The sequence below is a fragment of the Marinomonas flavescens genome (assembly GCF_004352835.1).
GTDB lineage: Bacteria > Pseudomonadota > Gammaproteobacteria > Pseudomonadales > Marinomonadaceae > Marinomonas > Marinomonas flavescens.
The window spans coordinates 1-57,671 of record NZ_SJSB01000002.1 but is presented as its reverse complement, the minus strand read 5'-3'; the positions used below and the strand labels follow the sequence as shown (position 1 = coordinate 57,671).

The window sequence follows — 57,671 nt, the reverse complement described above, 5'->3', positions numbered from 1 at the left end:
ACCTGAGTTGAATTACAGCCATATGGCAGAAGCAATGGACGAACTGAGCCGATTCTACAAATAACCCCGACGCAGCCGAAATAAAGTAATACGCCGCGTCTTAGTTAATAAGGCGCGGCGTTTAACTCTTGAAAGGCTTGTGTAAGAAGGTTAAGAAACAGTTCTTGTGGTTTATTAGGTTGAGATGACTTTTTGCAGATGACCGCTACGCCTAACGTATAAGAACGATGTTGTGGCGCTACTTTTACTATCTTGCCTTGTTCAACATAAGGCTGGGCGTACAAGTCAGGTAAAAAACCAATGTATTTACCAGACAAAATCAGCGCAAGACGACTGTCGTAGAAGTAAGACACGGCGGTCATATTCATCCTCGCAATCTGATTACTGATCGCTTCATGGGGTTTCAATCCTGCGTGAGTCGCCGGATAGAGATCCGCTGTGCTGTCTTGCTCTGCCTCTGACATGCTCGCTAATAGGTGATCACTGCCACAATACAAATAACAAACATCACGATAAAGATGGATATAATCCAAGCCTTCTAGCTTACGATGGTAGGGAATAAAGCCTATATCAGCCTCATCATTGAGTATCATACGTTCGATATTCGACATAGACGCCACATTGGTCGTGATAGAGACTTCTGGGGCTTCATTAGAAAAACGTTCAATCAGTTCTGGAAAATGGCTACGAGGGTCCAAACTAACCTTATCAGATAAAGCGATTCTTAATTTCCCAGTCAGACTGGCATTAAGATTGTTCACCGTGGTTCGAAAAGCATCCAAAGAATCTAATAAATTCTCTGTCATTTGATAAATCACAACGCCTTCTTCAGTCAAAGAAAAGCCGCCACGTCCACGCTTACAAAGCACCAAGTTTAGACGCGATTCTAGGTTGGATATATGCAAACTGATGGTTGAGCGACCGATGTTCAACGCTGTTTCTGCCGCCGAAAAACCACCGCAATCCACCACAGTTTTAAACACCTTTAATTGCTTTATCTCATAATCGCCGACTTGACCCAATGAGTAATTTTTTGCGCTCATGGCAACTCATTCCTCTGCTTTATATTCATCTGTGCCAAGTATTCTCTTATACCGCTTAAAAGAAGGCGAGCGTTATCCGCCTTTACTTTTCTACTCTGATGTATGAACACAAAAAAGGCGACTCAATGAGTCGCCTTTGATCAATTAATATATACAATAAGTGAGTACACACTTACTTTATAATTTATGCTTTATAGCGTTTCAGAATCAATGCTGCGTTGACACCACCAAATCCAAAGCCGTTTGAAAGTACATATTCCACGTCTTTTTTACGCGCCACTAGTGGCACTAGGTCTAAGTCTTCCATACCTTCGTCTGGCTCGTGCAAGTTCAAGGTGGGCGGAAGAGTAGAGGTCAAGATAGCTTGCGCACTGAAGATACTTTCAATCCCGCCAGCAGCACCTAATAAGTGACCTGTTGCCGATTTAGTCGATGAGATTGCGACGTCTTTAATGCCTTCACCAAAAATACTGCGTAGGGCGTTAATTTCACCACGGTCGCCCACAGGCGTCGAGGTAGCGTGGGCGTTCACGTAGCCTATTTTACTTGGCTCCAGATTCGCCATTTTCAGCGCTTGCTTCACTGCACGCGCGGCGCCTTCGCCACTTTCAGGGCCAGACGTTAAATGGTAAGCATCGCCACTGGTGCCGTAACCGACAATTTCGACAAGTGGTATGGCACCACGCTCTAACGCGTGCTCCAAGGTTTCAATCACCAATAGACCAGAACCTTCACCCATAACAAAGCCATCACGGTCCTTACTGAACGGTCGCGATGCGTGCTCTGGCGCTTCATTCAGTGTAGACAAAGCTTTCAACGCACCAAAGCCAGCCAATGACAATGGATCGATGCAGGCTTCTGTACCACCTGCTAACGCCACTTTTGCTTCACCGGTCAACAACATACGAACGGCATCGCCAATCGCCTGAACACCCGCAGCACAGGCTGTCACTGGCGTGCCTAAAGGGCCTTTGAAACCGTATTTGATTGAGACATTCCCGGCCGCTAAATTGGCTAAAAAAGAGGGCACCGTAAATGGCGACAAGCGCCTTGGACCTTGCGCGTCCAATATTTTTTGAGCATTTGTTAGTGCTGGCAAACCACCGATGCCAGTGCCAATAATGGTCGCGGTCGCTTCTTTGTCTTCCTCCGACGTTGGGAACCAATTTGCTTGCGTCAGCGCTTCGTCGGCGGCGGCCAACGCAAACAAGGTAAATAAATCGATGCGTTTACGCTCTTTTGGCGTCATATAGTCTGCTTCATTCAGACCATTTTCTTGCTCGGTATGGCTCGGTACTTGTCCTGCTATTTGAGTTGCTAATGGCTCAGAACCATCTAGAGCCAAGCGGCGAATACCAGATTCGCCTTTGGTAATGCGATCCCAGACAGCATTCACTCCCAAGCCTAAAGGAGATACCAAGCCCATGCCTGTGATAACAATTCTTTGCTTGATTGACATAAGAAAACCTCTTTTACTTTCGACTCAAGGAAACATGACATGATAAAGTAGCGCTATATATGATCAAGATAATATTTAGGAGACTAAATATGCCTTACACGCTAAAACACAAAGAACAAACCCGTCAGCGAATTTTGCAAACGGCCGCTAAGTTATTTTGTACCTATGGATTTGACCGCGTTACGCTAGATCAAATCATGAAAAAGGCCAACATGACCCATGGGGCTTTTTATGCTCATTTCTCGGGTAAAAGCAGTCTATATGAAGCCGCATTGCAACTTGCTGCCTCCCATTCATTTTGGGCACGCAGAGAGAAGCAATCGGAGAATAAAGAGACTCATATTAAAGCACTCCTCACTCGCTATCTTAGCTGGACAAGAAATAGCGGTGACTCTCCATCCCCATTAGAGTTTTTGGTCACTGATGCAGCACACAAAGAAGAAAAGGTTCGCAAGGCCTACCAAGCATGCTTTGATAGTCTGGTAGATAGGCTAACGATCATTCTTAAAAAACAAGGCAGTACAGGTGATGTAAAAGACCTTGCGGAAGAAACCGTTGTCTCGTTAGTAGGAACAGTCGCCATTGCTCGTTCCATCACTCAGCCATTACAAAGAGATTTTTTAAAACGCGCCCAATCACGCATTTTTAATAGAATCAATTTGGCAATTCAAGACACTAAAATTGTCTCAGATAAATGTTAAAAACTAAATCTGATTAACGCCAACTAGAAGAGTAATCGAGTGATTACTCTTCTTCATCAGAATTTCTTTTCTGATACCAAGCCAACACATTAGGTGCAATTTCTGGCCCTGATACGAAGAAATGGCCATTAAGCAGTGACTCTCTTTGGTTATATTTAAATGGTTTGCCTTTTGACGATACCAACATACCTCCGGCGGCTTCGACTATCGCTTGTTGTGCTGCGGTATCCCATTCACTCGTTGGCCCACGGCGTAGATGTAAATCTGCAACACCCTCGGCAATACGACATGCCTTGATAGAGCTCCCTTTGGGAATTTCACGTACCGATTCATAGATGTTTTTCAAATCTTGTTTTAATGCAACAGGAAGAGAGGGACCATGGCTACGACTCGTCATTGCTATTAATGGCGTATTAGGTTTACGGACACTAATAGGCTCAATATCCTTGCCATGCCATTTAACCGCCCCAAGAGGCAACCCTCGCCAACTTTTAGTAACGCCAAAGTAACCTTCAGATGTCGTTGGTAAATAGACCATGCCAATGATTGGCACGCCATTTTCAACCAACGCAATATTAATACTGAATTCACCATTGCGTTTAATAAATTCTTTAGTGCCATCTAAAGGATCAACTATCCATAATAGTGGCCATTGAGAGCGCTCTTCAAAAGGGACCACGCCTTCTTCTGATAAAACGGGCACCTCTGGCGCCATGGCATATAAACCCGCTAAGATGGTTTGATGTGCTGCAATATCAGCCGCCGTTACCGGACTATGGTCTGATTTCTGCTCAATGCCTAAATCAGCACGCTGATAAATTTCCATGATCACATCAGCAGCATCGTGTATTATTTTTTGTAACGCTTGGAAAATAGGGTGATGATTTACATCCCGCATAACAGCCTCGAACATGACAATAATCAAAATTGGGTTAATACGTAACTTATGAGTAAAGCAGAAAAACAACCAGCATCACAAGCAGTACGTCTAGATAAATGGCTTTGGGCCGCACGATTTTTTAAAACTCGCTCTCTTTGCAAAGATGCGATAGACGGCGGCAAGGTTTCTTACAACGGTAGTAAGGGCAAAGCCAGTCGTAACGTAGAAGTGGGAGCGCTTATTGGCTTACGTCTTGGTTGGGATGAAAAAACCATCGAGATCAAAACAATCAGCGGACAACGCCGCGGAGCACCAGAAGCACAACTCTTGTACGAAGAAACATCAGAGTCTATTGAGAAACGCGAAAAGAAAGCTCTCGAACACAAATCCTTTGGTGGTCGTATTATGTCCGACCATAAGCCGAACAAGAAAGAACGCCGAGACATTAAACAACTCAAAAAAGACATGTTTAGTGGTACAGAGTAGCCCATTCAATAGACATCATATATTACAGGCTTTTCAGCACCGCATGTAAGCACCGTTTTTATTTTCGATGCATTGACTTAGTTCCAGCTCCATAAGCGCTTGCATCATTGAAGCGGCGTTTATCTGAGTGTGTCGTATAAGTGAATCGAAATCCATAGCCTGCGCTTCAACCTCTAGCACCTTCACTATGGCACGAGCACTTGCGGATAAATGCAAAGGAAGGGGGTTCATTTTAGGCTCTTCGATCAAAGACTCCACGACCTCTTTATTAGAACTTGGTTGTTTTATAGATGTTTCCCGTGAAACATTTGCCTTCTTTTTAACCATTAAAGCCTTCTTGTTATTGCCAGTTTCCTCGTTAGAGTAGGGTAGGATTTCCTCCAAAATATCTTCCACGTGACGAACTAGTATCGCTCCTTGGCGTATCAACTGATGGCAACCTTCGGCCTGAATATCTTTAACTCGACCAGGTAAAGCAAAAACATCACGGTTCTGTTGCACCGCATAATTTGCACTGATCAAAGATCCACTTTTTGGTGATGCTTCAGTAACAAGAATACCTAAACTCAGACCACTAATAATTCTATTTCTAGGTGGAAAAAGATGAGGACGAACATCTGTCATCAAAGGGTATTCACTAACCAAGCATCCGCCATGCGATAAAATATCTTGAAATAATGCCTTATTTTGTTTTGGGTAGTGGTTTAGTAAACCCGTTCCCATTACGGCAATAGTGGGTGTTGATTGTGCCTCTAAAGCACCTTGGTGAGCGGCAGTATCAATACCTCTTGCACCACCACTGACAATAGCAATGCCCCGGTGCGATAACTGGCTCGCTAATTGTCGAGTCGCTTCACGTCCATACCCAGTACAATGCCGCGCGCCGACAATGCCTAATTTGGGATAGGAAAAACTGGTTAAGTCACCATCGACATAAAGGAATGCGGGCGCTACAGCTATCTCTTTTAAATCGCTAGGATAAGCAGGGTTACTTTGCAGTAAGAGGTGATGAGCATCGGCTTCAAGCCATTCTAAACTGACTTGTTTTTTTTGAGTTTGTTCTTCAGATAAAGTGCCATGATCTAGATACGCCATCGCTTCACGAGCTGTCACCTCAGGCCATTTCAATTGCCTTAGCAGCTCATAGACAATGGTATCGGGTAAATCATCAACGGTCTGTTCATCAGAAAATAAATCCCACTCGTGGGACTGATCTAACTGATCAAAATAAGTAAACAGACGAGAAAGTCGGGAAGGACCTATACCCGTCAAAAAACTCAAACACAGCCAATTCTCTTGACTGAGCCCACCGATCAAACGCGAAGAAGTTGTCATATTGTGTGCATCCTTGCCATTCAATAAAATAGATATAACAATAATTTGGAAACAGACCATTCCTTGGTCTCATTTAAAAATCCCACTTTCACCATGAAAAGTCTAGGATAGGTTAATACTATTAAGCCGATTTATTAGAATTGCTTAAAAAACCGGCATCTCAGCAATGCCCATCTTGATGACTTGCGTTACAATATAGCTAAGACAAAGAGTCGAGACCAAAAGCGTCTCGGCCGACGAATAAAAGACATATTGGAAAAGATCATGGCCGTTTTAACTATACTAGAATACCCAGACCCGCGCCTACGTAAAGTCGCAAAACCTATTACCGAATTTACCGATGCACTACAAATCCAAATCGATGACATGATAGAAACCATGTACGAAGATAAAGGTTTAGGTCTAGCTGCAACGCAAGTTGATTACCATCATCGCCTTGTTGTGATGGACTTCTCAGAAGATCATAGTGAGCCTATTGTGTTCATTAACCCCGAATTTGAAGTAATCAACGATGAGCCTAATGAGTACCAAGAAGGCTGTTTATCCGTGCCTGGTTTTTATGAACATATTTACCGTGCAGCGGAAGTTGTCGTCAAAGCGTTGGATCGACACGGAAAACCGTTTGAAATGAAAGTAGATGAGCTAATGGCCGTTTGCGTACAACACGAAGTAGATCATTTAGACGGCAAACTAATGGTAGATTACCTATCACCATTAAAACGAAATCGTATTAAAACGAAATTAGTCAAAGCGCAGAAAAACGCCGCGAAACCTTAAAGCTGATTGTTTTCGCTTCAATGCCAAGCTTTTCTTAAGTGCGAGAGTACTGAAAGAAAGGTTACCGTTGAACAAATGAATACCCGTTTAGTAAATCAGGCTTCGGCCTGATTTTTTCGTTAAGGAAACAAAATGACCACCTCTCCACTTCGTATTGTATTTGCAGGCACACCCGAATTTGCCGCCATCAGTCTTCAAGCTTTATTAGATAGCCAAGAACAAAACCACTATCAGTTGGTTGGCGTTTACACGCAGCCAGATCGTCCCGCTGGCCGTGGTCATAAGTTAGTAGCGAGCCCAGTTAAACAATTGGCGCTTGAGCATGATATTCCAGTATTCCAACCAGTTAACTTTAAATCGGAAGAAGACAAGGCCGCTCTTGAAGCACTCAACGCCGACATTATGATAGTCGCGGCTTATGGGATTATTTTACCGAAAGCCGTACTCGACACGCCAAAGTTAGGTTGCCTTAACGTCCATGGCTCCATCTTGCCTCGCTGGCGTGGGGCTGCACCTATACATCGTGCGCTCATCGCTGGGGATGAAACGACTGGCATCACTATTATGCAAATGGATGTTGGTCTAGACACAGGTGATATGCTGCTGAAAGCTTATTGCGATATCAAGCCAACAGATACTTCGTCAAGCTTGCACGATCATCTAGCTAAACTCGGTGGCGTAGCATTGGTTGAAGCATTGGAGAAACTCAAAAAAGGCGAGCTTGTTGCAGAGAAACAGGATGACAGTTTAAGTAACTATGCAGCTAAACTCACCAAGCAAGAAGGAGAGCTTCAGTGGTCACAATCAGCAGAGCTCATCGAACGTCAGGTGCGTGGTTTGTCTCCTTGGCCGTCTGCTTTCACTCAAAGCAGCGAAGGCGTAATGAAAATTCATGCAGCAGAATTAACCAGCGTCGAATCCGATAGTGCAACACCGGGTGAGATTCTAGTCGTCAGTAAAGAGGGTGTTATTGTTGCAACAGGGCAAGGCTGCATTCGAATCACGGACGTACAGTTTGCCGGCGGCAAGCGCATAAAAGTACAAGATGCCTTAAACGGTAAACACAAAGCGGCCTTACAAATTGGCCAACGCTTCGGCTTAGTAGAGTAATTATAATGAAACCAACAGATGTCCCTTCAATCCAACACAGCGCTCGCCAAGTCGCGATTCAAGTTGTTACTAATGTCTTGTTACAACAAGGTTCCCTTAGCACTCAGCTAGCACGTCACCAACACGATGTTGCCAGCGAGCACATTCCGCTTCTAAAGGAATTGTGCTTTGGTGTCTGCCGTCAGTACCCATTATTAAACAGTATTGCTTTGCACCTGTTGAACCATCCGTTCGAAGAGAAGGACATGGATCTTTATGCCGCTCTGTTGATTGGTTTATACCAGCTTGGCTACATGAATACACCAGATCATGCTGCGGTAAATGAAACCGTTGAAGCCTGCCGTTTACTAAAGAAAGACTGGGCGACCAAGTTGATCAATGCCGTACTGCGCCGCTACCAACGCGAAGCAGACGACATTATTGAGACACTTGAAGCCATGCCATCTGTGGAATACAACCAGCCAAAATGGTTAGTGAAACGCTTTAAGAAACATTGGCCAGAACAGTTCGAACAAATAATCGAAGCCAGTAATGCGCATCCTCCAATGTGCATTCGCGTAAACGAAAGCCAAGTTTCACGTGAAACATACAAGACTCAAATGGCTGAGAAGGGTATAGATTCAGAAGAAGGGTTACTTTCACCTTCTGCTTTGTACCTAAGATCTGCCGTTAGAGTAAATGAGTTACCTGAATTCGATGAAGGCTTTTCCAGCGTTCAAGACGAATCAGCTCAGCTGGCTACACATATTTTGGCTCCAAGCCTTGGCGAACACGTCTTAGACGCGTGTGCCGCGCCGGGTGGCAAAACAGGCCATCTTCTTGAGTTTGCTGCTGCGGCACAAGACGTAGAAGAAACTCTCGACTTAACCGCCGTTGAGTTAGAACCGTGGCGTTTAGAAAAAATCGAAGCCAATCTAGAACGTATTGGATTAATGGCAAACTTACAATGCGCCGATGCAGGGGACCTGGATGCTTGGTGGGATGGTACGCCATTCGACAAAATCCTTCTTGATGTGCCTTGTTCTGCAACCGGTGTTATTCGTCGGAACCCAGACATTAAGATCAATCGAAAACCTGTCGACATTGAAGAGCTCATTGCCATTCAAAAAGTTATTTTGGATAAGGTCTGGAGCACACTGAAAACAGGCGGCCATCTTTTGTATGCGACTTGCTCTTTAATGCCTGAAGAAAACGAACTGCAAATTGCTGATTTCTTAGCGTCTCATGCTGATGCTAAAGAGGTGGTTATGAACGCTTTAAATCCATCCATAAATACAGAGTGGGGCATTGCTGTTTCTCATGGGCGTCAATTATTCCCAACACTTAAGGGACACGACGGCTTCTATTATTGCCTGATCCAAAAAAACAGCTAAGTAACACAGAACACTAAATCGAAGAAAAGAATCGTTTAGATTCGACAACTTAAAAAATGCTCGGGCAATTGTTTCACATGAAACATACAAACTGTCTGAGCATTTTTTAAGGCTCATGCTTACTTTCCCTCTGTATGACTATTTAAAGCTTAATTTTTTAAATATTTCACAAATGTCATTAAAGTATTAGTTTGAAGTCTTTAAAATACAGCCTACCATGTAGGGTAAATCAAGATCATTATTAGCGCTCATGAGAGCCAACAAGAACAACTAAAAAAGAGCAATGATTTAAGATCGCGCTCTAAGGCAAAATATGAAAATCATCATTATCGGGGCTGGCCAAGTTGGCGCAACGCTCGCTGAAAACCTTGCTAACGAAGACAATGACATTACCGTTATTGATCCTGATCTAACGCGCCTAAGAGAGCTTCAGGATCGTTTGGATATTCAGACTGTCGAAGGCAGTGGCTCGCATCCTGCCGTATTGGAGCAAGCAGGTTGTAATGATGCTGATATGTTAATCGCGGTAAGTAACCATGATGAAACCAACATGGTGGCTTGCCAAGTTGCGCATACCTTATTTAAAACGCCAACAAAAATTGGCCGTGTTCGCTCAAGCGCCTACGCTAATTACCCACAACTGTTTAACGACCAAGCATTACCAATCGATGTTCGTATCAGTCCAGAAAAAGAAGTAACGAAACATTTAAGCAGATTGATTCGTTATCCTGGTGCACTTCAAGTGATGGAATTTGCAGAAGGTAAAGTCCAGCTTGTTGTTGTAAAAGCAGAAAAGGGAGGTCCTCTTATTGATCAACCTATCAGCTATTTACGCGAACATATGCCGTCAATTCAGACTCGAATTGCGGCCATTTATCGCGATGGTAAATCTATAAAACCAGACGGTAATACCTGTATTCGTGCCAATGACGAGGTTTTCTTTCTAACGCCACAACGTGATGTGTTAGATGTAATGAGTGAACTGCGCCCGTTAGATACGCCTTATCGACGAATTATTATTGCCGGTGGCGGTAACATCGGTGAGCGTTTAGCTCATAGCCTTGAAAAAGAATACCGTGTAAAAATCATAGAACGAGATTTAGAACGCTGCCGTTATCTTTCTGAAAACCTAGATAACACCATTGTGCTTAACGGTGATGCTTCGAAAAAAGAATTATTATTAGAAGAAAATATCGAATCAACCGATGTATTTTGTGCGCTGACCAACAACGATGAAGCCAATATCATGTCTTCAATGCTGGCCAAAGTTTTGGGAGTACGTACGGTAATGACCATTATCAACAACCCTGCGTACGTTGATATCGTTCAGGAAGGTATGATCGACATTGCAATTTCCCCTCAGCAAACAACCATCAGTTCGTTACTCAGTTATATTCGTCGTGGCGACGTAGTAAACGTACACTCAATGCGCAAAGGCGCTGCTGAAGCATTAGAAGCTGTTGCTCATGGTGATTTCCGATCCTCTAAAGTAGTCGGTCGTAGTATTGCGAAAATCAATTTACCAGAAGGTGCAACCATAGGCGCGGTTGTTCGAGGTGATGAAATTATTCTCGCAACTGGGGATGTTGTCATTCAAGCTGAAGATCATGTCATCATCTTTGTATCGAATAAGAAACAGATTCCAGCCGTTGAGCAATTGTTCCAAGTAGGATTAACTTTCTTTTAGCCAAAAGACCGAATAACGTTAAGCGTCATTAACTATCTTTTCTATCACGAGGAAATCCGCCCGAGACATGGGAGGGCGCTGAAAATAAAAAGACCTTCAGCTAGGTGATTTAATCAAACCAGATTCAAGAGAATCTGGTGCTAGGAAGCAGCTATGCATATTAAAGTAATTTTACGCGTTATTGGTTTATTGGTTATGGTGTTTAGCCTCTCCTTAATTCCGCCTATGATTGTCTCTTTAATTTATTCTGATGGCGTTTTAGATTCCTTTGTTTATGCCATGGGCATTAACTTAATCGGTGGCTTTCTACTTTGGTTTCCTGTGCGCAATCACCGCGGGGAGCTAAAAATACGCGATGGTTTTTTGATTACTGTTCTGTTTTGGACAGTCCTAGGATTTTTTGGATCAGTACCATTCTTTTTAGCTGACACACCAGACCTTTCCTTTACTGATGCTTTGTTTGAATCCATCTCCGGGTTGACGACAACAGGGGCAACCATTTTAACGGGCATTGATGGCTTACCCGAATCCATTCTCTTTTATCGTCAATTGTTAACTTGGTTAGGCGGTATGGGGATTATCGTTTTGGCCGTGGCAATCATGCCTATGCTAGGCATTGGTGGTATGCAGCTTTATCGGGCAGAAACACCTGGCCCAGTAAAAGATACCAAGCTTACTCCTCGTATTGCCGAAACAGCCAAAGCGCTGTGGTACATCTACGCAACGTTAACCTGCCTTTGTGCATTAGGTTATTGGGCTGCTGGTATGAGTTTATTCGATGCGATTTGTCACAGTTTCTCAACAGTCGCCATCGGTGGTTTTTCTACACATGATGCCAGTATTGGTTACTTTAATAGTGTTCCAATTGAAATGATCGCGACTTTCTTTATGGTCGTTTCTGCATTTAACTTTGCTCTTCATTTTCATGCGTGGCGACATAAAAGCGTATTGCATTATTTGCTCGACCCAGAAGCCCGTTTCTTTCTGTTTATTTTGGCTTGTACTATCACGCTATCGACCTTCGTATTAGCAATGACATCCACCTATGATTGGGGAACGTCAATACGCTATGCCGTCTTTGAAAGTGTTTCAATTGCAACGACGTCTGGTTTTAGTACCTCCAATTTCTCGACGTGGCCACATTTTTTACCCTTCTTATTAATTGTTACTTCCTTTGCCGGTGGTTGTGCCAGCTCGACAGGGGGCGGTATGAAGGTGATTCGTATCTTATTAATCCTCAAGCAAGGGGTTCGAGAAATACAGCGTCTGGTGCATCCTAATGCGGTCATCCCTGTCAAAGTGGGTGGCAAGGCCATTCCTGAGCGTGTGGTCTCCGCCGTCTGGGGGTTCTTTTCCGCTTACCTTTTAGTGTATGTCATCTTAATGATTGGCTTAATGGCAACAGGTATGGATCAAGTAACAGCATGGTCTGCTGTTGCTGCCACGCTAAACAACTTAGGTCCAGGGCTCGGCGCCGTTTCGAACACGTTCGCAGATGTAAATGACCCAGCGAAATGGATGTTATGTTTTTCTATGCTATTAGGGCGTTTAGAGGTGTTTACCTTGTTGGTATTATTTACGCCTATGTTCTGGCAGAAATAACCAAGAGAGAAGTATATGACTCCGGCTATCGATTTATTAAAGAAACTCAATATTGCCGTGACTATTCACGAATATGCGCATGAGGCTGATTGTCATAATTTTGGCGAAGAGGCCGCAGAAAAACTCAACTTAAACTCTGCGACTGTTTTCAAAACATTATTAGTCAGCGATGAGAAAAGCTTCTTTGTTGCCATCGTCCCAGTAACAGGGACGCTTAACTTAAAACGCGCGGCAGCGGCTTTTCGTGTTAAAAAGTTACGCATGGCAGAGCCGAAAGAAGCAGAAAGATTAACAGGGTATTTAGTCGGCGGTATCAGTCCTATAGGTCAAAAAAAACGCCTGATAACTTGCATAGACAGCAGTGCGCTGGCATTTGAAAAAATTTATGTGAGCGGCGGAAAGCGAGGATTAGACATCGGACTTGCACCACAAGATTTAAGCAAAGCGTGTCATGAGGCAAACTTTGCTGACATTCGTGACGAAAAATAATCCACTAGATACGTTTGTATCCGTCTTAATATTTAAGGCTAGGTACATTTAAAGAAAGGTAATCAACACAATGCTGCAAACAAAACCCATTATTCTATTAGACCGAGACGGTGTGATTAACCAAGATTCTGATGCTTATGTAAAGTCTGTCGATGAATGGATTCCGTTACCAGGTAGTATTAAATCCATTGCGGCATTATCAAAAGCAGGTTTTCAGGTATTTGTCGTAACAAACCAATCTGGCATTGCTCGAGGCTATTACGACGAAGCAACACTCAACGCGATGCACGATAAGATGAAAGCACTCGTCGCGAAAGAAGGCGGTTCGATTGCTGGTATTGAATATTGCCCACATGGGCCAGATGACAATTGCTCATGCCGAAAGCCAAAAAGCGGCATGATTGAAGCCATCGAAACACAGCTTGGTTTGTCTTTCGAAACGATGCCAGCCATCATGGTAGGAGACTCATTAAGAGATTTACAAGCCGGCAAAGCAAGAGGCTGCTCGCCCGTACTTGTACTAACAGGCAATGGCCGAGAGACTCAATATAAAGCCATCGACTTTCATTTCGAAATATATACCGATCTAGCGGCTTTCACCATATCAACATTACACAAGTATCTCTAATAGAAGACTAAAGAGTTAGTAATCACTTACTAACTCTTTATCTTGAAATACTATTATTCTTTATGAGCGTGATAAAAGCTCGATGCTTTTGCGCGGTTCCCACAGATATCCATACTACACCATCGCCGTTTTTTCGAGCGAGATGTATCCACAAACATCAATATGCATTTTTCATTCGAACAATGTTTAACATGAAGACTAAGAGGCGAAGTCAGTAAATTGGCCGCTTCGTAAGCTACTTTTCCAAGCAATTTATCTACCGACAGTTTTTTATCAAAAGGCTGCAATGAAATATCTTGGTTAACCACTAACAATTGCTGCTGAAGCGGTGCATTGCGCAAATGCTTATTAAGCACACTGAGCGCATCTTCAGGCAATACCTGCTTGTCTGTGTTTGCAGTAACCAATGTTTTTATACTACTCCTAAGCTGCCATACATCTTCTATATTTGCATTGGTATCAATACTTTCTAAAGGCACCTCCATTTCTGCCGCCCACTGAAACAAGTCCTGCAGGCACTCAAGTTGATTCACCACTTTTTCATGGGTAGAGAATTGCGTATTGATAAAATCCACAGCGAGATTATTTCCCACTCGGATAAAGGTTTTTTTATCTTCTCTCATACTAACCATTATAATTTATCTTTACAGGTTAGAAAAGGGAATATAACATAACCGTTAAACCTTAATTTTAAAGGTTATAATTTTTAACTAATTAGAAGGCAAAAAAACATGGCACATACTCAAGGAATCCATCATCTTGGTCTTACTGTTCCTGACGTTAAAGAGGCAAGTGCCTTTTTTGTAGAAGCATTAGGTTTCACACAAGTACAAGAAGTACCATCGTATCCAGCGGTTTTTGTTACTGATGGTGTCGTCATGCTGACACTTTGGCAGGCAGAAAATCCCGAAAAAGCAACGCCTTTTAATCGTCGAGAAAATATTGGGCTACACCATTTTGCGTTGCGCCTTGCCGACACGACGACGTTGGCATTACTACATGAACAACTAAGTTCACGCGATGACGTGACCATCGAATTTGCGCCAGAAGATTTAGGTGAAAGTGGATTGCAACACATGATGTGCCGAATCCCTGGTAACATTCGTCTTGAATTGATTGCAATTTAATCACCTCGTCATGATTTATTAATACAATATCAGAGGTATATATGGCCTTTAATACTTCCCCTAATGCACCTTTTCATATCGGTGAACAGCAAGCGCAAGAACGTGTTGACGCACGTGAAACACTTGCCCATTGGGGAGGGAGGGCCATTCGACCTTTCTTTCCAGAACAACACCGTGATTTCTTTCGCCAACTTCCTTTCATTATCGCTTCTGCTAGAGATAAGAACGGCTTACCTTGGGTAACCATGTTGGCGGGGGACATTGGCTTTATTTCTTCACCAGACAAGGCACATTTACATTTTTCAGCCTTACCAAACAAAGGCGATGCACTTGAACATGCTTTTACAGATGGCGCTGAAATCGGCCTTATTGGTATTGAATTAGAAAGTCGTCGTCGTAACAGGGCGAGTGGCTCAGTAACAAAGGCAGATAAAAGCGGCATCACTTTCGCCGTTTCTCAATCTTATGGAAATTGCCCCCAGTACATTTCAGAAAGAGAATGGCAACATACCAATGTTGATGATAATAAAATATCTGTTACACAGCATCGCCACTTAACACCCTCTATGAAGAAATGGATCGCATCTGCAGACACTCTGTTTATTGCCAGCGGCTATTCAGAAGACAGTCACGATGAAAACAAACCATCAGCTTATGGAATGGACGCTTCACACCGTGGTGGCGCCGCGGGATTTGTAACCATTTCTAATGATAATAAATTGGTTATACCTGATTATTCTGGTAATAATTTCTTTAACACCATCGGGAATTTACTGTTAGACCCTTTAATAGGATTACTATTTATTGACTTCGATACAGGCAGTTTATTGCAACTGAGTGGTCGAGCGAAAATAGATTGGGATTCAGAAAAAGTACGAGCGTACCAAGGCGCACATCGATTATTGAACATAGATATAGATAAAATAGTACAGTTAGACGGTGTTTTACCATTGCGCTGGCGCTTACCAGAAGGTATTAAAGGTGGACTAATGGTCACCAAAAAGGTCGTAGAAAGCGACGATGTCACCTCGTTCGAACTTGTTTCACACAATCAAACCGCGCTGCCAGTTTTTCGAGCAGGACAATTCCTGCCAATACAACTCGCTTTATCTGCGCAAGATGCTCTTACAGAGCGAACTTATTCTCTTTCAAACTCACCAACAGACGAACACTATCGCATCAGTGTTAAACGTGAGAGCCATGGTCTGGGCTCACGCTATTTGCACGATGCCATTCAAGTTGGCGATATTATTCAGGCTAAAAAACCTAATGGCGACTTCCTACTAAAATTCCCCACCCGCCCAGTAGTATTAATCAGTGCTGGCATTGGTGCCACTCCCTTAGTCAGCATGTTACATTCCGCGATCCAATCAAATGTTGCGCCCTCGATTCATTTCTTTTATGGCGCTCGTAATGGCACCCATGCACCTTTGCTACCTGAAATTCGGGTTCTAGAAAAGCAGCATGATAGTTTTCATCTGGATATCTTATTTAGTCAGCCTAGCGAGCAGGATACACTTGGCGAAGACTACGATGAAACAGGGCGAATTACAGGGGAGCTCATTCAACGAAAAGTAGCCGATTTAAACGCCGACTTTTACCTATGCGGGCCTACAAATTTCCTTACTGATTTAATAATAAAACTTGAAGCCCTTGGCATAAGACGAGACCACATATACTCCGAAAGTTTTTAGACTCCCTAGCAAATAAACAATGAGGTCATGTCAGTCCATAACCTCATTTTCTGACTTAATCAGAATGTCTATATTGTCCTCGATCCAATCCGCCAACCCAATGACGTGCTCTGATACTTGCTGGCCGATCTCAGTCAAGCTGTATTCCACATGAGGCGGTACGACAGGATAAGACACTCTCAATATAAAACCATCTTTCTCCAACACTTGCAGCGTCTGCGCCAGCATCTTCTCACTGACGCCATGAATCGTGCGGCGCAATTCACTAAAACGCTGTGTTTTTCCACCTTTTAACGCCAACAACACGAGTACGGCCCAACGGCTCGTTACATGCTTGAGAATATTCCGAGAGGGACATTGGTCTGAGAATACATTTCCGCGATTAAACTTTTGGCTTAACCCCGTTTCTTCAGATCCATTTAAATTATTATCATGTTTTTTCATACTTACCTTTTTGTATGTACTTACTAAAAGTTTGTTAGTGGATTATTCTACTCTCATCAACGAACAACTCAAAGGAGAAAACCATGATTTTAGTCACCGGTGCATCAGGTCAATTGGGCCGTCTTATCGTCGCAAATTTAATCCAACGCGGCACGCCTGCCAATCAAATCGTCGCAGCCGTACGTTCACCTGAAAAAGCACAAGACTTAGCAGAACAGGGTATTATTGTGCGCCAAGCGGACTACACAGATACAGCGTCTTTAACCGCTGCAATGGAAGGCGTAAAGCGAGTTGTACTGGTGTCATCCAGTGAAGTGGGCCAACGTACACCACAGCATAAAAACCTGATTCAAGCGGCAAAAGATGCCAAGGTTGAACTACTGGCATATACCAGCATTCTCGATGCGCAAAACTCGCCACTGGCTCTTGCTGCGGAACACGTAGAAACAGAACAAGCGCTACTAGATTCTGGTGTTCCTCATGTTCTATTGCGCAACGGCTGGTACTCAGAAAACTACACTGGCACCGTCGCTATGGCCATTGAACATGGCGCTGTTTTAGGCAGTGCAGAAGAGGGTAAATACGCCACAGCAGCACGAGCAGACTATGCAGAAGCCGCGGCGGTCGCTATTACAGCTGAAAACCAAGCTGGAAAAGTATACGAGTTAGCAGGAGACAATGCGTTTACGTTAGCCGAATACGCACAAAAAATCAGTCAAATCAGTGGTAAAAGCGTAGTCTACCAAAACCTACCAGAAGCAGAATACGCGAAAGTACTCGTGCAAGTCGGCTTACCTGAAGGCCTCGCCGTCATACTCGCAGACTCAGACGTTGGCGCATCAAAAGGCGGCTTATTCAACGACAGTAAAACATTATCGACACTGATCGGCCGACCAACGACACCGATCGAAGACAGCATCAAAGCCGCACTTTAAAGCAGTGTAGATGGATCATGTAACAACCATGATTCAGACCTATTATTAACGAAAGGCTTATCTAGCCATAAAAAAAGCGGTTAGAGTTTTCACTCTAACCGCTTTTTTGAAGGATATTGGTACGAAGAATCAGATATCCAAGTTCGCTACATTCAAGGCATTTTCTTGAATGAAGTTACGACGTGGTTCTACTTCGTCACCCATTAAGGTTGTGAACATTTGGTCAGCGGCAACAGCGTCGTCGATGGTAACGCGCAACATACGGCGTGCATCTGGGTCCATTGTTGTTTCCCATAGCTGGTCAGGGTTCATCTCACCCAGTCCTTTGTAACGCTGTGTCGTTAAGCCACGAGACGCTTCTTTCATCAACCAAGCTTTCATGTCGCTGATGGTTTCTACTGGCTGACGACGTTCGCCACGTTGGATGAAAGATTCTTCACCAAACAATTCAGCGACGGTTTCAGACATAGCCACAATGCGCTTGTATTCAGGAGAGTTGAAGAAAGTCGCTTCAAAACGGTAACGGTTCGACACACCATGAGACATGATGTTGACCACTGGCAAGTACAAGTTACGCTCATCGTCTTTCTCTACTGAGAAGTCAAAACGGAAACCAGTACGTGCATCCAATGGCATTTGGCTACGAATCGCTTCGACCCATTCTGTCACGGCGGCTTCGTTCATTAGATCGTCTTGAGTTAACGCTTTGCAGTACAGAAGCTTACCCATAACATCTTTTGGGTATACACGAGACAAACGGTCAATATCACCTTCAATGCGAATGTAATCACGAACCAATGTTGCTAGATGTTCGCCTTGAATGCCCGGTGCTTCTTCATTAACGTGCATGTGCGCGCCATCTAACGCCACTTCGATCAAGTATTGCTGCATCGCCGCTTCATCTTTAATGTATTGCTCTTGCTTACCACGTTTGATTTTAAACAATGGCGGTTGTGCAATAAAGATATGACCGCGTTCGATGATCTCTGGCATTTGACGGAAGAAGAAAGTCAGCAACAAGGTACGAATGTGCGATCCATCGACGTCGGCATCGGTCATGATGACGATGCTGTGGTAGCGTAGTTTGTCTGCATTGAACTCATCACGGCCAATACCACAACCTAGAGCGGTAATTAGAGTACCTACTTCGACAGACGATAGCATTTTGTCAAAACGTGCTTTCTCGACGTTAAGAATTTTACCTTTAAGAGGCAAAATCGCTTGTGTACGACGATCACGACCTTGTTTGGCAGAACCACCCGCAGAATCACCCTCCACTAAGTAGATTTCAGAAAGAGCTGGATCTTTCTCCTGACAATCGGCCAATTTACCTGGCAAACCGGCGATGTCTAACGCGCCTTTACGACGCGTCATATCACGCGCACGACGTGCGGCTTCACGAGCACGAGCCGCATCAATCATTTTGTTTACAATGATTTTGGCTTCGCTTGGCTTCTCAAGAAGGTATTCAGAAAAACGCTTACTCATTTCTTGTTCAACGGCCGTTTTCACTTCAGAAGAGACAAGCTTGTCTTTGGTCTGAGAAGAGAATTTTGGATCAGGTACTTTCACAGAAACAATGGCGGTCAATCCTTCACGAGAGTCATCACCGGTGGTCGCTACTTTTTGCTTTTTCGCTAGACCTTCTTTCTCAATAAAGGTGTTCAGCGTACGCGTCAACGCACCACGGAAACCCGCTAAGTGAGCACCACCATCGCGCTGAGGGATGTTATTGGTGTAACAGTAGATGTTTTCTTGGAAACCTTCATTCCACTGCAATGCCACTTCAACCGCGATACCATCATCAAGATCGTCTCGTTGACAAATGAAGTGAAAAATATCGTTGATAGGCGTTTTGTTGGTATTCAAATGCTCAACAAACGAACGCAAACCACCGGTATAATTGAAGAAATCTTCTTTACCTGTACGCTCATCTTTTAGATGAATCGCAACACCAGAGTTCAAGAAAGACAATTCACGAAGGCGTTTCGCTAAGATGTCATAAACAAATAAGATATTACTGAATGTTTCAGCAGAAGGTTTGAAATGAACCGTCGTACCCGCACCATCGGACTCGCCGACAACGGCTAACGGTGCATCTGGTACGCCATGAGTATAATGCTGCTCATAGACTTTACCTTCTTTACGGATCGTCAAGGTAACAGCTTCAGATAGGGCATTTACTACTGAAATACCTACACCATGAAGACCACCAGAAACCTTGTAAGAATTGTCATCAAACTTACCGCCAGCATGCAGGACGGTCATGATAACTTCGGCAGCAGATACGCCTTCTTCTTCGTGCATATCCACAGGGATACCACGGCCGTTATCAGAAACAGAAATCGATTCATCTGGATGAATAAGTACCGTGACCGTATCACAATGACCCGCTAAGGCTTCATCAATCGAGTTATCTACAACTTCGAACACCATATGGTGCAAACCGGTTCCGTCGTCCGTGTCGCCAATGTACATACCAGGGCGTTTACGTACGGCATCTAGCCCTTTGAGCACCTTGATACTGGACGAATCGTAATTATTTTCACTCATTTAACTCTCCTGCAAACCTTTGCTCGATAAGGACAATTCGCCGTTATTCATAGAAAAGTGACGAACGTCTGTGGTGTCGGCCCACGTAAAATCCGTGGTATCTGGTCCAACACTCGTAATAAAAATTTGGCTGTTTAGTGATTCCAATAAACGACACAGTTTTTGCCTATGATTGGCATCTAACTCTGCGGGTAAATCGTCCACTAAAAAGACCAAGGGGCGACCCATGTCGATCAGTAGTTGCCCTTGGGCGATTTTCAATGCGGACACGACTAACTTTTGCTGTCCGCGTGACAAGGTATCTAATGCATCGCCAGTCTCGGCTTTTACACGTAAATCGGCTCTTTGTGGGCCGGTATGCGTATAACCCAGTTCAATATCGCGCTCTCGTCCAGCTTCCACAGCCATTTGTAAGGATTTTTGAGAATCCCAGCCTTGGAAGAATTGCAGAGAGACGGTTAAGTCTTCGTTCAGCAGAGCTAACACCTTTAAAAAATAAGGCGTTAGGCGTTCAACATAAGCTTTACGCGAGGTATTGACCTGTTCACCGAGGCGGATTAATTCCTGATCAAAAGCCGCCAATAAACTGGGAGATATTTTACCACGTCTGAGCAAGGTATTCCGCTGTTTTAATGCTTTTTGCCAGCCACGCCATGCACGAATAAATTCACCGTCAAAATGGAACACGCCCCAGTCAATAAACTGCCTTCTAACGCTAGGAGCACCTTCCAATAATCGAAACGCATCAGGGTTAATAAGTTGCACAGGCAAACGTTCAGCAAGTTCCACAACTGATTGAGCACGCTGACCTTGAATGTGCACGTCTATTTTCCCATCTCTATGGCGTTGCAGCCCGACAGGGATTGGATTGCCTTGCTCTTGATGCAATTGGGCGAACACTAAACAGTGCTCGTTTTCGTGTTGGATGTAGGTTTTGTGTTTATGACTACGAAAGGAACGCCCGAAAGAGAGCAAATGAATGGCTTCAAGAACAGAGGTTTTACCACTGCCGTTTTCACCAATAATTATATTAACTTGAGGCGAAGGTTCAAAGCGCACACTTGAGAGGTTGCGAACATGAGAGATGTCCAAACGCACCAGCGGCATAAAGCGGAAACCTTAATCGGAGTGAGAAAGAGAAAACCATGTAGTCATTAGGCAACTAATGACTACATGGTTAACAAGAGATCATAGGCGCATTGGCATCACAACGTACTGTGCCGCATGGCTTTGTGCTTCTTCAACGAGCGCACTGCTATTGGAGTCATTGAGCGATAAACGCACTTCTTGTGTATCGACCACACCCAGAACATCCAACAAATAACCCACGTTAAAGCCAACTTCTAGATTATCGCCTTGGTATTGAACCAATACGGATTCTTCAGCTTCTTCTTGCTCTGGGTTATTGGCAAAAACTTGCAACATGCCGTTAGACAAAATTAAACGTACACCGCGGTATTTTTCATTCGATAGAATCGAAGCGCGTAAAAAGACTTGGCGTAGTTCAAGACGATCCGCAATAATGATTTTCTCGTTATTACGAGGAATAACCCGATGATAATCTGGGAATTTGCCGTCAACAAGCTTAGATGTGAAGACAAATTCGCCTACTTTTGCGCGAATATGATTGGAACTAATCGTTAGTTCAACCACTTCTTCGGTATCGTTTAATAGACGATTTAACTCCAAGACCCCCTTACGAGGGACAATGACTTGCGTTAAATCACCACTCACTTGTGCATCTTCAACCGCTGTCGCCAAACGGTGACCATCGGTTGCTACAACTCGTAACTGACCATCAGCAACTTCGAACAACATGCCGTTAAGATAGTAACGAACATCCTGGTTAGCCATGGCAAAGCCGGTGCGATCAATCAAACGACGCACACTTATTTGCGGGATAGAGACCGTTAGATCACCTTGCATGTCTTGAATATTCGGAAATTCATCGGCTGGTAATGTCGACAAACTAAAACGCGAGCGACCAGAACGAATCACCGCTTTTTGCTCATCAAGTGTAAATTCAATAACAGCACTGTCTGGCAAACTTTTGCAGATGTCCATTAGTTTACGAGCAGGTACAGTAATACGACCTTCTTCACACTCGTCTAATGGGACATGGCCCACCAATTCCACTTCCAAATCCGAACCGGTAAGGGTTAATGTTTGGTCTTTTACTTCCACCAATACATTGGCCAAAACAGGCATGGTCTGTTTGCGCTCTACAACGCCCGCCACCAATTGAAGTGGCTTAAGAAGTGTCTCGCGGACAACTGAAAATTTCATTATTTTCCCCGTTAACTCAACGTCTTAGACCATCAGGTGGTCAGAATTCGCATCAATTGTTTGTAGTCTTCACGGATATCAGAATCCGTATCTTGTAGTTCTTTGATCTTACGAATCGCATGCAAAGCCGTGGTGTGATCACGGCCGCCAAACGCATCACCAATTTCTGGCAAGCTATGGTTGGTCAATTCCTTCGCAAGTGACATGGCAACTTGACGAGGACGAGCGACAGAACGACTGCGACGCTTGGATAACAAATCGCTGATCTTAATTTTATAATATTCCGCCACAATGCGCTGGATATTATCAATGTTCACCAGCTTATCTTGCAAGGCCAAAAGATCTTTTAGTGACTCGCGAACAAAATCTGGTGTAATCGCCCGACCGGTAAAGTGAGAATTGGCGATGACTCGTTTCAATGCACCTTCCAATTCTCGCACATTAGAGCGAATTTTTTGAGCAATAAAGAAGGCTGAATCATACGACAGCTTCACGCCGCTTTCATCCGCTTTACGCATCAAGATAGCAACACGGGTTTCTAGCTCAGGCGGCTCAATAGCAACCGTCAGCCCCCAACCAAAACGTGATTTCAGACGATCTTCTAAGCCATTAATTTCTTTAGGATAACGGTCACAGGTAAGAATCATCTGTTGCCCGCCTTCCAATAAGGCATTAAAGGTATGGAAAAACTCTTCTTGAGTACGGTCTTTACCTGCAAAAAATTGAATGTCATCAATAAGTAACGCATCTACCGAACGATAATATCGTTTAAAATCGTTGATCGCGTTTAGTTGCAATGCTTTTACCATATCCGCTACGAAACGCTCTGAATGCAGATAAACCACCTTAGCATTCGGATTGTGACGCATCATTTCTGTACCAACGGCTTGCATTAAGTGAGTTTTACCTAAGCCAACGCCACCGTATATAAAGAGTGGGTTGTAAGCACCGCCTGGATTTTCTGCGACTTGCAATGCGGCTGCATGAGCAAGTTGATTCGATTTACCCTCGATGAAGTTTTCAAAGGTAAAAGAATTATTTAGATTGGCGCCGTGATTGATACCACCTTCAACATCGACCTTACGCTTAGGTGGTGTTAAAGGAAGCTGCCCTTGTTCATAGGGCTCTAAATCATTACCACGTAATCCTGCACCAGATAATGTTAATGGTGCTTCAAACTCTAAATCAGCATGTTGAGTGCCTTCACCATCCATAAGACCAAAACCAACGCCAGGGTGATAACCTGACTCATTAGCCACTTCATTATTAAGTGGACTAGATACAGGCTCAACTGGGGGCGCAGGTGGACGTGGGGCAGATTGGTTAGCTTGCGCAAAGTTTTGCTCTTTTACCGCAAAACGTAAAACGGGCGATGGATCGGCTCCTGCCAATTCTGACAATAGCTCTTTAATGCGCGCTTGATACTTGTTACTCACCCAATCCAACACAAAACGGTTAGGGGCGCGTAAGCACAATTCACCATTGGGCGTAATTTCAGCCTCTAACGGACGAATCCAAGTGTTAAACTGCAATGTGGAAAACTCGTCCTGTAAACGCCGAAGGCAAAGATTCCAATGCTCCAAAGACACTGTTGGCGTACTCCCTGATTGAGTGACAGATAAGAGGCGGATTTTACCCTGCAGAATTTTAGTTATCCACACATAAATCGAAAAACACACATTTAATGGTATAAAACTAAAATTTGTTAATAACAGTCGAGGTTATGCACAGCGGTAGATAAGTTTTTCCTTTGTGCATAAAATAGGCACTTATACACATGTATACAAGCGGTTACTAGAAATGTTTTCCACAAGTAAAAACGGCATTATCATTTTGATTTTTATACACATAATTTTTTTATATTTTCACCTGTTGATAACTTTACGGAGGTTTAAAAAATATTGTCCACTGATCAGGTACAAGTCTGTTAGTAAGTATTTAATTAAATGTGGAGGTATTTTTTTAATAATTAAGCATCAGTAGTGATTGAATTTCTTAGAGAAAGGTTTTAAAATCCGCGCCCTGATTTTGAATCAAAATGTAGAGGCTTGGCTAAGGCTAACCCTCAAAACTGAAACACTGCTTCAGTGAGTGAATAAAGATGAAAAGAACTTTTCAACCTAGCGTTCTAAAACGCAAACGCAACCACGGTTTCCGTGCTCGTATGGCTACTAAAAGCGGACGTCAAATCGTCGCTCGTCGTCGTGCTCGTGGCCGCAAGGTATTAAGCGCATAAACACGCTGATGACCGAATATTGTTTTCCTCGGCATGTCAGACTTCTGAATGCCGGGGATTATCAATCCGTCTTTAACGACACCACCTCCAAAGTCTTCGCGGGTGAATTCCTTCTATTAGCAAGAAAACGAGAGGACGACCAAACTCGGTTGGGCCTTATTGTTGCTAAAAAAACGGATAAGCGTGCTGTAGGCCGGAATCGTATCAAACGTTTGGTGCGAGATTCTTTTCGCCACCACAAAATACCTCTAGCTGGCCTCGATATTGTCTTTCTTGCTCGTCAGGGTATTAAAGAACTCGATAACCCAACGTTGAGCTCTCGCTTAGATAAAGCGTGGGATCAATTGGCGAAAAAATCGAAAAAAACATCTCCGAACAAAAAACACGTTAATTCGAAACAGAAATAAGCTGAAAAAACAGTCAAAGGCTGGTTTAATAGCGCGTGATTTTTAAATAGGGTTCTGTGAACCCATCTGTCCAACCAAACAAATTAGTTGAATACCATGGATTTCAGACGTTACTTTTTATGGGGTGCGCTTTTTGTCAGTGGCTACCTACTGTTTTTACAGTGGACCCAAGACTATGGTCCTCAGTCAAACAAGCAAAGCGTAGTTCAGACGACCCAAGCACAATCTGAGGCGAGCGCATCGTCAGAAACAGATTTGCCGAATGCAAATGCATCTCACAGTACAAACACCAGTGGTGTACTTCCAAGCAATGCGAAAAAAATTGCACCTGGAAAGTTCATCGAAGTGACAACCGATACACTTCGTGTTGCCATTGATCCTGTAGGTGGTGACCTTGTTCGTGCCGCTCTTCTTAAATACACCAAAGAATTAGGCAAGCCTGATCCTTTCGTCATTTTAGAAAACGATTCAGCTCATACATACGTTACCCAAAGTGGATTAATTGGACCTGATGGTCCAGATGCTTCACCAAATGGCCGTCCCGTTTATCACTCCGAGAAAACGTCTTATACCTTAGCTAAAGGTCAAGACAGCTTAGACGTGAATCTGTATTTTACAGATGCGAAAGGGGTGAAATACACTAAGACTTTCCGCTTCACGAAAGGCAACTATCGTATTCGTCAATTGATTACCGTTGATAATACGACTGACCAGACATGGCGTGGTAACTTATTCGGTCAAATCAAACGTGATAACTCTCCTGATCCAAGTAAAGCAACTAGCATGGGCTTACAGCCTTATCTAGGTGGCGCGATCTCTGATGAAAGCACTAAATACAGCAAAGTTTCTTTCTCTAAAATGAAAGAAGAGCCTGTAAAAGTAACATCAGAAAAAGGCTGGGTTGCCGTACTACAACACTATTTTGTAACCGCTTGGGTGCCTGAGCAAGGTCAGAAATTTACCTTACAAGCGCGCACAAATGGCGATTTCAACTTGGTAGGCTTTACCGGTTCTGCCGTGGCAATTGCCCCAGGTAAAGAAGGTACTTTGAGCTCAACATTCTTTGTTGGTCCAAAACTGGAAAAACACCTTGAAGCGACCGCTGAAAACCTTGATCTAACCGTAGATTACGGTTGGTTATGGTGGCTAGCTAAACCAATTTTCTGGTTACTGACATTGATCCAATCTGTTGTCATTAACTGGGGTGTTTCTATCATCTTGATCGTAGTCTGTGTGAAGGCAATTTTCTTCAAACTGTCTGCAACCAGCTATCGCTCAATGGCGAAAATGCGCAAATTCGGTCCTGAAATTGCCAAGCTAAAAGAACAGCATGGTGATGATCGTCAGAAAATGTCTGCGGCCATGATGGCGCTGTATAAGAAAGAGAAGATCAATCCTCTTGGTGGTTGTTTACCTATTTTGGTACAAATGCCGGTATTCCTTTCTTTGTACTGGGTATTAATGGAATCGGTGCAATTGCGTCACTCTCCATTTATATTCTGGATTCATGATTTGTCGGTGATGGACCCATACTTTGTACTGCCTATTTTGATGGGCTTAAGTATGTTCTGTCAGCAAATGTTGAACCCAACGCCTCCAGATCCAATGCAAGCTCGTTTGATGAAGTTAATGCCTATTGCGTTTACCTTCTTCTTCTTGTGGTTCCCAGCGGGTCTAGTTCTATACTGGGTAACCAACAACAGCTTGTCGATCGTACAGCAGTACATCATTACCAAGCGTATTGAACGAGAAGCCTAGCCGCTAATACTTAGCAGCGACCTTCTTTGAAAAAAGGCTTCCTTCGGGAGGCCTTTTTTACGTTTAGATTGCCATGCTCTTCGTGCTCAAGGACAATGGCAATAATTCCTATTACTTTCACTCAATAAAGTCACAGTACAGAGTTTAATTATGACCGACTTTCAGTACGCCATTGACCAAGACACCATCGTAGCCCAAGCAACCGCTCCTGGTCGTGGCGGCGTAGGCATTATTCGTTTATCAGGCCCAAACAGCTACGCTATTGCCCAGCAAATTGTTGGCTTTGAACCGAAACCACGCTACGCCCATTATGTGCCCTTCAAAGACGCCAACAATGAGCAGCTTGATGAAGGCATCGCCTTGTATTTCCCAGGCCCTAACTCTTTCACCGGAGAAGATGTCTTTGAGCTACAGGGCCACGGTGGTCCTGTTATCATGGACATGCTACTCACACATTGTGTGGCGTTAGGTGCGCGTTTAGCCCGTCCTGGCGAGTTCTCTGAGCGCGCGTTTTTAAACGATAAAATGGACTTAACGCAAGCAGAAGCGATTGCTGATTTGATCGATAGTTCGTCTGAGCAAGCCGCCAAGTGCGCGCTACGTTCGCTACAAGGTGCGTTTTCTAAGCGCATCAACGAACTCGTCGAAGCGCTAATTCATCTGCGCATTTATGTTGAAGCTGCGATTGATTTTCCTGAAGAAGAAATCGATTTCATTGGCGACGGCAAAGTCGCCAATGAATTAGCCGGTATCCAAGCAAAACTGCGCGAAGTGCTCAAAGAGGCGAATCAAGGCGCCTTGATTCGCGAAGGTATGAATGTGGTCATTGCGGGGCGTCCAAACGCGGGGAAATCTAGCTTGTTAAACGCGTTGTCTGGCAAAGAGTCTGCGATTGTCACCAGTATTGAAGGCACCACTCGAGATGTCTTGCGCGAGCACATTCACCTCGATGGCATGCCACTGCACATTATTGATACCGCCGGTTTACGCGACAGCCCTGACGAAGTAGAGCGCATCGGTATTCAGCGCGCATGGGATGAAATAGGCAAAGCGGATCGTATCCTGATGATGGTAGACAGCCAATCCATCGACAGTAAAGATCCTAATGAAATTTGGCCAGATTTTGTCGAAAAGCTCGGCGATACCAAGCACCTAACACTGGTTCGAAATAAGGTCGATTTGACCAAAGAAGCCACCGGAACAGAAATCATCAATAACGTTCCTGTGATCTCTCTGTCAGCAAAAACAGGTGAGGGCGTTTCTGACCTGACTGACCATCTAAAAGCCATCATGGGCTTCGACAGCACGACTGAGGGAGGGTTTATCGCTCGCCGTCGTCATATAGAAGCGCTTAACAAGGCCAATCGCTTTTTAGACGCAGGTAACGAACAGCTTCATGGTTATGGTGCTGGCGAATTACTTGCAGAAGACCTGAAAGAAGCCCAGCAAGCGTTGAGCGAAATTACGGGAGAATTCACCAGTGACGATCTTTTAGGACGTATCTTTGGGTCGTTCTGTATTGGGAAATAGTTCTATTTAAAGACAAATCACTCGCTTAAAACATTACTCTGATGAGAATCTATCATCAGAGTAATGACACCCAATTCCTCGTTCACTCACGTCACTAAAATCACTCACTTCTTACGACTATTCGTCTAAAAACAACAGTCAGCCATAAGCCATCTCTCTTATTTTTTTTAGCGTACAAAACGGTAGCAACGCCAGTCTCATTCTTAAAAACCTTATGTAAATAAAGGTAAAGGGAATTGTCGCAAGCCTAATTATTCATAAACTGACTCAGTATTATGTAAGGCTGATCCTTATTTGTAATCATTCCGGACTAAAATCAGGCTTACTTTAACCATTGATAGCCATACCTTAAAGGCAGTGAAATAAAAATGACGACTCGTTCAAGAAAAACATCTCGACTCTTTTTAATCATTATTGCCGTGCTATTAATTAGCGCTGGTTGGTTCAGCTCACAATATTTTAATGCGGCGAAGCCGGAAGCCGCACATCAAGGAAAAAGGCCAGGAAAGCGCTTTAATAGCAATAGCATCACGCCCGTCTACGCTGGAACCGCCAGTAAAGCAGATGTATCCGTTTATCTAGAAGCATTAGGTACAGTGGAAGCCAATGCTTCTGTCACGGTCACAAGCCGGATAACCGGTGAAATGAATAAAGTCTTTTTTACCGAAGGCCAGTACGTAAAAGCAGGGGACTTATTAGCGCAAATAGACGACCGCAGCTATCAAGCCACACTCGCCGAATACAAGGGTGAGCTGGCACAAAACAAAGCCTTATTGCAAAGCGCACAAGCCACATTAGAGCGCTATAGAAAACTTGCTAAACAAAACTCTATTTCCGCTCAAGACGTACAAGACCAAGCGGCTAAAGTGGGCCAATATCAAGGCATCATAGCGACCGATAAAGCAAAAATTAGTTCTGCTAATTTGGATATTGAATACGCCAAAATCCGCGCGCCAATCAGTGGCTATACAGGCCTGTTAAATGTTGATCAGGGTAACCTAATTACTAACAATACAACCTCCATTGTCACCATCACACAGGTTAATCCCATTACCGTTACCTTTAGTATTCCCCAAGTCCACCTTCAAAAAGTGCTCCAAGGATTACGCAGCAAAAAACACTTTGCTGTGACTGTATTTAATCAAACTGGGCAGAAAAAACTGGCAGAAGGTACGCTTGAGAACATCAGCAACAGCATTGATAGCGATACCGGCACCATCAAATTAAAAGCTATTTTTACCAACGATGATGAAATGCTTTACCCTAACCAATTCGTTAATGTTCGTATGAAAATAGAACAATTATCGCAAGTCGTTATTATTCCCAAAGCCGCTTTACAGCTCAACGACAATGGTGACTTTGTGTTTGTGATAGATGACAACAAGGTCCATAAGCAAAGCGTGACCGCAGGGCCGGTTGATGGTGAAGACAACATAGTCGCACTTACCGGTGTCAAAGTGGGTGATCAACTCGTCACGACCGGCATTGATAACCTCGTTAATGGCAGCAAAGTCAGTGTGATCAAGCAGAGAAAGGACAACGAATGAACCCGTCCCGACTCTTTATTCAACGACCTGTAGCCACCATCCTACTCATGATGGCAGTGCTACTATCTGGCGCCTTTGCTTATACTTTGCTGCCTGTTTCAGCGCTTCCTGAGGTCGATTATCCAACGATTCAAGTTACCACCTTGTACCCAGGAGCAAGTCCAGATGTAATGGAAACATCCGTCACAGCGCCTTTAGAGCAAGAATTGGGGAATATGTCTGGATTAAGCCAAATGTATTCCACCAGCTCTGGTGGGGCTTCTATTATCACCTTGAAATTCGACCTTTCGCTCTCTTTGGATGTCGCAGAACAAGAAGTACAAGCTGCCATTAACTCCGCGGATAGCTTATTGCCATCCGATTTGCCAAGCTCTCCGACTTATAAAAAGGTCAACCCTGCTGATGGCGCTGTACTTACCATCGCAGCCAGTTCAGAAACCTTACCGCTGACTAAAGTCCAAGATTTAATTAACTCGCGAGTGGCATTAAAACTCGCTCAGATATCTGGGGTGGGATTAGTAACATTAGCGGGGGGCCACCAGCCAGCAATTCGTATTCAAGCGAATCCTAAAGCTTTAGCGGCCCATGGCTTAACGCTAGAAGATATTTATACGCTGATCAATAACAGCAATGTAAACGGCTCTAAGGGAGGATTCGACAGTAAATATCATTCGATCAGTATCGATGCTAACGACCAATTAGAAAATGCGGACCAATACGCTAATCTCATTCTAAAATACGAAAATGGCGCCCCATTGCGTCTAAAAGACGTCGCAATGGTCATTTCTGGCAGTGAAAATCAGTATTTATCCGCCACCGCCAATGGTAAACCAGCGATTATTATTCAAGTAAAACGTCAGCCAAGCGCCAATGTTATTGCCGTAGTTGATAATATCGAAGCCAAGCTACCCGAATTACAAAAACTCTTACCAGACAGCATTAAATTAACCGTTTTATCCGATCGAACCCAAACCATCCGCTCCTCAATTAGCGATGTAAAATTTGAATTAATGTTGTCTATTGCCCTAGTTGTGATGGTGACTTTTCTATTTCTACGTAATATTGCCGCAACATTAATTCCTAGCATTGCTGTGCCGTTATCTTTGATCGGCACCTTTGTCGTTATGTATATGGCGGGATTTAGTGTCAATAATTTGAGTTTAATGGCGCTAACCATAGCAACCGGATTTGTGATCGATGATGCCATTGTGGTCGTTGAAAACATCTCACGCCATTTGGAGAATGGCGAAACGCCACTTCAAGCGGCTTTAAAAGGCTCGAAGCAAATTGCATTTACCGTCATTTCACTGACCTTTTCACTGATTGCGGTATTAATTCCCTTACTCTTTATGGGGGACGTAGTAGGGCGTTTGTTTCGAGAATTTGCGATCACCTTATCCGTCTCTATTTTAGTGTCTATGGTGATTTCTCTGACATTAACTCCCATGCTATGTGCTTATTTATTGCGCCGAATTCCAGACGAAGAACAAAGTCGTTTTTATAAAAAAGGTGGGCAGGCATTTGATAAAATCATCGCGATTTATGATAAATATCTCACGATTGTACTAAACCACCAGCGCATTGCGTTAGCCGTGATATTTGGCACCTTATTGCTCACTGCTGGGCTTTATATGGCCGTGCCTAAAGGCTTTTTTCCAACCCAAGATACCGGCATTATTCGCGGCATAACCGTGGCATCCGATAGTGTATCTTTCAAAGAAATGACAATACGCCAACAAGCGATGGTCACTCAATTACTGAAAGATCCAGATATAGAAAGCATTAGCTCGACAATTGGGGTAGATGGACAAAACACCAGTTTGAATCGCGGGATGTTGCAGATTAACCTCATCGGTTTTGATAAACGGGATGATAGAGCCCCTGCCATCATCAAACGCTTAAGAGCCGAAGTGGCTGATGTTCCTGGTATTCAGCTCTATCTACAGGCTCAACAAGACCTAACCGTCGATGATCAAATAACCCCGAGTCAATATCAATTCACCTTAGACGATACCGACACCTCTCAGCTCGTAGAGCTAACGCCTAAACTCGTCACTGCATTACAGAAAAAACCAGAATTTCAACACGTTATCAGTAATTTAGAAGACCAAGGGCTGGTCAGTTATGTCACTATTCATAGGGATATTGCCGCTCGTTATGGCATTACTGCAGCCGATGTAGATACCGCCTTATACAATGCCTTTGGCCAACGCTTAATATCCACCATATACACTCAGTCCAATCAATATCGTGTCGTGTTAGAAGTCCCTCCTAATCCTCAACAAGCCACGGACACACTGAATCATATTTACCTTGCCGGCACCGCAAGCAGTAAAGGTGGTACTACTCCTATGGTGCGCTTAACAGATGTGGCGACAGTAACGCAAAAAACAGGGTCCTTGATGAAGGCACACTTAGATCAAATCCCTGCGGTAACCATCTCATTTGATCTCGCTGAGGGTTACTCACTAGAGCAGGCACAACAAGCCATAAGTGATACCACTGCTGCGCTTAAAATACCAAATAGCTTAACCCTAAAATACCAAGGATCCGCCTCTGCGTTTACGGATTCGACCTCAAATACCTTATGGTTAATTTTAGCCGCCTTACTGACTATGTACGTAGTGTTAGGTATTTTGTACGAGAGTTTTATTCATCCATTAACCATATTATCCACACTGCCAACCGCTGCCATTGGTGCCTTTATTGCCTTGTTATTACGCGGTACTGATTTTAACTTGATTGCGCTAATTGGAGTCATTCTGCTGATCGGTATCGTTAAGAAAAATGCAATTATGATGATAGATTTTGCCCTAGAAGCCGAAAAAGAACAGAAATTAAGCCCTAGAGACGCGATTCATCAGGCTTGTTTACTGCGTTTGCGGCCGATTCTCATGACTACGATGGCCGCACTGTTTGGCGCTTTGCCCTTAATGCTGGCACAAGGATCGGGCGCCGAATTGCGCCAACCTATGGGCTTGGTAATCGTCGGAGGCTTGCTTCTAAGTCAGTTACTCACACTGTTCTCAACCCCAGTTATTTATCTGTTGTTCGATAAACTTGTTTACCATCGTCGACGTCTCAAGAAACAAAACAGTAAAGGGCTCATTTAATGAATCCGTCCCGACTGTTTATTTTTCGGCCTGTCGCGACATGGCTGATTACCATGACCATCATGGCCTTAGGTGCTTTGGGGTTTCAATGGCTACCGGTTTCTAGCTTACCAACCTTAAATATACCTATGATTGTGGTTTCTGCTAATTTGTCCGGCGCAAGCCCTGAAACCATGGCAGCAACAGTGGCCACACCACTAGAGAGAGCATTAGGACAGATTTCTGGTGTTACTCAAATGACGTCGTCTAGCTCAGACAGCAAAACAAACATTGTCTTAGTGTTCAATGCAAGTAGAGACGTCAATGGCGCGGCACGCGACGTACAAGCCTCAATCAATGCCGCTGAAAGTACCTTGCCAAGTGCAATGACATCCATGCCAACTTACCGCATAAGAAACCCATCTGCGGCCCCCATTTTTATGTTGGCGCTGACATCCCAATCATTAAGCCCCAGTGCTCTCTATGACTTTGCATCTAATCAGTTAGAACCTCGAATATCACAAGTACAAGGGGTAAGTGACGTTTCTCTATATGGCAGTTCCTTACCAGCCATTCGAGTCGATCTGCATCCACAAGCATTGACTCACTATGGCATCTCTTTGGACACCGTACGCAAAGCCATTGTAAACAGTACTAGCCATAAGCCTACTGGCATTATTCAAGGGCAAAAAAACACTTGGATGGTGAACTCTAATGGCCAGATGCTTCATGCTAAAGAGTTTGGTCAGTTAATCATTACCTACTTAAACGGTGCCGCTATTCGTTTATCTGATGTAGCTAAGGTATCGGATGGCGTAGAGAATCGGTTTAACGTGGGGTACTACAACAATAATCCTGCGGTTACCATCAGCGTCACTCAATCCTCAGGCGCGAATATGCTTTCGACTATCGCTGCCGTAAAAGCCCAATTACCCGTTTTTAATAAACTACTGCCCGGTGATGCCAAATTACATATTGTCATGGATCGCTCAACGACGATTCGCTCTGCCTTACATGCAACAGAACAGACATTATTGATCGCAATGATTTTGGTCATTGCCGTTGTCTTTGTGTTTTTACGCAATGGTCGTGCTTTACTCATTCCAGCCTTGGCATTGCCAATTTCGTTATTAGGCACCTTTGCTGTCATGTATTTACTTGGCTACAGTTTAGACAACTTGTCTTTAATGGCACTCATTGTCTCAACAGGCTTTGTTGTCGATGATGCCATTGTGGTGTTAGAAAATACCTCTAGACACATAGAAAATGGATTAAGCCCCGTTAGAGCCTCGCTACGAGGAGCGAAAGAAGTCGGTTTTACGGTGCTCGCCATGACAGTTTCTTTGATTGCTGTTTTTATTCCATTACTTTTCATGAACGATGTCATTGGCCAATTACTCAGAGAATTCGCCGTTACTTTATCTGTCTCTCTAATCATTTCAATGTTGGTGTCGCTCACTCTAACGCCGATGCTTTGCTCACGTATGCTACGTCGTCAGACCACACAAAAAAAACAACCTAAATTATATCAACTCATCGAAAATGCTTTTTTAAGGCTACAACATGGTTATCGAAGCACTCTTGATACGGTACTAAATCATAAACGCTTAACCATACTTGTGTTATTAGCGACTATTTTCTTGAACGTTTATTTATACAGTATTGTGCAAAAAGGTTTCTTTCCAAAGCAAGATACAGGCATTTTATTTGGTGTCGTACGTGCCGATCAGACCACCTCATTTGCCGCAATGGAACCACGACTGCGCAAATATTCTGAGATGATTCAACAAGACCCCGCTGTAGCTGGTGTCATGAGTTCAATCAGTAGTTCGCATAATGGCTCACGAAATATAGGTAAGTTTTTTGTCCAATTGAAGCCCATTGATGAACGTCAAGCAACCGCTTCCGAAGTGGCCAATAGATTGTATCAAAAAGCACAAAATATGGCTGATGGGCATTTATTCTTACGTCCTGCCAGTGATATTAAAATTGGTGGGCGAAGCGCCAACGCTGATTACCAACTCGGCATACAATCAGATAACTTAGATTTATTGAATATATGGGCACCCAAAATCAAAGCGGCATTAGCCAAATTACCTGAGCTCAGTGGTGTAGATTCAGATATGGAAAATGGCGGACAAGAGGTTCAAATCGTCATTGACCGAGATGCCGCTAAACGCTTAGGTGTCACGGTGAAAAATCTGGATACTTTGTTAAATAACGCTTTCAGTCAACGTAAGATCGCCACCCTGTATAAAACATCCACTCAATATCATGTGGTGATGAACTTAACAGATGATTACACCAGTGATAGTAATGTTCTCAAATCTCTCAATATCGTCAATAACCGTGGTCATGTCATTCCTATCAGTGATTTCACTACATTAAAAAGCGGTAATGCCGCGTTATCAGTAGCCCATCAAGACTTATCCGCAACCGTAACTGTTGCGTTTAATACCGCTGATAATGTCACCTTAGAACAAGCCAAACAGGCAATAAAAATAGCAATGGACACCTTAAGAGTGCCTAGCGGCATTGTTGCAAATTATGCAGGGAAAGCAAAATTATCAGACACTTTCGCCAAAAACTTACCTTGGTTAATCCTTGCCGCACTGATCTCTGTTTACATCATTTTGGGTATGTTATACGAAAGCTTTGCACATCCACTGACCATTCTATCAACCTTACCATCCGCTGGACTTGGTGCATTATTGCTAATGCAGATAACCAGCACTGAACTTACCGTCGTTGCCTTAATCGGCATTTTACTGCTCATTGGCATTGTTAAAAAGAACGCCATTATGATGATAGATTTTGCTCTTGATGCACAACGACGGCTGGGGTTAAGTCCCGAGGAGGCCATTCGTGAAGCGTGTATAAAACGCTTCAGACCCATCATGATGACGTCACTAGCCGCTTTTTTTGGCGCCTTGCCTATGGCCATCGAAAGTGGCGGAGATGCTGACTTACGCAGCCCTCTAGGTATTGCTATCTGTGGTGGCCTGCTTGTTAGCCAAATACTCACACTCTATACCACGCCTGTTGTTTACCTTTATATGGAACGTATCAGTGATGCAACAAAAGGTCTTTGGCACCGCTGTGTTCAAGGCAATAAACAAGCTCTTAAAACAAATAAAACATTAGCCACCAACGCCGTAACCAATAAAAGAATGAATCATGATGAATAATCGTATTATGCAATTTTTTGGACTGAGTTTAATCACCCTTATACTGGCGGGTTGTAGCACAGTGGGACCAGATTACCAACGCCCAGATGTGGTCACTAGCGAAGGCTTTAAAGAAGCCAAAGGTTGGAAAGAAGCTGCGCCTGCCGATCAGCAACCTAAAGGAGCATGGTGGACTGTTTACCAAGATAATACGTTGTCAAAACTACTCGAACAGGTACAGATTAATAACCAGAATGTCGCAGAATACGCAGCAAACTATGAAAAAGCCAAAGCTGTTGCCGAAGAAGCTGGCGCAAACTTGTATCCATCTATCAATGCAAGCGTAGGGGCTTCACGTTCAAAAACGCAAAGCCAAACCGGTAACAATTATACCGCCCAAGCCAGTGCTAGCTGGGAGCTCGATGTATGGGGGAAATTACGTCGTATTCGAGAAGAGGATAGTGCCAGCGCACAAGCCAGTGCAGCAGAACTTGCTTCAGCAACACTCAGTGCTCAATCTTCTCTTACTCAAGACTATTTCAAACTGCGAGTTTTAGACGAAAAAATACACCTTTATCAAAATAATCTTACTGTCTACAACCAATATCTAAAGGTCGTTAACAACCAATATAAAGCCGGTAATATTTCCAGCTCTGCGGTATCTCAAGCACAAACACAACTGCACAGCACTCGCGTTTCCATGCTCGATCTAAAGTGGCAACGAGCACAATATGAACACGCTATTGCAGTACTTATAGGCAAAACGCCTGCAGCTTTTTCACTGCCTATTGAGCCTTTACAGTACCAGTTACCCGAGATTCCTATTGGTATTCCATCCGTATTATTAGAACGTCGTCCCGATATTTCCTATGCAGAGAGAACAATGGCATCGGCTAATGCGGCTGTCGGTGTCGCTATTGCAGGCTACTATCCTGATTTGTCTTTGTCTGTCAGTGGAGGCTTTGTTAACTCAGCACTGAGTAATCTATTTGAATTACCTTCTAGGGTTTGGTCGATAGGGCCATCATTAAGCGGCAATATTTTCGATTTTGGAGCTACCAAAGCGCAAATAAAACAAGCTAAAGCAGGGTATGACGCCAAGGTAGCAAACTATCGTCAAACGGTATTGAGTGCGTTTCAGGAAGTAGAAGATTATTTAGTAAAAGCGAATATCTTGGCGGAGGAGTCAATCTCTCAGAAATTAGCAACGGCATCGGCTAAAGAGTCTGCTCGAGTAACTTATAACCAATTTAAATCAGGCATGATTGATTATCTAGACGTAGCTACCACAGAAGCCAGTAATCTGAATCAACAACAAAAACAACTCAATTTGGTGAGTGAACAATTGGTTAACAGCGTTCAGCTTATTGTGGCATTAGGTGGAGGCTGGGATACGAACAAGCTACCCGCTTCTAACAAGATCGCTAACGATACAAAACAGACTAAAGAATAGCTGTTTTGTATCTGATTAAAACAACAATTAGCTGGCTTTATTACCAATCATATTGCCAAGTTTAATGCTTTGAGCAATATTGCGGGCGGTATTAATTAGATTAGGTTCCGCTTCAGCTAGCGTTTTTTCTAATGTGTACAACGATGGAATAATAGGGAAAATAGCGGTCATCCCATGATCTAACATGGTTTCTGCACCAACACCTAGGCAGCCGGCAATCCCAATCGTTGGAATACCTTGCTGTTGTGCTTGTTTCAAGACTCCCATGGGGGTTTTACCAAAAGCAGTTTGACCATCAATGCAGCCTTCTCCAGTAATCACCAAGTCTGCATTTTTGAGTTTGTCAGCAAACGCGACTGTTTCAATGACAATATCAATGCCTGGTTTCAATTGACCATTTAGAAATGCTTTAACACCTAGTCCCATGCCTCCAGCAGCCCCCACACCCGCTAATAAACGGTTATCTTGTCGACCACTTTTTACAATAATATCGGCGAAATGATCCAGCGCAATATCTAGCTGCGCCACAATGTCAGGCGTTGCGCCTTTTTGAGGGCCAAAAATCGCTGACGCTCCACTCTCACCACACAATGGACTGTCTACATCACACGCCACGTCAATTTGACAACGCGCAAGCGCAGGGTGAACTTGACTGTCATTAATGTCACTTAGCTGCATTAGAGCAAGACCACCAAATGGCACTTCTTTTCCACTTGCATCGTGTAATTGAAAACCTAAAGCTTGGACCATACCAGCACCAGCATCGTTTGTAGCACTACCACCCAACCCTAAAATAATGTGCTCAATACCGCGGTCTAATGCATCTTTAATCAACTCACCGGTACCATAGCTGGTGGTCATTAAAGGATTACGCTGATCTCTCGACACTAAATGTAAACCTGAAGCAGAAGCCATCTCAATGATTGCGGTCTTAGGGGTTTGATCATGTTGATTACCTAGCACGCCATATTGTGCCATTACAGGCTCTCCCATGGGTCCCGTAACTTCAAGATCAATAAAATAACCGTCAGTTGCATCCACCATTGACTGCACCGTCCCTTCGCCGCCATCGGCCATGGGTACTTTGATGTACTCACAATCAGGAAAGACGAGTTTAAATCCTTCTTCAATGGCCTTAGACACACCAAGAGCACTTAAACTTTCTTTAAACGAATCTGGGGCAATGACAATTTTCATAGAACATACCTATTAAGAAAGTGAATTAAATGCCACCAAAGCCGAACGTTAACATTTTGTGCAACTAGGCAAGTCGTAGGCAAATGCTGCTTAAATAAAAATTAGGAAAAGATGGTTATATATTGGGAAGTTATAAAAACGATGACGGTAATAATCATAACTCCCTGTTAAATTTCTCTGACTGAACGAAAGCTCGTTCTTGCAATAAGAGAACAGTATTCATTAAAAAAAAGGGAGGCGCTTTAGACAGCTGTATGGAAATATTCGATGTTTTTGACAGTTTTTTGTTCAATTGCACAAAAACCATATGACTTTTTATGAAAACTTGTCACTTTTATTTGTCTATTTTCGTTCAAAAAACCACTGCAGAACAAAAAGCATGCACTGCAATGGCCTGATTTAATAGATAAAAATTCGCGATGTGACTAAATGGCGTTAAGACAAACAAGCATTTTAGAGTGCAACAATCACTCGACCACGAACATTACCTTCAAGTAGTTCATAAGCTGTTTCTTCTACTTTATCTAAAGTAATTTCTTGGCTGATAACATCAAAGTCTTCTGGTTGCAGTAATTCACTTAAACGCTGCCATGCTTCTGTTCGGTCTGCCAAAGGTCGCATAACACTGTCGATACCAATCAATTTAACGCCTCGTAATATAAAAGGCGCGACAGAAGCAGGAAAGTCGAGGCCTTGTGCTAAACCACACGCGGTCACTACACCACCATATTTAGTACTTGCACAAGCGTTAGCCAAGGTATGACTACCAACACAATCAATAACGCCAGCCCAGCGTTCTTTTTGCAGCGGCTTACCTGGCTCAGAGAGGGTGGCACGGTCAATAACGTCGTTGGCACCAAGACTTTTTAAGTACTCGCTTTCTGCCATTCGCCCTGTTGATGCAACGACCTGATAACCAAGGCGATTTAACAAGCGAATCGCATAACTGCCCACACCACCATTGGCACCAGTGACTAATATTTCACCCGAATCCGGTGTCACCCCTTGTTTTTCTAGCGCTAGAACTGACAGCATCGCTGTATACCCTGCGGTACCAACAGCCATAGACTGTTTGGCATCGATGCCAGCGGGTAATGGAATCAACCAATCGCTTTTAAGGCGCGCTTTTTCAGCCAAGCCCCCCCAATGCATTTCACCCACACCAAAACCGTTAAGCAGTACCCAATCGCCTTCTTGAAAACGTTCAGAGTCACTTTGCAGTACTTTACCCACTAAATCGATCCCTGGCACCATAGGAAAAGAACGCGCGATACGGCCTTTTCCGGTGATGGCTAGCGCATCTTTATAGTTCAGCGTACTGTAAGCGACTTCCACTAAAACGTCCCCTTCAGGCAACTGAGATTCTTCTACTTGGCTCAAAGTACAAGATTGTTGACGCGCTTCATTTTGATTAATAATTAGTGCATGAAACATATTTTCTCCTTTTAGACCGAACGTCTATTTAAATGGATAAAAAAACCAAAAAGTGACTTTTGGTTGGTTGTTTTAACGTTATTTATTTGGTTTTAATCGCCTGAATAAAAAATGTTAGAAAGACTGTTAATGGCTGAGTGCTTTTCATTAATCGAGTCCGATGTACCGCTCCTTCCCAGCCAATCCAGAACGCTTGAGCGGTGTCTTCAAGGCTTTGAGTTAATTGCACATGACCTTGTTTTTGAGCGTCCAATAAGCACATGGCGACATGACGCTGCCAGCTTTCATAGGTGGCTTGCAACTGTTCTCGAAACGCGTCTGACAACAACGCGGATTCTTGCTCTAAATTTCCGACTAGACAGCCGCGCTTAAAATCATGACGTATAATGCCTTCTTGAGCATCCTTCGCAAAGCGTTGCAATCTCTCTAGAGGAGGGAAGGCGTCGTCCAATAAGAAGCTGCTAAGCTTGGCTTCAAAATAGCGTCTATAACGTTCAAGAACCGCCAATCCAAACACTTCTTTGCTAGCGAAATAATGATAAAAAGAGCCTTTTGGTACGCCAACTGACTTTAGAATTGTATCAATTCCACTGCGGGTAAAACCCGTTTCTGTCAACACTAACATGCCTGCTCGCAATAACACTTCGCGCGTGTCTTGGGTCTCACCAGGGTGCTTTTTTGGACGTCCGCGACGTGGTTGAGTCACCATTGCTAACTCAACATCCTTTACGCTCTCAGGACTCAATACTTCAGAATCTAACAAGCCATATTACCTATTACGTTAAAATACGATTATTTATAATTTAGACCGACTGTCTATTAAAGTCAAACATCAATACAAAGCACCATACAATACGCTATCTCTTTGCTTATTTTTGGTTAGTGGCTCACGACTCAAGAATAACCAACATCCAAAACATAAAAAAAGCGCCTAGTTAAAATAGACGCTTTTTTAATATTAGTAAGACAATTAGGTTAACCGCTCTTCTTAGTCAGTAGCTTGCTCGCCAAACGCATAGCATGAGCAGAATGCTCTGCCATTAATTGTTGAGTATCAATGCCGACAACGTGGCCATTTTCTACCGTCCATTTTCCTGCGATCATCACTCGGTCAGCTTTTTGAGCACCACACAATAAAAGCGCAGCCAATGGATCGTGACTTCCAGAAAAACGTAGTTCATCGAGCTTAAATAATGCTAAATCAGCTTGTTTTCCAACTGAAATTTCACCGATATCATCACGTCCTAATACTGCAGCAGAGCCTTTTGTCGCCCAGCGATAAGCATCATAATGTGAAACGTTAGCAGAACCATATCGTAACCTTTGTATATAAAGGGCTTGGCGTACTTCCATAATCATATTAGAACCATCATTCGATGCGGAGCCATCGACACCTAATCCAATCAATGCGCCTGCGGCTTCTAATTCATTATTACGAGCAATACCTGAGCCCAACATCATATTCGACGTGGGACAATGGCATATCCCCACTTTAGCGCGGCCGAGTCTTACTATTTCCTCATCATCAAAATGAATACCATGTGCTAGCCATGTCCTATCATGCAACCAACCAACACTTTCTAAATAGTCGACAGTGCGCATACCAAAACGTTTTAAGCAAAATGCTTCTTCATCTAAGGTTTCTGCTAAATGAGTATGAAGGCGTACATTTTCTCTTTTTGCTAGCTCGGCACTGCTTTTCATAATGTCAGTCGTGACGGAAAAAGGAGAGCAGGGTGCTAGCGCAATTTGAACCATCGCACCTTCACCACGTTGATGGTGAGCTTTAATTAATCGAGCGCTGTCATCAAGAATAGTCTTTTCATTTTGAACCGTAGATTGTGGCGGCAAACCGCCGTCTTTTTCACCCAAACTCATTGATCCACGAGTAAACATCGCTCGCATACCAAGAGATTTTGCCACGTCTACTTGCACATCTATGGCGTTTTCCATGCCAGCAGGAAAAAGATAATGATGATCGGCCGCTAGCGTGCAACCCGACTCCATTAATTCGACCATCGCTAATTTTGTCGCACTCGCCAGCATGTCAGGTTCTAACTCAGCCCAAAGTGGATACAAGGTTTGTAGCCAAGGAAAAAGGGCTTTGTTTAGTGCATCGGGAAAAGCTCGTGTGAGCGTTTGATAAAAATGATGATGAGTATTAATTAAGCCTGGTAATACGACATGGTCAGATGCATCAAATTTTATGTCGTAATGGCTATTTGGCTGTTTACCTAATGGTACTAGCTCATCAATTTTTCCATTACGAATAACCACTCCGCCATCAGCATTGTTAGCTAATATCGATTTAGGAGATTGAATCCAAATTGCTTGCCTTAGCATAGAAGCCCTCGAACCTGTTGTCAGATTAAGAAAGACTACTACAAAAAGGAAACGGTAGAAGGTGGAAAGTTACTAACACTCTATACTGAATGGAATTTTCATAGTTTCTTCACAATCACTTTTCCACTTTCAAAATATCCAAAGACAGCAACTATTCACACCCAGATTTTCATAAAACCTTTAAAAATAAGGTTTTTTCAATTTTTTTCCCTGTGGATTATTTTTTTAACAAACAGATATCCAGACTGTTACTAAACGAAATAAACTGTTTAAAAACATAAGGATAAAATGAAAGGCACTGAAAATACAGACTGTTGATAAGTATGGTGATAGGTTCGTAAGAAGTTTTGCACAGTTTTTAACAACTTTGGGTGAAATTTTTCCGAGTGTATAACTAGGTCTTTTATACACAGGTTCACCTTATGCACAGCACAGGATAATAGGGCCTCTCTTAACAAGTTGTTATCTCTGTAATTATATAATTTGTATCATGATTTTATAGTTATCCACTGTTTTTTGCTTACTACATAAACATAACAAACATAAGAAACTATATATATAATACTATTTATTAATATTGATGACCGGGGATTCAGGATTGTTGTCGCTTTCTTTTTGAAATTTAGCCGATATACTAAGCGCCCTTATCAAGTTGTTCGTTTTTTATTCATTCTTAATTCCGAGGTTCCTGTGGATTTCCCAACCCGCTTTGATGTGATTGTGGTCGGTGGTGGACATGCTGGTACAGAAGCTGCTTTAGCTGCAGCTCGTATGGGCGTAAAAACTTTATTGTTGTCCCACAACATTGAAACATTAGGACAAATGTCCTGTAATCCTGCTATTGGTGGTATCGGGAAGTCCCATCTAGTAAAAGAAATTGATGCTTTAGGCGGTGCCATGGCACTGGCAACAGATAAAGCTGGTATTCAATTTCGGACTTTAAATTCTCGTAAAGGTCCTGCTGTTCGAGCGACTCGTGCCCAAGCGGATCGTATTCTTTACAGAGCAGCGATTCGCTATCAATTAGAAAACCAAGAAAACCTTTGGCTATTTCAACAGTCTGCTGAAGATTTGATTGTTGAAAACGGTGCTGCATGTGGGGTAATTACCCAAACAGGTATCCGTTTTAACAGTAAAACTGTCGTACTAACCGCTGGTACTTTTTTAGGTGGCATTATCCACGTTGGCTTACAAAATCATGCTGGCGGTCGAGCTGGTGATCCACCATCCATTGGATTAGCTGAAAAGCTACGAGCTCTGCCGTTTCGTGTTGATCGTTTAAAAACGGGGACGCCACCGCGGATCGACGCTCGCACCGTTGATTTTTCTCAAATGCAAGCACAGCCTGGTGATGATATTACGCCAGTGATGTCTTATTTGGGGAACCGTGAGATGCACCCTCGTCAAATAGAGTGCTTTATAACTCATACCAATGAGCGAACTCACGACATTATCCGTAGTGGTATGGATCGTTCACCTATGTATACCGGTGTTATTGAAGGTGTTGGTCCTCGTTATTGCCCATCAATTGAAGATAAAATTGTACGTTTTGCAGATAAAAACTCACATCAAATCTTTATTGAACCAGAAGGATTAACAACTCATGAGTTGTACCCGAATGGTATTTCAACGTCTTTGCCATTTGACGTTCAAGTAGAGCTAGTGCATTCAATGAAAGGCATGGAAAATGCCCATATAACCCGACCTGGTTATGCGATTGAGTATGATTACTTTAATCCGCAAGATCTAAAATACTCACTTGAAACCAAACATATGCCTGGTTTATTTTTTGCGGGGCAAATTAACGGTACAACGGGTTATGAAGAAGCAGGAGCTCAAGGGTTATTAGCGGGAATTAACGCCGCACGTCTTGCTCAAGAAAAAGACGCTTGGACACCTCGTCGTGACGAAGCCTATTTAGGTGTATTAGTTGACGATTTGATTACCATGGGTACTAAAGAACCCTATCGTATGTTTACGAGTCGTGCAGAATATCGTCTGATCTTACGTGAAGATAATGCAGATATACGTTTAACAGAAAAAGGCCGCGAACTTGGTTTAATTTCTGATGAACGTTGGGAAGCATTTTGTAAAAAGCGTGATGCTATCGAAATTGAAACTCAACGTTTGAAGTCCAGTTGGATTGTACCTAATTCACCTGAAGCTGAAAAAATCAATCCTAAACTTGAAACACCAATCACGCATGAATACAGTTTATTGGATTTATTAAAGCGTCCAAACTTGGTTTATAGCGATATTGCTAATCTGAAAAATGCACCAGATACTCCGGTTGATGAGCAAGTATCAGAACAAGTCCAGATAGCGGTTAAGTACGCAGGTTATATTACTCGACAAGCGGAAGACATCGAGCGTGTACGTCGTCAGGAGAACACGTCGTTACCGGATGATTTTGATTACAGCAAGATGGAAGGGTTATCTAACGAGATCAAGCAAAAGCTGACTCAGGCTCGTCCTGCGACACTTGCGGCGGCTTCTAGAATCCCTGGAGTAACACCTGCTGCGGTATCCTTACTATTAATTCACTTGAAAAAACGTGCGATTGCACGCAAAAGTGCCTAGAATCAGCAGCCGATAACGCCTTTTAATTGGATTCGACTGTGACTCACTTTGATGCCATTCAAAAAGGCGCCCAACAAATGGGCGCCGATTTATCTGATACAACCATTCAAACGCTAGTAGATTACCTTGCCATGTTCCAAAAATGGAATAAGGCTTACAATCTAACGGCAATCCGCGATGTTGATCAGATGATTTCATTACATCTACTCGATAGCTTAGCCACCTTGCCCTTTATTACCGGGGACGACATTATTGATGTCGGGACAGGCCCAGGTTTGCCCGGTATGGTTCTGGCTATTTGCCTGCCTGAAAAACGTTTTACTTTACTCGACAGTAACGGCAAAAAAACCCGCTTTTTGACGCAGGTTAAAATGGAGCTGGGCATTAAGAATGTTACGGTTGCTAATGAGCGCGTTGAGAAACACGCGCATCAAGGTCACTATGATCATGTTATTTCTCGAGCCTTTGCTTCGCTTCAAGACATGATAAACTGGACCTTACCGCTTCCAAAGGAGACAGGTAACTTTTTAGCTATGAAAGGGGTATACCCCAACGAAGAGCTGACAGGATTGCCATCTGGAGTAGAGGTCATCCATATAGAACCGCTCACTGTGCCTACCATACAAGCCGAGCGCCATATGGTAATTATGGCGCGTAAAGGATAAATAAAAATGGCGAGAATAATTGCAGTCACGAATCAAAAAGGTGGCGTGGGTAAAACCACAACCTGTGTTAATTTGGCCGCTTCTTTAGCGGCGATGAAACGTCGTGTGCTTTTAATCGACCTCGATCCTCAAGGAAACGCCACGACGGGTAGCGGATTAAACAAAGGAGAACTGGATACCAGCGTTTTTGATGTTTTGATCGGAACTCATGGCGTCAAAGAAGTCATGAGACCGGTAATGGAGGATATCCCCGGCCCTGGGAAATATTGGGTGCTGCCTGCCAATGGTGATTTAACGGGAGCCGAAGTGGCCTTGCTTGATTTACCAAGTAAAGAAACGCGTCTGCGAGCAGGTCTTTACGAAGTGGATAATGACTTTGATTATATTTTGTTAGATTGCCCGCCAGCTTTAAACATGCTGACTGTTAATGCATTAGCCGCTTCGCAAGGCGTATTAATTCCTGTGCAATGCGAATATTACGCCTTAGAAGGGCTTTCCGCACTTTTGCAAACCATTGAACATATTACCCGTGCGCTAAATCCATCATTAGAAATTGAAGGCATCCTGCGGACTATGTATGATCCTCGTCCCAGTTTGACTCACGATGTGTCGAATCAGTTGCAAAAGCATTTTGGTAGTAAAGTTTTCGATACGGTAATCCCAAGAAATATCCGTCTTGCCGAAGCGCCTAGCTACGGACTTCCTGTATTGCATTATGAAAAACAGTCCCGTGGTGCTATTGCTTATCTTGCATTAGCGGGTGAATTTATAAGAAAGCGCTCAGCATAAAGCGATGAACAATAGCCTTTAACTTGTAGGCATACTGAATTCAATTAGGGTTTAATAACATGACGATGAAAAAAAGAGGTTTAGGTCGCGGTTTAGATGCTTTATTAGCGCCGCAGGCTGCAACAACAGAGTTGCAAGAACTCTCGCCAAATGAGCCTATTAAAGGATTAACATATTTACCGGTTGAATGGCTTTCAAAAGGTAAATTTCAGCCTCGTCGTGATATGAATCCTGCTTTGCTTGATGAATTAGCGTCTTCTATTCGTACACAAGGCATTATGCAGCCGATCGTCGTTCGTCCAAATGGCACCAATCAGTATGAAATTATTGCCGGTGAACGCCGCTGGCGCGCTGCAAAATTAGCGGATCTAACGCAAGTCCCTGTTATTGTTCGTCATGTTGATGATTCAGATGCGGTAGTACTCGCATTAATTGAAAACATTCAGCGTGAGGATTTGAATCCGGTTGAAGAAGCACTTGCTTTACAGCGTTTGGTTGAAGATTTTAATTTAACGCAGCAACAAGTGGCTGATACGGTTGGAAAATCACGTTCTACTGTTGCCAATCTTTTACGTCTTTTAGGTCTCTCTCCAGAAGTTCGCCGCTTATTAGAGCATGGTGATATCGAAATGGGGCATGCTCGAGCTTTATTGCCATTAGAGCAAGAAAAACAAATTCAAGCCGCTTCTCAAGTGGTTACTAGGTCATTGTCTGTTCGTGAGACAGAACGCTTAGTGAAAAGTATCCAAGCCCCTGAAAGTACTGAAAAAACTTCTCCTGTGTTACCAGATTTTAATGCAGAGGCTGAAAAAATAAGCCAAACCATTAATGCTTCTGTAAAAATTCAACCTTCTGCTAAAGGAAAGGGTAAGGTAGTCATCGAATACCGCAACCCTGAACACTTAGAGCTATTAATCAGTGAACTATTTACGAAAAAATAAAGTAATTTTATGACAAGTTAATATTTCTATCTAGACAGAACTGTTAGGAAGTGTTGAGAGAGGTCGGTTTAAGTTGATCACAGCTTCTAATACTCATATAATGCCACGGATTTTAGAATTGAAGACAAGGAATGCACTAGTTTGCTTTATTTTAGTGCACAACAAAAAGGTATTTAGGTAATGAATGATAGGAAGCCCCTTAGTGCGACCGCTCTACTTATTGCCAAGAAGCAATCAGTGTTTCGTTTTATTTTTTTGCAAATTCTTTGCTTATTCTTCATTTCTTTGGGAATTATTTTCTTTACTAGTGGTCTGTACTGGTACTCTTTTGTACTTGGTGCGTTATGCAGCATAGTTCCCAGTGTTTATATGGCTTGGCGAGTTTTCGGATATAAAGGAACGCGCCCAGCCAAGGATGTTATGAGAGCATTCTATCGAGGAGAAGCTGGTAAGCTAGTATTGACGGCGGTGTTATTATCGCTAGTTTTTCTTATTATTAAGCCATTAGCTGCCGGTGTTTTTTTTGCAGGTTTTGGTATTGCGATTTTGAGTCATTGGCTCAGCCCTATTGTACTGAACAAATAGCAGTACGAAGGGATAAAGGTTTTAATCATTGAAAGAGCGTGGATATAAATATGGCAATTGAAAGTCCAACGACTTCCGCATACATACAACACCACCTTCAGAATTTGACTTTTGGTCAGCATCCTGATGGTTCGTGGGGTATTGCTCATAGTGCTAAGGCAGCGTCGGAAATGGGGTTCTGGGCAATTCATTTAGACACAATGGCGGTTTCTATCGCTCTTGGTGTTCTATTTTTGTGGTTGTTTCGCATGGCAGCAAAGAAAGTCTCTGCAGATACGCCATCTGGATTGCAAAACTTTGTTGAGTTAATGGTGGAGTTTGTTGACGGTAGCGTCAAAGAAACCTTCCATGGCAAGAATAAGGTCATTGCTCCACTTGCGTTAACCATTTTTGTTTGGGTGTTCTTAATGAACGCGATGGACTTGGTTCCAGTCGACTTTTTGCCTGTTGTGGCAAATTGGGTTGGCGTAAACGTATTTGGTGCAACCGATGGTCATGTGTACTTCAAGTTTGTCCCTACGACAGATGTGAATGCGACCTTAGGTATGTCCCTATCAGTATTTGCTTTGATCATTTATTACAGCATCAAAGTGAAAGGCGTGAGTGGTTTTGTTGGTGAATTAACACTACAGCCATTCGGAAAATGGATGATCCCTTTCAACTTATTACTTGAAGGTGTTGGTCTGCTTGCGAAGCCTGTTTCATTAGCATTGCGACTATTCGGTAACTTGTATGCTGGCGAATTGATCTTTATTTTGATCGCTGTGTTGCCTTGGGGCTTGCAGTGGGCACTCTCTGTGCCTTGGGCAATCTTCCATATCTTGATCATTGTGCTTCAGGCCTTCATCTTTATGATGTTGACCATTGTGTATCTAAGCATGGCACATGAAGAGCACTAAAAGAGTTCTTAGTTAAACGTTAAAAACCTTAAATTTAAAACTGTGAAAATGTAGGAGTTAAAATGGAAACTGTAGTTGGTCTTACTGCGATCGCTGTAGCCCTTCTAATCGGTCTAGGTGCTTTAGGTACTGCGATTGGTTTTGGTATATTGGGTGGGAAATTCTTGGAAGGCGCTGCGCGTCAACCTGAAATGGTTCCAATGCTACAAGTAAAAATGTTCATCGTAGCGGGTCTTCTTGATGCCGTAACTATGATCGGTGTAGGTATTGCATTGTTCTTTACTTTCGCGAATCCTTTTATTGCTCAGGTCGCTGGCTAAGATTCTGCGATACTTTGCAGAAACTATTTTTAAACGACTTAGAGCGAGGATATTAGCGTGAACTTAAATCTCACACTTGTAGGCCAAGCTATCTCGTTTGCCATTTTTGTCTGGTTCTGCATGAAATACGTGTGGCCACCAGTAATTGCTGCGCTTGATGAGCGTAGCAAGAAAATTGCAGACGGATTAGAAGCAGCGAATCGTGCTTCACGTGATTTAGAGTTGGCTCAAGAACATGCCGCTCAACTATCACGTGAAAGCAAAGAAAACGCGGCCGAGATTATTGAACAAGCCAACAAACGTGCGAACCAAATTATTGACGAAGCAAACGAACAAGTAATTGCCGATGGCAAACGCTTGCGCGAAGCAGCTCAAGTAGAAATAGAACAAGATGTATTGCGTGCTAAAGAAGCATTGCGTTCTCAAGTTTCTGTTCTTGCATTTGCTGGTGCCGAGAAAATTTTGGGAGCCACTATTGACGAAAAAGCACATAGCGAGATCGTTGAAAAACTCGCTAAAGAGCTTTAAGCGAGGGTCTAATGGCTGAACTAAAAACAGTCGCGCGACCGTACGCTAGAGCGGCTTTCGAAGTTGCCCGTGAGCAAGGCCAGGTTACAGAATGGGCTGATATGCTAAGCATATTAGCCGCTGTAACGGTGGATCCTAAGCTGACAATAGCACTTGGAAATCCAGCTTTTAATGCGGAAGAGAAGGCAAGCGCTTTAGCGGACGTTTGTGCAGAAGTAACAACAGTACAGGGCAAAGCATTTTTGCTAGCACTGGCTGAGAAAAAGCGTTTAACGCTTATTCCGGCAATTTCTGTGTTATTTCAACAGTTCAAACTGAATTATGAAAAAGCGGTAGATGTAGAATTTACCTCAGCTTTTGAATTATCAGCAGAACAAGCGCAAGTATTGGCCGCAGCATTGGCGAAAAAGTTGGATCGTACGATCAACTTAACCAATGAAACAGACGCAAGCCTGCTTGGTGGCGTGGTTATCCGTACAGGTGACTTAATCATCGACGGTTCAGTTCGCGGTAAACTGGCGAAACTGGCCGAGGCGATAAACTCCTAGTGTTTCGTTAAATCGAAAACAGGGTTGAGGAATTTAGCATGCAGCAACTGAATCCATCTGAGATCAGCGAGATTATCAAGAAGCGCATCGAGAATCTCGATGTCACTTCTGATGCCCAAAATGAGGGCACAATTGTCAGTGTAGCAGACGGTATCGTTCTGGTTCACGGTTTGGCAGATGTTATGTACGGAGAAATGATTGAATTCTCCGGTGGTATTTACGGTATTGCATTGAACCTAGAGCGTGACTCTGTCGGTGCAGTAGTATTAGGTAAATATCAAGACCTTGTAGAAGGTCAAAAAGTTAAATGTACAGGTCGTATATTGGAAGTTCCAATTGGTCCTGAATTGCTTGGTCGTGTTGTTGACGCATTGGGTAATCCAATCGACGGCAAAGGCGATATCAATGCAAAATTAACGGATAAAGTTGAGAAAGTAGCACCAGGCGTTATCGAACGTCAGTCTGTTGATCAACCTATTCAAACTGGTTACAAAGCGATTGATGCCATGGTGCCAATCGGTCGTGGTCAGCGTGAGTTAATTATCGGTGACCGTCAGATTGGTAAGACAGCATTAGCTATCGATACTATTATCGCTCAGAAAAACAGCGGTATTAAATGTGTATACGTAGCGATCGGTCAGAAACAATCTACTATTGCCAACGTTGTACGTAAGCTTGAAGAAGCGGGTGCAATGAGTTACACCACAGTGGTAGCGGCTGGTGCTTCTGATCCAGCGGCGATGCTTTACCTAGCGCCATACACTGGTTGTACTATGGGTGAATACTTCCGTGACCGCGGTGAAGACGCTTTGATCATTTATGATGATTTGACCAAGCAAGCTTGGGCTTACCGTCAGATCTCTTTGCTTCTTCGTCGTCCACCAGGTCGTGAAGCTTACCCAGGTGATGTATTCTACCTTCACTCTCGTCTTCTAGAACGTGCGTCTCGTGTAAACGTTGAGTACGTTGAGAAATTCACCAATGGTGAAGTGAAAGGCAAAACAGGCTCTTTGACAGCCTTGCCTATCATCGAGACACAAGGTGGTGACGTATCTGCTTTCGTACCAACCAACGTAATCTCCATCACAGATGGTCAGATTTTCTTGGAAACGAGCTCGTTTAATGCGGGTATTCGTCCAGCGATGAACGCCGGTATTTCGGTTTCTCGTGTTGGTGGTGCTGCACAAACTAAGATTGTAAAAAAACTTGGCGGTGGTATTCGTCTTGCATTGGCTCAGTACCGTGAATTGGCGGCTTTCGCTCAGTTCGCATCTGACCTAGATGAAGCGACTCGTAAGCAGCTAGAGCACGGTAAACAGGTTACGGAACTGATGAAACAGAAGCAGTTCTCTCCTATGCCCGTAGCTGAAATGGGCGTAGTTCTTTACGCTGCTAATGATGGCTTCCTTGTAGATGTTGAAACAAGCAAAATTGGTAGTTTTGAACAGGCATTGTTGGGTTATATGAACAGCGAACACGCTGATCTTATGGCTGACATCAACAAAACTGGCAACTTTAACGGCGAGATTGAAGCGACACTTAAAGCGGCAATCGAGAAGTTTAAAGCGACGCAAACTTGGTAATGAGCTTGGCAGCAGACTATTAATTTAGCCTGTTGCCATTTTCTTGCAGTTTGTGAAATAACATTCTCACAAGGGCAGTTCTATTATGGCAGTCGGAAAAGAGATACGTACTCAGATTTCGAGCATTAACAATACGCGTAAAATTACTCGTGCTATGGAAAAAGTAGCAGCAAGTAAGACGCGTAAAGCTCAGGATCGTATGGCCGCTTCTCGTCCGTATGCGGAACGAATTCGCCAAGTTGTTGGTCATTTGGCTAACGCGAATCCTGAGTATAAACACCGTTACCTTACCGAACGTGAGGCGAAGCGTGTTGGTTATATCGTAATCTCTTCTGATCGTGGTTTATGTGGTGGCTTGAACATTAACGTGTTTAAAAAAGCCATTAAAGATATGAAGCAGTTCGCTGATACTGGTGTCGAAATCGACATTTGTGCCATTGGCGGCAAGGCTGTGTCATTCTTTCGTAACTACGGTGGAAATGTAGCAGCAGCTTTCACTGGTTTAGGTGATGCACCTAAAGCTGACGACTTAGTCGGCAGCGTAAAGGTGATGCTAGATGCATTTGATGAAGGTCGCATTGATCGTCTGTATGTGGTTTCTAATGAGTTTGTGAACACCATGACTCAGATTCCGATGGTCGAGCAACTTTTGCCATTACAAGCAGAAGAGAATACAGAGTTACAGCACCACTGGGATTACATTTATGAACCAGAAGCCATTGATATTTTAGATGGACTATTGGTTCGCTATATTGAATCTCAAGTATATCAGTCAGTCGTTGAGAACATTGCGTGTGAACAAGCATCTCGTATGCTTGCTATGAAAAACGCAACCGACAACGCCGGCGATATCATTGATGAATTGCAGTTGGTGTACAACAAGGCTCGTCAAGCAGCGATTACTCAGGAAATTTCTGAGATAGTCAGCGGCGCGGCAGCGGTTTAAGGTATTTAAGAGGATCCGAACATGAGTAGCGGACAAATCGTAAAGATTATCGGTGCAGTTATCGATGTGGAATTCCCACGTGATAGCGTGCCAAAAGTATATGATGCCCTTACCATTGAAGGTAAAGAGTTGGTGTTGGAAGTTCAACAGCAACTAGGCGACGGCGTAGTTCGTACTATCGCCATGGGTTCTACTGACGGTATGAAGCGTGGTTTGATTGTTGATAATACAAACAACCCTGTTTCTGTTCCTGTTGGTATTAAAACACTAGGACGTATTATGAACGTTCTAGGTGAACCAATTGATGAAAAAGGCCCAATTGGCGAAGAAGAGCGTTGGTCAATTCACCGTGCCGCACCTTCTTATGCTGAACAGTCTTCTAGTAACGAATTGCTAGAAACAGGCATCAAGGTTATCGACCTTGTTTGTCCTTTCGCGAAAGGTGGTAAAGTTGGTCTGTTTGGTGGTGCCGGTGTAGGTAAAACCGTAAACATGATGGAACTTATCCGTAACATCGCAATCGAGCACAGCGGTTATTCTGTATTCGCTGGTGTTGGTGAGCGTACTCGTGAAGGTAACGATTTCTACCATGAGATGACTGATTCGAACGTAATCGATAAAGTATCTTTGGTATACGGTCAAATGAACGAGCCACCAGGTAACCGTCTTCGTGTTGCTTTGACTGGTTTGACTATGGCTGAGAAATTCCGTGACGAAGGTCGTGACGTACTTTTCTTTGTAGATAACATCTACCGTTACACGCTTGCGGGTACGGAAGTATCTGCATTGCTAGGTCGTATGCCGTCTGCAGTAGGTTACCAGCCTACACTTGCTGAAGAGATGGGTGTTCTTCAAGAACGTATCACCTCTACTAAGACTGGTTCTATCACGTCTGTTCAAGCGGTATACGTACCTGCGGATGACTTGACTGACCCGTCTCCAGCAACAACGTTCTCTCACTTGGACGCAACCGTTGTATTGTCTCGTGACATCGCATCTTTGGGTATCTACCCAGCGATCGATCCTCTTGACTCTACTTCACGTCAGCTTGACCCTCTAGTTATCGGTCAAGAGCATTACGACGTAGCACGTGGCGTACAAATGGTATTGCAACGTTACAAAGAACTTAAAGACATCATCGCGATTTTGGGTATGGACGAGTTATCTGAAGAAGATAAGCAAACGGTTAACCGTTCTCGTAAAATCCAACGCTTCTTGTCTCAGCCTTTCTTCGTAGCTGAAGTCTTCACTGGCGCACCAGGTAAGTATGTTTCTTTGAAAGATACTATCCGCGGCTTTAAAGGCATTTTGGATGGTGAGTTTGACGAACTTCCAGAACAAGCGTTCTACATGATTGGTAGTATCGACGAAGCCGTCGAGAAAGCTAAGAAACTTTAACCATCACGCGAAGTAAGAGCGCTTAGGCGTTCTTACTAAGCCTGACTAAGAGAGGCAACTTATGGCTATCACAGTACACTGCGATATCGTAAGCGCTGAACAAGAGATCTTTAGCGGAGTCGTTAAATCTCTTGTGGCTGCAGGTGATTATGGCGATCTAGGCATTATGCCTGGTCATGCGCCATTATTGACGACTCTGCAACCAGGTCCTATTCGTGTGGTTAAAGAAAATGGTGACGAAGAGTTTATCTTCGTGTCCGGTGGCTTCCTAGAAGTTCAACCGCACCGTGTCACCGTCTTGGCCAACACGGCCATTCGTGCAAGAGATCTTGACGAAGAGGCGGCACTAAAAGCGAAGCAACACGCACAAGAGCTTTTAGCCAACCAAAAACCTGATGTTGACTATTCTCGTGCAACAGCGGAATTGGCAGAAGCCATGGCTCGCTTGCGTACTATCCAGCAGTTCCGCCATCAATAAGCGAAACGCTAGAGTTGAACAGTCTAAAAAGCAGCCCTAGGGCTGCTTTTTTTATGTTTGTTTACTGCTAACTGAAGCCGCAGATTCTTAAAGCATTTTCCAAAGCGTATCGAAGATGATTTGCTGGGCGCTGGCGATGTCTTTTGACTCTAGCACGACAGCAGAAGGGAAGTTGTTGCTCGCTAAAGAAATAATCGCACATTTTGGTGGGTAGATTGCGATATAGCTGGCGTCTACTGGGCCTTCGGTTTTGATCCACTTACGCTCTGATAGACCGGCTTCTTCACCACCTTCTCCCAATGCGATGACTTTCACGTTGATACCCAGCTTGATTCGCTGTTTGGTGTAGTTCGGAAACGGACGATACAGATACGGACGAATGGGTTTAGATGAAAACACACAATATTCTTTATGGTCTTGTTGCGATACGACGTTTAGAATGTCGCGCAATACCCATTCTATGCCATCGTCGCCTTCATAATAGCGCACGTCAGTATGATGATAATCAGGCTGTTGCTGGCTTAAATTGGGAATGATAGTGCTTTTGAGTGATTCTATGGTTTTGTCTAATTGAAGACGCTTGTCTTCCGCAAGACTGAGCAAAATATCTGGGTTTTCCGCCATGAAAAAGCGGCGTTTTCCTTTTGGAAAATAACTGATTACCCCTTTGTTTTGCAATTGCTTGAGTGCTTCATAGGCGGTGCCGCGGTTAATCCCGCTGTGTTCGGCAATGTCTCGGATCGAAGAAGGCCCTAGCTTTAGCAGAGTCTGGTAAAGCTGAGTTTCTCTAGGTGTGAGACCGAGTTGTTCAAAAGCGTGTTGGATCATAAGCGTTACAAAAACCAAATATCAATAGTAGTGTGCAGAATACTCGCCCGTTTGTGCTGATGTAAAGGCATGGAATAAGACATTTAATACGTAATAGAGCGCAAAGCATGGTGTTTTGCGAGGAGTAGAAAGTGAGTGATGATCAGCGTTTTGGCGGAATTCGCCGTTTATATGGTGATGCGGCCTACCAAATTTTTTCCCAAGCGCATGTTTGTGTAGTGGGGATTGGTGGCGTTGGTTCGTGGGCGGCAGAAGCCTTAGCCCGTTCTGGTATTGGTAAAATAACCTTAATTGATATGGATGATATTTGCGTCACCAACACCAATCGCCAAATACATGCGCTGGACGGCAACATAGGTAAGTCAAAAGTAGAAGTCATGGCGGAACGTATCAGCCTGATTAACCCTAACTGCAAAGTGACGGCAGTAGAAGACTTTGTTACCCCCGAGAACCTCTCTGAACTGCTTGTAGAGCAATTTGATTACATTATTGATTGCGTTGATAGCATTAAACCGAAAGCGGCTCTAGTGGCTTGGTGTAAGAGCAACAAGCGTTCTGTTATTACGATTGGTGGTGCGGGCGGACAAACCGACCCTACCAAAATTCAGACAGCAGATCTGGCGAAAACGGTAGGTGATCCATTGGCTGCGAATTTACGCAATTTTTTACGTCGTTATTATAACTTCAGCCGAAATATCAAACGTCGTTTTCACATTGAATGTGTGTATTCCATTGAGCAACTTAACTACCCACAAGGCGATGGTACGGTTTCCAAAACGAGGCTGAAAGGCGATACAGAGACCAAAATGGGGTGTGATACCGGTTTCGGTGCCAGCACGGCTGTCACTGCGACCTTTGGCTTTGTAGCGGTTTCGAAAGTACTAGAAAAGTTAGCCAAATCAAGTTAATACCTATTCACGTTAGATAATCTATTTTAAAGAGACTGTTTATGAGCTTGTCAGAAACAACAAAACCCACTGTCATTTATGGTGAAAAAGGCGCGAATATTTCATTTCGAATTATTCGTTATGCGTTAATCTCTTGCCTACCTCTGCTGGCCATTTGTGCTTACGCTAATAATTATTTTGTCATGCTTCCGGTTTTGTTACTGATTTTTTCACGTTATATGACGGCAAAATATTGGAAGAATACACCTTACGTCATATTTAAAAACGACTGTTTTGAGGTGAAACCATCAAAAGTGATTGGTTTAAAATCGATGCGTTATGAAGACGTTGTGAGCATTGAAGAGCAGAAGCAAGCTTGGTCAGTGGAATACACGGTTGATGGAAAAGAAAAACAAGTCGTGATTGTGAAGTTTTGGCTAACACCTGAAGGTATTGAACGCATTCGCACTGAGCTACAGCGTCATGTATCGAGCGTCACCGTGCCTTTTCAGCCATAGAGAAGAAAAGGCGAGTGAGTTTAGGCTTGCAACGCCTTTAGTATCGCCAACACGCCATTTCTGCGAAGGCAAGCTTCATCAGATTGGCAAAGACTCGTCTGAAAAGTTAGCGTTTATCCCCGCACCACTTAAAGTGATCGAAACAGTACGGCCTAAGTACGCTTGCCGAGAATGTAAAAAAACAGGCGTTAAAAATCACATTAAACAAGCCCCAATGCCACCGAGTATTCGCCCAGCTTACTCAGCCAAATCATTACGGGGAAGTTCCAATACAGCTTACCTCTGTATAGACAAGAATCGATGTTCAAACAATATGGGATCGAGCTGAGTCGGCAGACGATGTCAGATTGGATAATTAAATGCTCAATCGCCTTACGGTGCGTGTATGAACGATTGCATCAGCTT

The 57,671-nt window shown here is 43.5% G+C and carries 51 protein-coding genes and 1 pseudogene (1 of these 52 running past the window's edge); 37 read left to right on the top strand and 15 right to left on the bottom strand.

Annotated features, from left to right (window positions below; genetic code table 11):
* Positions 1-64 carry the 3' end of a sulfatase-like hydrolase/transferase gene (locus tag E0D70_RS02400; RefSeq protein WP_133010683.1) on the top strand. 1,325 nt of this gene lie to the left of the window's left edge, so only the last 64 of its 1,389 coding nucleotides appear in the window; its start codon lies off the left edge, out of view; the stop codon is at positions 62-64.
* A gap of 40 nt (positions 65-104) precedes the next feature.
* On the opposite strand, the gene E0D70_RS02395 is transcribed toward E0D70_RS02400, so the two are convergent.
* Both E0D70_RS02395 and fabF read right to left on the bottom strand, forming a co-directional pair.
* On the bottom strand, positions 105-1,043 hold the full coding sequence (locus E0D70_RS02395) for a LysR family transcriptional regulator (RefSeq protein ID WP_133010682.1): 939 nt from the start codon (positions 1,041-1,043) through the stop codon (positions 105-107).
* 184 nt (positions 1,044-1,227) lie between these two features.
* Complete coding sequence (gene fabF, locus E0D70_RS02390) at positions 1,228-2,502, bottom strand: beta-ketoacyl-ACP synthase II (RefSeq protein WP_133010681.1); 1,275 nt, start codon at positions 2,500-2,502, stop codon at positions 1,228-1,230.
* Positions 2,503-2,591: 89 nt separating this feature from the next.
* Between fabF and E0D70_RS02385 the strand changes: the two genes are divergently transcribed.
* Positions 2,592-3,203 carry a TetR/AcrR family transcriptional regulator gene (locus E0D70_RS02385; protein ID WP_133010680.1) on the top strand — a complete coding sequence of 204 codons (612 nt, stop codon included), beginning with the start codon at positions 2,592-2,594 and terminating at the stop codon, positions 3,201-3,203.
* Between the two features lie 43 nt (positions 3,204-3,246).
* Here E0D70_RS02385 and cysQ read toward each other — a convergent pair whose 3' ends face one another.
* On the bottom strand, positions 3,247-4,101 hold the full coding sequence (gene cysQ / locus E0D70_RS02380) for a 3'(2'),5'-bisphosphate nucleotidase CysQ (RefSeq protein WP_133010679.1): 855 nt from the start codon (positions 4,099-4,101) through the stop codon (positions 3,247-3,249).
* A 48-nt stretch (positions 4,102-4,149) separates the two neighbouring features.
* Between cysQ and E0D70_RS02375 the strand changes: the two genes are divergently transcribed.
* On the top strand, positions 4,150-4,569 hold the full coding sequence (locus tag E0D70_RS02375; protein WP_133010678.1) for an RNA-binding S4 domain-containing protein: 420 nt from the start codon (positions 4,150-4,152) through the stop codon (positions 4,567-4,569).
* 33 nt (positions 4,570-4,602) lie between these two features.
* On the opposite strand, the gene dprA is transcribed toward E0D70_RS02375, so the two are convergent.
* Positions 4,603-5,904 carry a DNA-processing protein DprA gene (dprA, locus tag E0D70_RS02370; RefSeq protein WP_133010677.1) on the bottom strand — a complete coding sequence of 434 codons (1,302 nt, stop codon included), beginning with the start codon at positions 5,902-5,904 and terminating at the stop codon, positions 4,603-4,605.
* A gap of 264 nt (positions 5,905-6,168) precedes the next feature.
* Here dprA and def point away from each other — a divergent pair, with 264 nt between their 5' ends.
* The 7 genes from def (at position 6,169) to gmhB (ending at position 13,570) form a co-directional block, all read left to right on the top strand.
* Positions 6,169-6,681, top strand: a complete 513-nt coding sequence (gene def / locus E0D70_RS02365) for a peptide deformylase (RefSeq protein ID WP_133010676.1) — start codon at positions 6,169-6,171, stop codon at positions 6,679-6,681.
* A gap of 132 nt (positions 6,682-6,813) precedes the next feature.
* On the top strand, positions 6,814-7,791 hold the full coding sequence (gene fmt / locus E0D70_RS02360) for a methionyl-tRNA formyltransferase (protein WP_133010675.1): 978 nt from the start codon (positions 6,814-6,816) through the stop codon (positions 7,789-7,791).
* A 5-nt stretch (positions 7,792-7,796) separates the two neighbouring features.
* Entirely contained in the window at positions 7,797-9,164 is a 1,368-nt protein-coding gene (rsmB, locus tag E0D70_RS02355; RefSeq protein ID WP_133010674.1) for a 16S rRNA (cytosine(967)-C(5))-methyltransferase RsmB, read from the top strand.
* A 313-nt stretch (positions 9,165-9,477) separates the two neighbouring features.
* Positions 9,478-10,851: a Trk system potassium transporter TrkA gene (gene trkA / locus E0D70_RS02350; RefSeq protein WP_133010673.1), complete on the top strand. Its 1,374-nt coding sequence runs from the start codon at positions 9,478-9,480 to the stop codon at positions 10,849-10,851.
* A 153-nt stretch (positions 10,852-11,004) separates the two neighbouring features.
* A complete protein-coding gene (locus E0D70_RS02345; RefSeq protein WP_133010672.1) occupies positions 11,005-12,453 on the top strand; it encodes a TrkH family potassium uptake protein in 1,449 nt (482 codons plus the stop codon).
* A gap of 15 nt (positions 12,454-12,468) precedes the next feature.
* Positions 12,469-12,942, top strand: a complete 474-nt coding sequence (gene ybaK, locus E0D70_RS02340; protein WP_133010671.1) for a Cys-tRNA(Pro) deacylase — start codon at positions 12,469-12,471, stop codon at positions 12,940-12,942.
* A gap of 70 nt (positions 12,943-13,012) precedes the next feature.
* Positions 13,013-13,570, top strand: coding sequence for a D-glycero-beta-D-manno-heptose 1,7-bisphosphate 7-phosphatase (gene gmhB / locus E0D70_RS02335; RefSeq protein ID WP_133010670.1), 558 nt, complete (start codon positions 13,013-13,015; stop codon positions 13,568-13,570).
* A gap of 53 nt (positions 13,571-13,623) precedes the next feature.
* Here gmhB and E0D70_RS02330 read toward each other — a convergent pair whose 3' ends face one another.
* Positions 13,624-14,202, bottom strand: a complete 579-nt coding sequence (locus E0D70_RS02330; RefSeq protein ID WP_133010669.1) for a CGNR zinc finger domain-containing protein — start codon at positions 14,200-14,202, stop codon at positions 13,624-13,626.
* Positions 14,203-14,301: 99 nt separating this feature from the next.
* Here E0D70_RS02330 and E0D70_RS02325 point away from each other — a divergent pair, with 99 nt between their 5' ends.
* A complete protein-coding gene (locus tag E0D70_RS02325; RefSeq protein WP_133010668.1) occupies positions 14,302-14,697 on the top strand; it encodes a VOC family protein in 396 nt (131 codons plus the stop codon).
* A gap of 41 nt (positions 14,698-14,738) precedes the next feature.
* Positions 14,739-16,391: an FAD-binding oxidoreductase gene (locus tag E0D70_RS02320; RefSeq protein ID WP_133010667.1), complete on the top strand. Its 1,653-nt coding sequence runs from the start codon at positions 14,739-14,741 to the stop codon at positions 16,389-16,391.
* Between the two features lie 30 nt (positions 16,392-16,421).
* On the opposite strand, the gene E0D70_RS02315 is transcribed toward E0D70_RS02320, so the two are convergent.
* Positions 16,422-16,835: a winged helix-turn-helix transcriptional regulator gene (locus tag E0D70_RS02315; protein WP_133010666.1), complete on the bottom strand. Its 414-nt coding sequence runs from the start codon at positions 16,833-16,835 to the stop codon at positions 16,422-16,424.
* An 83-nt stretch (positions 16,836-16,918) separates the two neighbouring features.
* On the opposite strand from E0D70_RS02315, the gene E0D70_RS02310 reads away from it, so the two are divergent.
* Entirely contained in the window at positions 16,919-17,770 is an 852-nt protein-coding gene (locus tag E0D70_RS02310; RefSeq protein WP_133010665.1) for an SDR family oxidoreductase, read from the top strand.
* Between the two features lie 129 nt (positions 17,771-17,899).
* Here the strand turns inward: E0D70_RS02310 and gyrB are convergent, their stop codons facing one another.
* From gyrB to dnaA, 4 genes are all read right to left on the bottom strand, one after another.
* Entirely contained in the window at positions 17,900-20,323 is a 2,424-nt protein-coding gene (gene gyrB / locus E0D70_RS02305) for a DNA topoisomerase (ATP-hydrolyzing) subunit B (RefSeq protein WP_133010664.1), read from the bottom strand.
* Positions 20,324-21,430 (bottom strand): DNA replication/repair protein RecF, encoded by a 1,107-nt coding sequence (gene recF, locus E0D70_RS02300; protein WP_133010663.1) that lies wholly within the window; start codon positions 21,428-21,430, stop codon positions 20,324-20,326.
* An 81-nt stretch (positions 21,431-21,511) separates the two neighbouring features.
* The gene (dnaN, locus tag E0D70_RS02295) at positions 21,512-22,609 is read right to left on the bottom strand and encodes a DNA polymerase III subunit beta (RefSeq protein ID WP_133010662.1); all 1,098 of its coding nucleotides are present in this window, start codon (positions 22,607-22,609) and stop codon (positions 21,512-21,514) included.
* 32 nt (positions 22,610-22,641) lie between these two features.
* On the bottom strand, positions 22,642-24,198 hold the full coding sequence (gene dnaA / locus E0D70_RS02290) for a chromosomal replication initiator protein DnaA (RefSeq protein ID WP_133010661.1): 1,557 nt from the start codon (positions 24,196-24,198) through the stop codon (positions 22,642-22,644).
* A gap of 512 nt (positions 24,199-24,710) precedes the next feature.
* On the opposite strand from dnaA, the gene rpmH reads away from it, so the two are divergent.
* The 8 genes from rpmH to E0D70_RS02250 all read left to right on the top strand — a co-directional run bounded on the left by rpmH (position 24,711) and on the right by E0D70_RS02250 (position 37,799).
* Positions 24,711-24,845 (top strand): 50S ribosomal protein L34, encoded by a 135-nt coding sequence (gene rpmH / locus E0D70_RS02285; RefSeq protein WP_084035504.1) that lies wholly within the window; start codon positions 24,711-24,713, stop codon positions 24,843-24,845.
* Between the two features lie 8 nt (positions 24,846-24,853).
* Positions 24,854-25,252, top strand: coding sequence for a ribonuclease P protein component (rnpA, locus tag E0D70_RS02280; protein WP_133010660.1), 399 nt, complete (start codon positions 24,854-24,856; stop codon positions 25,250-25,252).
* A gap of 96 nt (positions 25,253-25,348) precedes the next feature.
* Positions 25,349-27,010, top strand: a complete 1,662-nt coding sequence (yidC, locus tag E0D70_RS02275) for a membrane protein insertase YidC (RefSeq protein ID WP_133010659.1) — start codon at positions 25,349-25,351, stop codon at positions 27,008-27,010.
* A gap of 150 nt (positions 27,011-27,160) precedes the next feature.
* Complete coding sequence (mnmE, locus tag E0D70_RS02270; protein WP_133010658.1) at positions 27,161-28,540, top strand: tRNA uridine-5-carboxymethylaminomethyl(34) synthesis GTPase MnmE; 1,380 nt, start codon at positions 27,161-27,163, stop codon at positions 28,538-28,540.
* A gap of 368 nt (positions 28,541-28,908) precedes the next feature.
* Positions 28,909-30,087 carry an efflux RND transporter periplasmic adaptor subunit gene (locus E0D70_RS02265; protein ID WP_133010657.1) on the top strand — a complete coding sequence of 393 codons (1,179 nt, stop codon included), beginning with the start codon at positions 28,909-28,911 and terminating at the stop codon, positions 30,085-30,087.
* Positions 30,084-33,200 carry a multidrug efflux RND transporter permease subunit gene (locus E0D70_RS02260; protein WP_133010656.1) on the top strand — a complete coding sequence of 1,039 codons (3,117 nt, stop codon included), beginning with the start codon at positions 30,084-30,086 and terminating at the stop codon, positions 33,198-33,200. Before E0D70_RS02265 ends, E0D70_RS02260 begins: the two co-directional genes overlap by 4 nt.
* Positions 33,200-36,367 (top strand): efflux RND transporter permease subunit, encoded by a 3,168-nt coding sequence (locus tag E0D70_RS02255; RefSeq protein WP_133010655.1) that lies wholly within the window; start codon positions 33,200-33,202, stop codon positions 36,365-36,367. Before E0D70_RS02260 ends, E0D70_RS02255 begins: the two co-directional genes overlap by 1 nt.
* Entirely contained in the window at positions 36,357-37,799 is a 1,443-nt protein-coding gene (locus tag E0D70_RS02250) for an efflux transporter outer membrane subunit (RefSeq protein ID WP_207923184.1), read from the top strand. The genes E0D70_RS02255 and E0D70_RS02250 overlap by 11 nt, the downstream gene beginning before the upstream one ends.
* 27 nt (positions 37,800-37,826) lie before the next feature.
* Here the strand turns inward: E0D70_RS02250 and E0D70_RS02245 are convergent, their stop codons facing one another.
* From E0D70_RS02245 to E0D70_RS02230, 4 genes are all read right to left on the bottom strand, one after another.
* A complete protein-coding gene (locus E0D70_RS02245; RefSeq protein ID WP_133010654.1) occupies positions 37,827-38,996 on the bottom strand; it encodes a glycerate kinase in 1,170 nt (389 codons plus the stop codon).
* Positions 38,997-39,449: 453 nt separating this feature from the next.
* Positions 39,450-40,430, bottom strand: a complete 981-nt coding sequence (gene acuI / locus E0D70_RS02240) for an acrylyl-CoA reductase (NADPH) (RefSeq protein WP_133010653.1) — start codon at positions 40,428-40,430, stop codon at positions 39,450-39,452.
* An 82-nt stretch (positions 40,431-40,512) separates the two neighbouring features.
* Positions 40,513-41,193 (bottom strand): acrylate utilization transcriptional regulator AcuR, encoded by a 681-nt coding sequence (gene acuR / locus E0D70_RS02235; RefSeq protein WP_240536941.1) that lies wholly within the window; start codon positions 41,191-41,193, stop codon positions 40,513-40,515.
* A 212-nt stretch (positions 41,194-41,405) separates the two neighbouring features.
* Positions 41,406-42,773, bottom strand: a complete 1,368-nt coding sequence (locus E0D70_RS02230) for an 8-oxoguanine deaminase (protein ID WP_133010652.1) — start codon at positions 42,771-42,773, stop codon at positions 41,406-41,408.
* Positions 42,774-43,463: 690 nt separating this feature from the next.
* Between E0D70_RS02230 and mnmG the strand changes: the two genes are divergently transcribed.
* From mnmG to E0D70_RS02165, 13 genes are all read left to right on the top strand, one after another.
* Entirely contained in the window at positions 43,464-45,353 is a 1,890-nt protein-coding gene (mnmG, locus tag E0D70_RS02225; protein ID WP_133010651.1) for a tRNA uridine-5-carboxymethylaminomethyl(34) synthesis enzyme MnmG, read from the top strand.
* Between the two features lie 38 nt (positions 45,354-45,391).
* The gene (gene rsmG / locus E0D70_RS02220) at positions 45,392-46,018 is read left to right on the top strand and encodes a 16S rRNA (guanine(527)-N(7))-methyltransferase RsmG (protein ID WP_133010650.1); all 627 of its coding nucleotides are present in this window, start codon (positions 45,392-45,394) and stop codon (positions 46,016-46,018) included.
* Between the two features lie 6 nt (positions 46,019-46,024).
* On the top strand, positions 46,025-46,807 hold the full coding sequence (locus E0D70_RS02215; RefSeq protein WP_133010649.1) for a ParA family protein: 783 nt from the start codon (positions 46,025-46,027) through the stop codon (positions 46,805-46,807).
* A gap of 59 nt (positions 46,808-46,866) precedes the next feature.
* Positions 46,867-47,748, top strand: a complete 882-nt coding sequence (locus E0D70_RS02210) for a ParB/RepB/Spo0J family partition protein (RefSeq protein ID WP_133010648.1) — start codon at positions 46,867-46,869, stop codon at positions 47,746-47,748.
* 180 nt (positions 47,749-47,928) lie between these two features.
* Positions 47,929-48,333 (top strand): ATP synthase subunit I, encoded by a 405-nt coding sequence (locus E0D70_RS02205; RefSeq protein ID WP_133010647.1) that lies wholly within the window; start codon positions 47,929-47,931, stop codon positions 48,331-48,333.
* Between the two features lie 50 nt (positions 48,334-48,383).
* On the top strand, positions 48,384-49,232 hold the full coding sequence (gene atpB, locus E0D70_RS02200) for a F0F1 ATP synthase subunit A (protein ID WP_133010646.1): 849 nt from the start codon (positions 48,384-48,386) through the stop codon (positions 49,230-49,232).
* Between the two features lie 62 nt (positions 49,233-49,294).
* Positions 49,295-49,552, top strand: coding sequence for a F0F1 ATP synthase subunit C (gene atpE / locus E0D70_RS02195; RefSeq protein WP_133010645.1), 258 nt, complete (start codon positions 49,295-49,297; stop codon positions 49,550-49,552).
* 57 nt (positions 49,553-49,609) lie between these two features.
* On the top strand, positions 49,610-50,080 hold the full coding sequence (locus tag E0D70_RS02190; protein WP_133010644.1) for a F0F1 ATP synthase subunit B: 471 nt from the start codon (positions 49,610-49,612) through the stop codon (positions 50,078-50,080).
* Positions 50,081-50,091: 11 nt separating this feature from the next.
* Positions 50,092-50,628, top strand: coding sequence for a F0F1 ATP synthase subunit delta (locus E0D70_RS02185; protein ID WP_133010643.1), 537 nt, complete (start codon positions 50,092-50,094; stop codon positions 50,626-50,628).
* Between the two features lie 38 nt (positions 50,629-50,666).
* Positions 50,667-52,211, top strand: a complete 1,545-nt coding sequence (atpA, locus tag E0D70_RS02180; protein WP_133010642.1) for a F0F1 ATP synthase subunit alpha — start codon at positions 50,667-50,669, stop codon at positions 52,209-52,211.
* 85 nt (positions 52,212-52,296) lie between these two features.
* Positions 52,297-53,157 (top strand): F0F1 ATP synthase subunit gamma, encoded by an 861-nt coding sequence (gene atpG, locus E0D70_RS02175; protein ID WP_133010641.1) that lies wholly within the window; start codon positions 52,297-52,299, stop codon positions 53,155-53,157.
* Between the two features lie 21 nt (positions 53,158-53,178).
* Positions 53,179-54,555 carry a F0F1 ATP synthase subunit beta gene (gene atpD / locus E0D70_RS02170; protein WP_133010640.1) on the top strand — a complete coding sequence of 459 codons (1,377 nt, stop codon included), beginning with the start codon at positions 53,179-53,181 and terminating at the stop codon, positions 54,553-54,555.
* Between the two features lie 61 nt (positions 54,556-54,616).
* Positions 54,617-55,033, top strand: a complete 417-nt coding sequence (locus E0D70_RS02165) for a F0F1 ATP synthase subunit epsilon (protein ID WP_133010639.1) — start codon at positions 54,617-54,619, stop codon at positions 55,031-55,033.
* Between the two features lie 87 nt (positions 55,034-55,120).
* Here E0D70_RS02165 and E0D70_RS02160 read toward each other — a convergent pair whose 3' ends face one another.
* Complete coding sequence (locus E0D70_RS02160; RefSeq protein WP_133010638.1) at positions 55,121-55,861, bottom strand: TrmB family transcriptional regulator; 741 nt, start codon at positions 55,859-55,861, stop codon at positions 55,121-55,123.
* Between the two features lie 131 nt (positions 55,862-55,992).
* On the opposite strand from E0D70_RS02160, the gene tcdA reads away from it, so the two are divergent.
* The 3 genes and pseudogenes from tcdA to E0D70_RS02145 form a co-directional block, all read left to right on the top strand.
* Positions 55,993-56,769, top strand: a complete 777-nt coding sequence (gene tcdA, locus E0D70_RS02155) for a tRNA cyclic N6-threonylcarbamoyladenosine(37) synthase TcdA (protein ID WP_133010637.1) — start codon at positions 55,993-55,995, stop codon at positions 56,767-56,769.
* 41 nt (positions 56,770-56,810) lie between these two features.
* Positions 56,811-57,266: a hypothetical protein gene (locus E0D70_RS02150; protein ID WP_133010636.1), complete on the top strand. Its 456-nt coding sequence runs from the start codon at positions 56,811-56,813 to the stop codon at positions 57,264-57,266.
* Positions 57,267-57,327: 61 nt separating this feature from the next.
* Positions 57,328-57,671: pseudogene (locus E0D70_RS02145) on the top strand (IS66 family transposase); the annotation flags it as partial.

What these genes read in the sequence shown, in the direction of transcription:
- E0D70_RS02395 (WP_133010682.1), bottom strand. Translation starts at nt 1,043, where the DNA reads ATGAGCGCAAAAAATTACTCATTGGGTCAAGTCGGCGATTATGAGATA.
- fabF (WP_133010681.1), bottom strand. Translation starts at nt 2,502, where the DNA reads ATGTCAATCAAGCAAAGAATTGTTATCACAGGCATGGGCTTGGTATCT.
- E0D70_RS02385 (WP_133010680.1), top strand. Translation starts at nt 2,592, where the DNA reads ATGCCTTACACGCTAAAACACAAAGAACAAACCCGTCAGCGAATTTTG.
- cysQ (WP_133010679.1), bottom strand. Translation starts at nt 4,101, where the DNA reads ATGCGGGATGTAAATCATCACCCTATTTTCCAAGCGTTACAAAAAATA.
- E0D70_RS02375 (WP_133010678.1), top strand. Translation starts at nt 4,150, where the DNA reads ATGAGTAAAGCAGAAAAACAACCAGCATCACAAGCAGTACGTCTAGAT.
- dprA (WP_133010677.1), bottom strand. Translation starts at nt 5,904, where the DNA reads ATGACAACTTCTTCGCGTTTGATCGGTGGGCTCAGTCAAGAGAATTGG.
- def (WP_133010676.1), top strand. Translation starts at nt 6,169, where the DNA reads ATGGCCGTTTTAACTATACTAGAATACCCAGACCCGCGCCTACGTAAA.
- fmt (WP_133010675.1), top strand. Translation starts at nt 6,814, where the DNA reads ATGACCACCTCTCCACTTCGTATTGTATTTGCAGGCACACCCGAATTT.
- rsmB (WP_133010674.1), top strand. Translation starts at nt 7,797, where the DNA reads ATGAAACCAACAGATGTCCCTTCAATCCAACACAGCGCTCGCCAAGTC.
- trkA (WP_133010673.1), top strand. Translation starts at nt 9,478, where the DNA reads ATGAAAATCATCATTATCGGGGCTGGCCAAGTTGGCGCAACGCTCGCT.
- E0D70_RS02345 (WP_133010672.1), top strand. Translation starts at nt 11,005, where the DNA reads ATGCATATTAAAGTAATTTTACGCGTTATTGGTTTATTGGTTATGGTG.
- ybaK (WP_133010671.1), top strand. Translation starts at nt 12,469, where the DNA reads ATGACTCCGGCTATCGATTTATTAAAGAAACTCAATATTGCCGTGACT.
- gmhB (WP_133010670.1), top strand. Translation starts at nt 13,013, where the DNA reads ATGCTGCAAACAAAACCCATTATTCTATTAGACCGAGACGGTGTGATT.
- E0D70_RS02330 (WP_133010669.1), bottom strand. Translation starts at nt 14,202, where the DNA reads ATGGTTAGTATGAGAGAAGATAAAAAAACCTTTATCCGAGTGGGAAAT.
- E0D70_RS02325 (WP_133010668.1), top strand. Translation starts at nt 14,302, where the DNA reads ATGGCACATACTCAAGGAATCCATCATCTTGGTCTTACTGTTCCTGAC.
- E0D70_RS02320 (WP_133010667.1), top strand. Translation starts at nt 14,739, where the DNA reads ATGGCCTTTAATACTTCCCCTAATGCACCTTTTCATATCGGTGAACAG.
- E0D70_RS02315 (WP_133010666.1), bottom strand. Translation starts at nt 16,835, where the DNA reads ATGAAAAAACATGATAATAATTTAAATGGATCTGAAGAAACGGGGTTA.
- E0D70_RS02310 (WP_133010665.1), top strand. Translation starts at nt 16,919, where the DNA reads ATGATTTTAGTCACCGGTGCATCAGGTCAATTGGGCCGTCTTATCGTC.
- gyrB (WP_133010664.1), bottom strand. Translation starts at nt 20,323, where the DNA reads ATGAGTGAAAATAATTACGATTCGTCCAGTATCAAGGTGCTCAAAGGG.
- recF (WP_133010663.1), bottom strand. Translation starts at nt 21,430, where the DNA reads ATGCCGCTGGTGCGTTTGGACATCTCTCATGTTCGCAACCTCTCAAGT.
- dnaN (WP_133010662.1), bottom strand. Translation starts at nt 22,609, where the DNA reads ATGAAATTTTCAGTTGTCCGCGAGACACTTCTTAAGCCACTTCAATTG.
- rpmH (WP_084035504.1), top strand. Translation starts at nt 24,711, where the DNA reads ATGAAAAGAACTTTTCAACCTAGCGTTCTAAAACGCAAACGCAACCAC.
- rnpA (WP_133010660.1), top strand. Translation starts at nt 24,854, where the DNA reads ATGACCGAATATTGTTTTCCTCGGCATGTCAGACTTCTGAATGCCGGG.
- yidC (WP_133010659.1), top strand. Translation starts at nt 25,349, where the DNA reads ATGGATTTCAGACGTTACTTTTTATGGGGTGCGCTTTTTGTCAGTGGC.
- mnmE (WP_133010658.1), top strand. Translation starts at nt 27,161, where the DNA reads ATGACCGACTTTCAGTACGCCATTGACCAAGACACCATCGTAGCCCAA.
- E0D70_RS02265 (WP_133010657.1), top strand. Translation starts at nt 28,909, where the DNA reads ATGACGACTCGTTCAAGAAAAACATCTCGACTCTTTTTAATCATTATT.
- E0D70_RS02260 (WP_133010656.1), top strand. Translation starts at nt 30,084, where the DNA reads ATGAACCCGTCCCGACTCTTTATTCAACGACCTGTAGCCACCATCCTA.
- E0D70_RS02255 (WP_133010655.1), top strand. Translation starts at nt 33,200, where the DNA reads ATGAATCCGTCCCGACTGTTTATTTTTCGGCCTGTCGCGACATGGCTG.
- E0D70_RS02250 (WP_207923184.1), top strand. Translation starts at nt 36,357, where the DNA reads ATGATGAATAATCGTATTATGCAATTTTTTGGACTGAGTTTAATCACC.
- E0D70_RS02245 (WP_133010654.1), bottom strand. Translation starts at nt 38,996, where the DNA reads ATGAAAATTGTCATTGCCCCAGATTCGTTTAAAGAAAGTTTAAGTGCT.
- acuI (WP_133010653.1), bottom strand. Translation starts at nt 40,430, where the DNA reads ATGTTTCATGCACTAATTATTAATCAAAATGAAGCGCGTCAACAATCT.
- E0D70_RS02230 (WP_133010652.1), bottom strand. Translation starts at nt 42,773, where the DNA reads ATGCTAAGGCAAGCAATTTGGATTCAATCTCCTAAATCGATATTAGCT.
- E0D70_RS02215 (WP_133010649.1), top strand. Translation starts at nt 46,025, where the DNA reads ATGGCGAGAATAATTGCAGTCACGAATCAAAAAGGTGGCGTGGGTAAA.
- E0D70_RS02210 (WP_133010648.1), top strand. Translation starts at nt 46,867, where the DNA reads ATGACGATGAAAAAAAGAGGTTTAGGTCGCGGTTTAGATGCTTTATTA.
- E0D70_RS02205 (WP_133010647.1), top strand. Translation starts at nt 47,929, where the DNA reads ATGAATGATAGGAAGCCCCTTAGTGCGACCGCTCTACTTATTGCCAAG.
- atpB (WP_133010646.1), top strand. Translation starts at nt 48,384, where the DNA reads ATGGCAATTGAAAGTCCAACGACTTCCGCATACATACAACACCACCTT.
- atpE (WP_133010645.1), top strand. Translation starts at nt 49,295, where the DNA reads ATGGAAACTGTAGTTGGTCTTACTGCGATCGCTGTAGCCCTTCTAATC.
- E0D70_RS02185 (WP_133010643.1), top strand. Translation starts at nt 50,092, where the DNA reads ATGGCTGAACTAAAAACAGTCGCGCGACCGTACGCTAGAGCGGCTTTC.
- atpA (WP_133010642.1), top strand. Translation starts at nt 50,667, where the DNA reads ATGCAGCAACTGAATCCATCTGAGATCAGCGAGATTATCAAGAAGCGC.
- atpG (WP_133010641.1), top strand. Translation starts at nt 52,297, where the DNA reads ATGGCAGTCGGAAAAGAGATACGTACTCAGATTTCGAGCATTAACAAT.
- atpD (WP_133010640.1), top strand. Translation starts at nt 53,179, where the DNA reads ATGAGTAGCGGACAAATCGTAAAGATTATCGGTGCAGTTATCGATGTG.
- E0D70_RS02165 (WP_133010639.1), top strand. Translation starts at nt 54,617, where the DNA reads ATGGCTATCACAGTACACTGCGATATCGTAAGCGCTGAACAAGAGATC.
- E0D70_RS02160 (WP_133010638.1), bottom strand. Translation starts at nt 55,861, where the DNA reads ATGATCCAACACGCTTTTGAACAACTCGGTCTCACACCTAGAGAAACT.
- E0D70_RS02150 (WP_133010636.1), top strand. Translation starts at nt 56,811, where the DNA reads ATGAGCTTGTCAGAAACAACAAAACCCACTGTCATTTATGGTGAAAAA.